At 64.0% G+C, this 56262-nt stretch carries 55 protein-coding genes and 1 riboswitch (2 of these 56 running past the window's edge); of the genes, 36 read left to right on the forward strand and 19 right to left on the reverse strand.

Annotation, left to right across the window (positions count from 1 at the left end; translation table 11 throughout):
* The 5 genes from JG747_RS06295 to JG747_RS06315 all read left to right on the forward strand — a co-directional run.
* A protein-coding gene (locus tag JG747_RS06295; protein WP_019861745.1) for an AbrB/MazE/SpoVT family DNA-binding domain-containing protein crosses the window boundary here: on the forward strand, nt 1-64 show its 3' end. Its footprint begins 206 nt before the window's first position; only the last 64 of its 270 coding nucleotides appear in the window; the start codon falls outside the window, past its left edge; the stop codon is at nt 62-64.
* The gene (locus JG747_RS06300; RefSeq protein ID WP_069090355.1) at nt 42-461 is read left to right on the forward strand and encodes a type II toxin-antitoxin system VapC family toxin; all 420 of its coding nucleotides are present in this window, start codon (nt 42-44) and stop codon (nt 459-461) included. Before JG747_RS06295 ends, JG747_RS06300 begins: the two co-directional genes overlap by 23 nt.
* A gap of 27 nt (nt 462-488) precedes the next feature.
* Entirely contained in the window at nt 489-1109 is a 621-nt protein-coding gene (gene ruvA, locus JG747_RS06305; RefSeq protein WP_038650268.1) for a Holliday junction branch migration protein RuvA, read from the forward strand.
* Nucleotides 1110-1152: 43 nt separating this feature from the next.
* Entirely contained in the window at nt 1153-2190 is a 1038-nt protein-coding gene (gene ruvB, locus JG747_RS06310; RefSeq protein WP_010912034.1) for a Holliday junction branch migration DNA helicase RuvB, read from the forward strand.
* Between the two features lie 159 nt (nt 2191-2349).
* Nucleotides 2350-3246, forward strand: coding sequence for a metallophosphoesterase (locus JG747_RS06315; RefSeq protein ID WP_202361387.1), 897 nt, complete (start codon nt 2350-2352; stop codon nt 3244-3246).
* 15 nt (nt 3247-3261) lie between these two features.
* Here JG747_RS06315 and JG747_RS06320 read toward each other — a convergent pair whose 3' ends face one another.
* On the reverse strand, nt 3262-4512 hold the full coding sequence (locus JG747_RS06320) for a glycoside hydrolase family 5 protein (RefSeq protein WP_202361388.1): 1251 nt from the start codon (nt 4510-4512) through the stop codon (nt 3262-3264).
* A gap of 57 nt (nt 4513-4569) precedes the next feature.
* On the opposite strand from JG747_RS06320, the gene ybgC reads away from it, so the two are divergent.
* The 11 genes from ybgC (at nt 4570) to ftsH (ending at nt 15217) form a co-directional block, all read left to right on the forward strand.
* The gene (gene ybgC, locus JG747_RS06325) at nt 4570-5052 is read left to right on the forward strand and encodes a tol-pal system-associated acyl-CoA thioesterase (RefSeq protein WP_019861740.1); all 483 of its coding nucleotides are present in this window, start codon (nt 4570-4572) and stop codon (nt 5050-5052) included.
* A gap of 95 nt (nt 5053-5147) precedes the next feature.
* Nucleotides 5148-5423 carry a type II toxin-antitoxin system ParD family antitoxin gene (locus JG747_RS06330; RefSeq protein ID WP_202361389.1) on the forward strand — a complete coding sequence of 92 codons (276 nt, stop codon included), beginning with the start codon at nt 5148-5150 and terminating at the stop codon, nt 5421-5423.
* A complete protein-coding gene (locus JG747_RS06335; protein ID WP_202361390.1) occupies nt 5413-5727 on the forward strand; it encodes a type II toxin-antitoxin system RelE/ParE family toxin in 315 nt (104 codons plus the stop codon). Before JG747_RS06330 ends, JG747_RS06335 begins: the two co-directional genes overlap by 11 nt.
* A 257-nt stretch (nt 5728-5984) precedes the next feature.
* On the forward strand, nt 5985-6695 hold the full coding sequence (gene tolQ, locus JG747_RS06340; RefSeq protein ID WP_019861737.1) for a protein TolQ: 711 nt from the start codon (nt 5985-5987) through the stop codon (nt 6693-6695).
* 10 nt (nt 6696-6705) lie between these two features.
* Nucleotides 6706-7158 carry a protein TolR gene (gene tolR / locus JG747_RS06345; RefSeq protein ID WP_027047494.1) on the forward strand — a complete coding sequence of 151 codons (453 nt, stop codon included), beginning with the start codon at nt 6706-6708 and terminating at the stop codon, nt 7156-7158.
* A gap of 8 nt (nt 7159-7166) precedes the next feature.
* Nucleotides 7167-8324, forward strand: coding sequence for a cell envelope integrity protein TolA (locus JG747_RS06350; RefSeq protein WP_202361391.1), 1158 nt, complete (start codon nt 7167-7169; stop codon nt 8322-8324).
* An 80-nt stretch (nt 8325-8404) separates the two neighbouring features.
* On the forward strand, nt 8405-9676 hold the full coding sequence (gene tolB / locus JG747_RS06355; RefSeq protein WP_223217914.1) for a Tol-Pal system beta propeller repeat protein TolB: 1272 nt from the start codon (nt 8405-8407) through the stop codon (nt 9674-9676).
* 235 nt (nt 9677-9911) lie between these two features.
* Nucleotides 9912-10418, forward strand: coding sequence for a peptidoglycan-associated lipoprotein Pal (gene pal, locus JG747_RS06360; protein WP_202361392.1), 507 nt, complete (start codon nt 9912-9914; stop codon nt 10416-10418).
* 212 nt (nt 10419-10630) lie between these two features.
* Complete coding sequence (ybgF, locus tag JG747_RS06365; protein ID WP_202361393.1) at nt 10631-11740, forward strand: tol-pal system protein YbgF; 1110 nt, start codon at nt 10631-10633, stop codon at nt 11738-11740.
* A gap of 58 nt (nt 11741-11798) precedes the next feature.
* The gene (gene tilS, locus JG747_RS06370; protein WP_202361394.1) at nt 11799-13166 is read left to right on the forward strand and encodes a tRNA lysidine(34) synthetase TilS; all 1368 of its coding nucleotides are present in this window, start codon (nt 11799-11801) and stop codon (nt 13164-13166) included.
* Nucleotides 13167-13288: 122 nt separating this feature from the next.
* Nucleotides 13289-15217, forward strand: a complete 1929-nt coding sequence (gene ftsH, locus JG747_RS06375; RefSeq protein WP_019861731.1) for an ATP-dependent zinc metalloprotease FtsH — start codon at nt 13289-13291, stop codon at nt 15215-15217.
* 87 nt (nt 15218-15304) lie between these two features.
* On the opposite strand, the gene JG747_RS06380 is transcribed toward ftsH, so the two are convergent.
* A complete protein-coding gene (locus tag JG747_RS06380) occupies nt 15305-15763 on the reverse strand; it encodes a hypothetical protein (protein ID WP_083246448.1) in 459 nt (152 codons plus the stop codon).
* 295 nt (nt 15764-16058) lie between these two features.
* Nucleotides 16059-16895: a hypothetical protein gene (locus tag JG747_RS06385; protein ID WP_019861729.1), complete on the reverse strand. Its 837-nt coding sequence runs from the start codon at nt 16893-16895 to the stop codon at nt 16059-16061.
* 369 nt (nt 16896-17264) lie between these two features.
* Between JG747_RS06385 and glmM the strand changes: the two genes are divergently transcribed.
* The 5 genes from glmM (at nt 17265) to serA (ending at nt 23771) form a co-directional block, all read left to right on the forward strand.
* Complete coding sequence (glmM, locus tag JG747_RS06390; RefSeq protein WP_019861728.1) at nt 17265-18617, forward strand: phosphoglucosamine mutase; 1353 nt, start codon at nt 17265-17267, stop codon at nt 18615-18617.
* 247 nt (nt 18618-18864) lie between these two features.
* A complete protein-coding gene (locus tag JG747_RS06395; RefSeq protein WP_038650246.1) occupies nt 18865-19698 on the forward strand; it encodes an outer membrane protein in 834 nt (277 codons plus the stop codon).
* A gap of 256 nt (nt 19699-19954) precedes the next feature.
* Nucleotides 19955-20728: an outer membrane protein gene (locus JG747_RS06400; RefSeq protein WP_064981221.1), complete on the forward strand. Its 774-nt coding sequence runs from the start codon at nt 19955-19957 to the stop codon at nt 20726-20728.
* A 202-nt stretch (nt 20729-20930) separates the two neighbouring features.
* Complete coding sequence (locus JG747_RS06405) at nt 20931-22106, forward strand: phosphoserine transaminase (protein ID WP_202361395.1); 1176 nt, start codon at nt 20931-20933, stop codon at nt 22104-22106.
* Nucleotides 22107-22169: 63 nt separating this feature from the next.
* On the forward strand, nt 22170-23771 hold the full coding sequence (gene serA / locus JG747_RS06410) for a phosphoglycerate dehydrogenase (RefSeq protein ID WP_019861724.1): 1602 nt from the start codon (nt 22170-22172) through the stop codon (nt 23769-23771).
* Nucleotides 23772-23826: 55 nt separating this feature from the next.
* On the opposite strand, the gene JG747_RS06415 is transcribed toward serA, so the two are convergent.
* Entirely contained in the window at nt 23827-24738 is a 912-nt protein-coding gene (locus JG747_RS06415) for a DMT family transporter (RefSeq protein WP_202361396.1), read from the reverse strand.
* 213 nt (nt 24739-24951) lie between these two features.
* On the opposite strand from JG747_RS06415, the gene JG747_RS06420 reads away from it, so the two are divergent.
* Both JG747_RS06420 and JG747_RS06425 read left to right on the forward strand, forming a co-directional pair.
* The gene (locus JG747_RS06420) at nt 24952-26250 is read left to right on the forward strand and encodes an adenylosuccinate synthase (RefSeq protein ID WP_010912013.1); all 1299 of its coding nucleotides are present in this window, start codon (nt 24952-24954) and stop codon (nt 26248-26250) included.
* A 75-nt stretch (nt 26251-26325) separates the two neighbouring features.
* A complete protein-coding gene (locus JG747_RS06425; RefSeq protein ID WP_202361397.1) occupies nt 26326-28035 on the forward strand; it encodes a hypothetical protein in 1710 nt (569 codons plus the stop codon).
* A 26-nt stretch (nt 28036-28061) separates the two neighbouring features.
* Here the strand turns inward: JG747_RS06425 and JG747_RS06430 are convergent, their stop codons facing one another.
* From JG747_RS06430 to JG747_RS06445, 4 genes are all read right to left on the reverse strand, one after another.
* Complete coding sequence (locus JG747_RS06430; protein ID WP_038650237.1) at nt 28062-28361, reverse strand: CcdB family protein; 300 nt, start codon at nt 28359-28361, stop codon at nt 28062-28064.
* On the reverse strand, nt 28361-28603 hold the full coding sequence (locus tag JG747_RS06435) for a type II toxin-antitoxin system CcdA family antitoxin (protein ID WP_064981208.1): 243 nt from the start codon (nt 28601-28603) through the stop codon (nt 28361-28363). The genes JG747_RS06430 and JG747_RS06435 overlap by 1 nt, the downstream gene beginning before the upstream one ends.
* Nucleotides 28604-28845: 242 nt before the next feature.
* Nucleotides 28846-30666: an ABC-F family ATP-binding cassette domain-containing protein gene (locus JG747_RS06440; protein ID WP_202361398.1), complete on the reverse strand. Its 1821-nt coding sequence runs from the start codon at nt 30664-30666 to the stop codon at nt 28846-28848.
* A 1-nt stretch (nt 30667) separates the two neighbouring features.
* On the reverse strand, nt 30668-31312 hold the full coding sequence (locus tag JG747_RS06445; RefSeq protein ID WP_202361399.1) for a thiamine diphosphokinase: 645 nt from the start codon (nt 31310-31312) through the stop codon (nt 30668-30670).
* A gap of 88 nt (nt 31313-31400) precedes the next feature.
* Nucleotides 31401-31515: riboswitch (TPP riboswitch) on the forward strand.
* A 43-nt stretch (nt 31516-31558) separates the two neighbouring features.
* Here JG747_RS06445 and thiB point away from each other — a divergent pair.
* The 4 genes from thiB to JG747_RS06465 all read left to right on the forward strand — a co-directional run bounded on the left by thiB (nt 31559) and on the right by JG747_RS06465 (nt 36688).
* The gene (gene thiB / locus JG747_RS06450; protein ID WP_202361400.1) at nt 31559-32557 is read left to right on the forward strand and encodes a thiamine ABC transporter substrate binding subunit; all 999 of its coding nucleotides are present in this window, start codon (nt 31559-31561) and stop codon (nt 32555-32557) included.
* Nucleotides 32533-34191 carry a thiamine/thiamine pyrophosphate ABC transporter permease gene (gene thiP / locus JG747_RS06455; RefSeq protein WP_051112848.1) on the forward strand — a complete coding sequence of 553 codons (1659 nt, stop codon included), beginning with the start codon at nt 32533-32535 and terminating at the stop codon, nt 34189-34191. The genes thiB and thiP overlap by 25 nt, the downstream gene beginning before the upstream one ends.
* Entirely contained in the window at nt 34184-34960 is a 777-nt protein-coding gene (thiQ, locus tag JG747_RS06460; RefSeq protein ID WP_202361401.1) for a thiamine ABC transporter ATP-binding protein, read from the forward strand. The genes thiP and thiQ overlap by 8 nt, the downstream gene beginning before the upstream one ends.
* Nucleotides 34961-35218: 258 nt before the next feature.
* Nucleotides 35219-36688 (forward strand): M48 family metalloprotease, encoded by a 1470-nt coding sequence (locus JG747_RS06465; protein ID WP_038650226.1) that lies wholly within the window; start codon nt 35219-35221, stop codon nt 36686-36688.
* A 159-nt stretch (nt 36689-36847) separates the two neighbouring features.
* On the opposite strand, the gene JG747_RS06470 is transcribed toward JG747_RS06465, so the two are convergent.
* Nucleotides 36848-37711: an RNA polymerase factor sigma-32 gene (locus JG747_RS06470; RefSeq protein WP_038650224.1), complete on the reverse strand. Its 864-nt coding sequence runs from the start codon at nt 37709-37711 to the stop codon at nt 36848-36850.
* 326 nt (nt 37712-38037) lie between these two features.
* Between JG747_RS06470 and JG747_RS06475 the strand changes: the two genes are divergently transcribed.
* The 3 genes from JG747_RS06475 (at nt 38038) to JG747_RS06485 (ending at nt 40399) form a co-directional block, all read left to right on the forward strand.
* Nucleotides 38038-38811 carry an amino acid ABC transporter substrate-binding protein gene (locus tag JG747_RS06475; protein ID WP_202361402.1) on the forward strand — a complete coding sequence of 258 codons (774 nt, stop codon included), beginning with the start codon at nt 38038-38040 and terminating at the stop codon, nt 38809-38811.
* Nucleotides 38812-38948: 137 nt separating this feature from the next.
* Nucleotides 38949-39629, forward strand: coding sequence for an amino acid ABC transporter permease (locus JG747_RS06480; protein WP_038650219.1), 681 nt, complete (start codon nt 38949-38951; stop codon nt 39627-39629).
* Nucleotides 39626-40399 (forward strand): amino acid ABC transporter ATP-binding protein, encoded by a 774-nt coding sequence (locus tag JG747_RS06485; RefSeq protein WP_019861706.1) that lies wholly within the window; start codon nt 39626-39628, stop codon nt 40397-40399. Before JG747_RS06480 ends, JG747_RS06485 begins: the two co-directional genes overlap by 4 nt.
* A 78-nt stretch (nt 40400-40477) precedes the next feature.
* On the opposite strand, the gene JG747_RS06490 is transcribed toward JG747_RS06485, so the two are convergent.
* The 7 genes from JG747_RS06490 to JG747_RS06520 form a co-directional block, all read right to left on the reverse strand.
* Complete coding sequence (locus tag JG747_RS06490; protein ID WP_010911999.1) at nt 40478-41059, reverse strand: CarD family transcriptional regulator; 582 nt, start codon at nt 41057-41059, stop codon at nt 40478-40480.
* Between the two features lie 369 nt (nt 41060-41428).
* Nucleotides 41429-41767 carry a ferredoxin FdxA gene (gene fdxA, locus JG747_RS06495; protein ID WP_008873823.1) on the reverse strand — a complete coding sequence of 113 codons (339 nt, stop codon included), beginning with the start codon at nt 41765-41767 and terminating at the stop codon, nt 41429-41431.
* Between the two features lie 249 nt (nt 41768-42016).
* Nucleotides 42017-42403: an RNA-binding S4 domain-containing protein gene (locus JG747_RS06500; protein ID WP_202361403.1), complete on the reverse strand. Its 387-nt coding sequence runs from the start codon at nt 42401-42403 to the stop codon at nt 42017-42019.
* Nucleotides 42404-42418: 15 nt separating this feature from the next.
* On the reverse strand, nt 42419-45808 hold the full coding sequence (locus JG747_RS06505; RefSeq protein ID WP_202361404.1) for a helicase-related protein: 3390 nt from the start codon (nt 45806-45808) through the stop codon (nt 42419-42421).
* 711 nt (nt 45809-46519) lie between these two features.
* Nucleotides 46520-47245 carry an acetoacetyl-CoA reductase gene (gene phbB / locus JG747_RS06510; RefSeq protein ID WP_019861703.1) on the reverse strand — a complete coding sequence of 242 codons (726 nt, stop codon included), beginning with the start codon at nt 47243-47245 and terminating at the stop codon, nt 46520-46522.
* Between the two features lie 90 nt (nt 47246-47335).
* A complete protein-coding gene (locus JG747_RS06515) occupies nt 47336-48520 on the reverse strand; it encodes an acetyl-CoA C-acetyltransferase (protein WP_020629066.1) in 1185 nt (394 codons plus the stop codon).
* Nucleotides 48521-48558: 38 nt separating this feature from the next.
* A complete protein-coding gene (locus tag JG747_RS06520) occupies nt 48559-48702 on the reverse strand; it encodes a hypothetical protein (RefSeq protein ID WP_202361405.1) in 144 nt (47 codons plus the stop codon).
* 120 nt (nt 48703-48822) lie between these two features.
* On the opposite strand from JG747_RS06520, the gene phaR reads away from it, so the two are divergent.
* A complete protein-coding gene (phaR, locus tag JG747_RS06525; RefSeq protein WP_027047491.1) occupies nt 48823-49434 on the forward strand; it encodes a polyhydroxyalkanoate synthesis repressor PhaR in 612 nt (203 codons plus the stop codon).
* A 138-nt stretch (nt 49435-49572) separates the two neighbouring features.
* Here phaR and JG747_RS06530 read toward each other — a convergent pair whose 3' ends face one another.
* Nucleotides 49573-49992, reverse strand: a complete 420-nt coding sequence (locus JG747_RS06530) for a rhodanese-like domain-containing protein (protein ID WP_202361406.1) — start codon at nt 49990-49992, stop codon at nt 49573-49575.
* A gap of 133 nt (nt 49993-50125) precedes the next feature.
* Between JG747_RS06530 and ftrA the strand changes: the two genes are divergently transcribed.
* A complete protein-coding gene (ftrA, locus tag JG747_RS06535) occupies nt 50126-51109 on the forward strand; it encodes a transcriptional regulator FtrA (RefSeq protein ID WP_202361407.1) in 984 nt (327 codons plus the stop codon).
* A 50-nt stretch (nt 51110-51159) separates the two neighbouring features.
* Here the strand turns inward: ftrA and JG747_RS06540 are convergent, their stop codons facing one another.
* Nucleotides 51160-52302 carry a citrate synthase gene (locus JG747_RS06540; RefSeq protein WP_202361408.1) on the reverse strand — a complete coding sequence of 381 codons (1143 nt, stop codon included), beginning with the start codon at nt 52300-52302 and terminating at the stop codon, nt 51160-51162.
* Between the two features lie 93 nt (nt 52303-52395).
* Between JG747_RS06540 and JG747_RS06545 the strand changes: the two genes are divergently transcribed.
* Nucleotides 52396-53484, forward strand: a complete 1089-nt coding sequence (locus JG747_RS06545; protein ID WP_202361409.1) for a citrate synthase/methylcitrate synthase — start codon at nt 52396-52398, stop codon at nt 53482-53484.
* A 203-nt stretch (nt 53485-53687) separates the two neighbouring features.
* Nucleotides 53688-54818, forward strand: coding sequence for a patatin-like phospholipase family protein (locus JG747_RS06550; protein WP_027047488.1), 1131 nt, complete (start codon nt 53688-53690; stop codon nt 54816-54818).
* Nucleotides 54819-54845: 27 nt separating this feature from the next.
* On the opposite strand, the gene JG747_RS06555 is transcribed toward JG747_RS06550, so the two are convergent.
* Nucleotides 54846-55442, reverse strand: coding sequence for a TetR/AcrR family transcriptional regulator (locus tag JG747_RS06555; RefSeq protein WP_202361410.1), 597 nt, complete (start codon nt 55440-55442; stop codon nt 54846-54848).
* A 126-nt stretch (nt 55443-55568) separates the two neighbouring features.
* On the opposite strand from JG747_RS06555, the gene JG747_RS06560 reads away from it, so the two are divergent.
* The gene (locus tag JG747_RS06560; RefSeq protein WP_019861693.1) at nt 55569-56030 is read left to right on the forward strand and encodes a (2Fe-2S)-binding protein; all 462 of its coding nucleotides are present in this window, start codon (nt 55569-55571) and stop codon (nt 56028-56030) included.
* Nucleotides 56031-56032: 2 nt separating this feature from the next.
* On the forward strand, nt 56033-56262 hold the beginning of the coding sequence (locus JG747_RS06565; protein ID WP_069090338.1) for a xanthine dehydrogenase family protein molybdopterin-binding subunit. The gene runs 2044 nt beyond the window's last position; the window shows 230 of its 2274 coding nt (coding positions 1-230); its start codon is at nt 56033-56035; its stop codon lies beyond the right edge, outside the window.

Here is a 56262-nt window from a genome sequence, read left to right on the forward strand (position 1 = left end):
CATGACCACCGACCAATACATGGAGTGGTTGAGGGGGCCGCGTGAAGATCTCGACGTTGATTGACACAAATGTCCTGATCGACGTTTGGGGACCAGCCGGGCCGATGAAAGAATGGTCGGCATCGGCTATCGCCTTCTGCCGCCGCGACGGTGCGTTGGTCGTCAATTCGATCATCTGGTCCGAGTTAGCACCGCTGATCGCGACAGAGGCCGCACTTCGAAAAGCCGTCGACATGCTGGAGATGGATCGCGAACTTGTGCCCTGGGACGCGGCATTCCTTGCCGGCGTCACGCATTCCCGCTATCGCCGGGCCGGTGGCATCAGGGAAAGGACCTTGCCTGATTTCTTTATCGGCGCTCATGCAACCGTTGCCGGGCATCGTCTTTTGACCCGCGACGCCGCGCGTTATCGCAGTTACTTTCCCGACCTCGACATCATTTCTCCGGAAACCCACCCATGAGGGCCCATCTTCCATGAAAGACCCGGCATGATAGGCAAGCTCAAGGGCACGCTGGACGAGATCGACGAGGATCATTGCCTCGTCGACATCCACGGCGTCGGCTATGTCGCCTATTGCTCGGCGCGCACGCTGGCAGCGCTGCCTTCGCCCGGCGAAGCGGTGGTGCTGTTCATCGAGACCTATGTGCGCGAGGATATGCTGCGCCTCTATGGTTTCCAGTCGCAGCTTGAGCGCGAGTGGTTTCGGTTGCTGATGAACAATGTGCCGGGTGTCGGCGCCAAGGTGGCGCTGGCCATCCTGTCGACGCTGGCGCCGGCCGACCTCGCCAATGCGATCGCGCTGCGCGACATCGCCATGGTTTCCCGCGCGCCTGGCGTCGGCAAGAAGGTGGCCGAGCGCATCGTCACCGAATTGAAGAACAAGGCGCCCGCCTATGCGGGCGCCGCCTCCGGCACCATCGGCCTGAAGCAGGAACTCGGTGAAGGTGTCGCCCCGGCCCCAATCACCGACGCGGTCTCGGCACTGGTCAATCTCGGCTATTCGCGCGACACCGCCGCCAATGCGGTGGCCGCGGCACTGAAGACGGCAGGCGAGGACGCGGATGCCTCGAAGCTGATCCGCTTCGGGCTGAAGGAACTGGCGCGGTGAGGGCTCGCTTGTCCCTCCTCTTGCCATATGCAAGGAAGACAGTATGAGCCTGTCGCCCCGTCTCATTGCGCCGGAAAAACGCGGCGAGGATGCCGATCAGACCTTGCGGCCGCAGACGCTCGCCGACTTTGTCGGCCAGGCGGCGGTGCGGGCCAATCTCAAAGTCTTCATCGAGGCCGCCAAGGGCCGCAACGAGGCGCTCGACCATGTGCTGTTCGTCGGACCGCCGGGGCTGGGCAAGACGACGCTGGCGCAGATCATGGCGCGTGAACTCGGCGTCAATTTCCGCTCGACCTCCGGACCGGTCATCGCCAAGGCCGGCGATCTCGCGGCACTGCTGACCAATCTCGAAGAAGGCGACGTGCTGTTCATCGACGAGATCCATCGGCTGAACCCGGCGGTGGAGGAAATCCTCTATCCGGCGATGGAGGATTTCCAACTCGACCTGATCATCGGGGAGGGGCCGGCGGCGCGTTCGGTCAAGATCGACCTCGCCCGTTTCACGCTCGTAGCCGCCACCACGCGGCTTGGCCTGCTCACCAATCCGCTGCGCGACCGGTTCGGCATTCCGGTGCGGCTCAACTTCTATACGGTCGAGGAATTGGAGCAGATCGTGCGGCGCGGCGCGCGCATCCTGCAAATGCCGCTCGGCGACGACGGCGCCCTGGAAATCGCGCGGCGCGCGCGCGGCACACCGCGCATCGCGGGGCGGCTGTTGCGCCGCGTGCGCGACTTCGCCTCGGTCGCCGGCGACGGCCATGTCGATCGCCTGATCGCCGACGAGGCATTGACCCGGCTGGAGGTCGACGCGCTCGGGCTCGATGCGCTCGACCGCCGCTATCTCTCGATGATCGCCCGCAATTTCGGTGGCGGTCCGGTCGGCATCGAGACGATCGCCGCTGGGCTGTCCGAGCCGCGCGACGCCATCGAGGACATCATCGAGCCCTATCTGATCCAGCAGGGTTTCATCCAGCGCACGCCGCGCGGCCGCATGCTGACGGCCAATGCCTGGCGCCATCTCGGCCTCGATGCGCCGAAGGATTTGGCGCAGCAGCAGATCAACCTGTTCCAGGAAGAATAGCCCCCAACCGTTCAGGCGCGGGTTCCCAGACCATCGATCAAGGATATGTGACCCGTCTTGCGCAAAATCTGCGCGTCTTCGCCGATTTGCCAGCGTAATCGTAGATTTTATCGGACGCGTGCGGGCAACCGCTGCGATCGAGGGGCCGGGAGCCAGTCCATGATAACCAGACGCGGGTTCCTGCGCTTCATCGGCGGGTCGTTCCTGACGGCTGCCGCGCTCGGCGCCTATGCGGTCGGCATCGAGCCGATGCTCTTGACCCATGTGAAGCGCTACGCGCTGACGCCGCCGCACTGGCCTGATGGCCTGAAGCTGCGGGTTGTGGCGCTCGCCGATATCCATGCCTGCAGGCCCTGGATGACGCAGGAACGGATTGCTTCGCTCACCGAAGACGCCAATGCACTGCAGCCGGACCTCATCGTGCTGCTGGGCGACTATATTGCCGGCATGCCGCTGGTGACGGGGCCGGTGACGCCATCGCAATGGGCGTCCGCGCTGTCGGGCCTCAAGGCGCCGCTCGGCGTGCTGTCGATCCTCGGCAATCACGATTGGTGGAACGATGGTTTCGCGCAGCGCGCCGGAGCCGGCCCGACCATTGCGCGCAAGGCGCTGGAAAAGGTCGGCATCCCGGTGCTGGAGAACGATGTCGTTCGCCTGGAGAAGGATGGCCATGGTGTCTGGATCGCCGGCCTGGCCGATCAGCTGGCGTTGCTGCCGGCCAGGAAGGGCGACGGGTTCAGGGGGCTCGACGATCTCGACGGCACGCTGGCCAAGGTTGGCGACACCGCGCCGATCATCCTGCTCGCCCACGAGCCTGATATCTTTCCGACCGTCCCGTCGCGGGTTTCGCTGACCTTGTCGGGCCACACCCATGGCGGGCAGGTGCGATTGTTCGGCTATTCGCCTGTCGTGCCGTCGCGTTTCGGCAACCGCTACGCGTATGGCCACGTCGTCGAGAACGACCGCAATTTGATCGTCTCAGGTGGGCTCGGCTTCAGCATCATGCCGGTGCGCTTCGGCGTGCGGCCGGAGATCCTGCAGATCGACCTCGGATGATCTGAACAACAGCTCTCAGTGAAGCGAGCGGATCACGTCCATCACATCCGGCTCGACCTTGTCGCCATTGAAGGCATCGACGATGCCGAAGGCGCCACCATAACTCCACACCGACCATGAGAAACCATGCGCCTCGGCGCGGGCGATCATGTCCTTGACGTAAGCGGCGCGGTACGGCGCCGGCATCACATAGGCATTGCCGTATTCCTGGCGGATCATGCCGAACTCGCCCAGCGTGATGTTTTCGGGCTTGATGCCGTTGGCCTTCGCCCATGCCTCGACCCTTTTGAACGGCGCGTCCATCAGGCCGAGCAGCTTGTCGGGGCTGTCCATGCTGGCGACCTGTTCGTCGAGATAGGCAAGCAGCCCGCTCTGCCGCGTCCACGGCGCCTCGGCCTTGATCCGGGCGCGGATGGTGTCGAGCGCCACGTCGAGCTGCGCATTCGGCACGGCATCAAGCGGATAGGGCAGGCCGGTCACATAGGGGATAAAGTCGCCGGCCCAGGTCGCGCCCTGGTGGGTGAGCAGGAACGGATCGTAGGAGTGGAAGGTCCAGATGACATTGTCGTCGGGGATCGCCTTGGGATCGATCTTCTCCAGGGACGAGGCGGCGGAATAGCAGGCGCCGGTCAGCACCAGCGTCAGTTTCCCAGCCGACGATCGTGCCGCGGCGAACAATTCGCGCTGGCGGTCCGGCCACAGGCTTGCGCCGTCGCTGTCGCAGTCGACGATCGGTTCGTTCATAAGCTCGAAGGCGACTTGGCCCGGATCTTCGCCGGCCAGGGTGCGGGCCATCTTGCGCACCATGTCGACGTAGCGGTCAAAGGTCCGCGGATCATCCATCACCTGCGCCATGCCGATCTTGCGGCTGCCGCCGGCCGGGATCAGGTGCATGTCGACGATCACCTTCAGGCCGGCACGGTTGATCATGCGCACCGAGTCCAGCACGCTGGCATAGAGGTCATGGCGCAGCGCCGTTGTCTGGTCGGACAGGAAAGGCGACGGGTCTACCGGCATACGCAGGAAATCGAAGCCTGCTTCCTTGAGCGCTCTGAGATCGTCATCTCCAAGGAATTTGCGCCATTCCGGATAGGGCAGTATGGTCCTGGCGTCGCCCCATTGATCCTCGCCGGGCCAGGTGACCCACTGGTCGAGATTGAGGCCGCGCTTCATCGTGAAAGTCGCTGCCTGGCCAGGCAGCACCAAGGCCATGAGCACCAGCAGCGCCGCCATCAAACTCTTGATCATCGCCGTCAACGGTGCCATCCGATGCTTTGTCGCGCGGAGAACAGGTGCCTCGTCGGGACTTAAAAAGGAAGCGCAATGGACGATCATGGTGAATCGGCGACGCTGCTGGCCGGGCTTTCCGGCGCGCTGACGGCGTTCGGCCACCGGCTGATGGCGCGGGTCTATTATGCCGACACCGATTTCTCCGGCGTCGTCTACCATGCGCGCTATCTCGAATTCCTCGAGCGCGGCCGCTCCGACTATCTCAGGCTCACCGGCGTGCATCACACGGAGCTCGCCGACGGCAAGCATGGCGAGAAGATCGTCTGGGTGGTGCGGCGCATGGAGATCGATTTCCGCAGCCCCGCCCGCATCGACGACATCCTGACCGTCGACACCCGCACCGACACCATTTCCGGCGCGCGAATCTTCATGGCGCAGCAGCTCAAGCGCGGCGACGAGGTGCTGGTCGAAGCCAAGGTCGAGGCGGCGATCATCGGCGAGAATGGACGACCGCGGCGCTTTCCCAAGGAATGGGTCGCGGCGTTCATGCCCAAGTTTCGTGTTTCGCCTGATTAAACGGTTGGCCCGACAACGGAGCTTGTGTGCCTCCTGAAAATGGTATGACAGTGTCATACATTGTGCTACAAGGTAGGACAGGGAAGACATTCGCCATGAGAACCAGCAAACCCATAAGCGTGACGCTCGGCCGCCAGCAAAGCAGCCTGGACGCCCGCTTGGCGTCGGGAGCTTATGATTCCGCGAGCGAAGTCATGCGTGCCGCGCTTCGCGCCCTTGACCGCGAGGAGCAGGTCATCACCGCCATCATGCGAGCCAAGGTGCAGGAAGCTCTTGACGATCCTCGCCCGGATATCCCGGCCGAGGACGTGTTCAAGGCATTGCGCGAGCATCATGCAGACTGCCTGAAGGTCGCCAAGCGTGACGCGTAGGGTCGTTTTCAGACCTTCGGCGCAGTCCGACCTCTTTGCCATTTACAATTACATCGAAAAGGAAAGCGGTGCCGCGCGCGCCGGTGGCTATATCGACAGGATCGAGGCCGCGTGCATGGCGCTATCAACGTTCCCGGAACGCGGCTCCGTTCGCGATGCCATCGGATCCGGAATCCGGGTTGTCGGCTTTGAACGGCGTGCGTCCATCCTGTTCCGGGTCGACGGGCAGCAAGTGCTGATCCCGCGCGTCCTCTATGGCGGGCAGGACTACCCCACCGACCACGTGGATGAGACGGACTCCTAGGGAGTGGAAGCGCATCGGTCTCGCCACCAGGCGCGGCAATGCGCCGCGCCTTATTCACTAACCCATCCTTAACCATAACGGTTCATGAAGAGATTGGTGAAGATTGGCGCTATCCAGCGCCTTCCTTTCACCAATATTTGCCCTGAAAAGGCCGCTAACGGCACGGTTTGGGGCGTCCGGTAGCTTCGTGCGAACCGACCACAAGGGATGCCAGGGGCCAGCCGCCAGCTTCGCCCGGAAATCTTAAGGACGTAACGATGGAAAATATCGCACTCGCCGAACCGGGCGCGCAATTGTCGATTTGGGCGCTGTTCATGCAGGCCAGCTGGGTGGTCAAGCTGGTCATGATCGGGCTGCTCTGCGCCTCGGTCTGGACCTGGGCGATCATCATCGACAAGCTGGTTGCCTATGGCCGCATGCGGCTGGCGCTGAACCGCTTCGAGCAGGTCTTCTGGTCCGGACAGTCGCTGGAGGAGCTCTACCGCACGCTCGCCGACCGCAAAACCTCTGGCATGGGCGCCATTTTCGTCGCCGCCATGCGCGAGTGGAAGAAGAGTTTTGAGAAGGGCGCCAAGACGCCGCTCGGGCTCCAGACCCGCATCGACAAGGCGATGGACCTGGCGCTGACCCGCGAGATGGAGAAGCTGGAGGGTCGTCTCGGCTTCCTGGCTACCACCGGCTCGGCGGCCCCGTTCATCGGTCTGTTCGGCACGGTCATCGGCATCATGACGTCGTTCCAGGCCATTGCCGGCTCCAAGAACACCAGCCTCGCGGTGGTTGCGCCCGGTATCGCCGAGGCGCTGCTGGCGACGGCCATCGGCCTGCTCGCCGCCATCCCGGCGGTCATCGCCTACAACAAGCTGTCATCGGATGCGAGCAAGCTCGCGGTGCGCATGGAAGGGTTCTCCGACGAGTTCTCCGCCATACTCTCGCGCCAAATCGATGAAAAAGTCGCGCCGAAGGCCTGAGGAGTAGCTGATGGGTATGTCCGTAGGCATGGCGGGACGCGGCGGGCGCGGCCACAGGCGGCGCGGCCGTCACCATGGGCTGATGTCGGAGATCAACGTCACGCCGATGGTCGACGTCATGCTGGTGCTGCTGATCATCTTCATGGTCGCCGCACCCATGCTGACGGTCGGCGTGCCGATCGACCTGCCCGACACGCAGGCTAAGGCGATGAATGCCGACACGCAGCCGATCACCGTCTCGATCAACGCCGCCGGCCAGATCTATCTCCAGGAAACCGAGATCCCGATCGAAGAGCTGGTGGCCAAGCTGCAGGCGATCTCGAAGACCGGTTACGAGGAGCGCATCTTCATCCGTGGTGACAAGTCCACCGACTATGGCACGGCGATGAAGGTGATGGCCCGCATTTCGGCCGCCGGTTACAAAAATATCGGCCTGGTTTCGCTGCAGGAACAGGATCAGTAGACAAGAAGATGAAGACCGGCCTCACCACATCGGTGATCTTGCACACGGCGGTGCTGGCCTTCGGCCTGTTCACCCTGTCGGCGCCGGCCGCGCTCCCGTCCGCCGATGTCGAGTCGGTCGCGGTCGATATCGTGCCGATGGAGGCGATCGCGCAGACGCTGCAGGGCGACAAGAAGGCCGTGATGCATGAAAAACCGGCGCCACTGCCGACGCAGCGCCCGGATATCGTGCCGGCGTCGCAGAAGGTCGGCGAAAACAGCGTCGATACCGACAAGCCGATAACGCCGGAAGCCAAGCCGAAGCCCGTCGACATGACCTCGGCCCCGCCGCCCGCGCCGACTCCCAAAGAGACGCCGAAGACCGAGGACGTGCCGAAGCCGCAGGAAAAGCCGAAGCCCATTCCGGCGACCGAAGTGGCGCCTGCGCCGACGCCCAAGGAAGAGGTCAAGCCCGAGCCGGTCAAGCAGACCGAGCCGAAGCCGACGCCGGCCAAGCCGGCGCCGACCCCGCCGCCGCAGGACAAGACCGCAGCCATCGATCCGACACCCGAGGTCAAGCCGGATGCCGTCGCCGAGGCCATAGCCAAGGATCCGCCGACCGAAGAGACGCAATTGCCGAGCTCGGCGCCCGCGCCGGAAGCGCGGCCGAAGCCGCAGCCGGCACAGGCCGAAAGCGCCAAGGCGCCTGAACGCAAGGATGCCGACAAGCCGGTCAAGGAAGCGTCGTTGAAACCGAAATCCGACGACAAGCAGTTCAACGCGAACGAAATATCCGCGCTCCTCGACAAGCAGAAGCCCTCCGGCGGCGGGGCCAAGCGTTCTACGCAGCAAGCCTCGCTCGGCGGCGACAAGGACCAGGGCCAGAAACTGTCGAAGTCGGAGCAGGGCGCCCTGGAAAGCCAGTTGGGTGGGTGCTGGACGCTGCCGGTTGGCCTCGAGGGCTCGGAGAACTTCGTCGTCGTCGTGCGCTTCAACCTCGACAACTCCGGCAAGCTCGATGGCCGTCCCTCCGTCGAAAAGTCGAGCGGCAACCGGCAGTTCGATGAAAGCGCGGTGCGCGCGGTGCAGAAATGCGACGTGGCCGGCTTGCAGGTTCCTGCCGGCAAGCAGGACATCTGGAACGACATCCGGGTCACTTTCGATCCAAGGGAAATGCTCGGCCTCTAGGCCTGGCGCCCAACCAATCAAAAGAAGAGAAGCGAGAAGATATGAGATCCTTCCTCAAGCCGCTCCTGACGATTGCAGCCATGGCGCTGGGCATGACCGCCATTGTCCCCATGCCGGCATGGGCGCTCGTCGAGCTCAACGTCAACAAGGGCAATGTCGAGCCGCTGCCGATCGCCATCACGGATTTCCAGGGCGGTGACGCGCTTGGCGCGCAGATTTCCCAGATCGTCACCGCCGATCTGAAGCGTTCCGGCCTGTTCGCGCCGATCGACAAGAGCGCCTTCATCGAGAAGATCTCGAACCCGGATGCCGCACCCCGCTTCGACGACTGGAAGGTGATCAACGCCCAGGCGCTGGTCACCGGTAGCGTCAGCAAGGAGGCCGATGGGCGCATCCGCGCGCAGTACCGGCTTTGGGACACTTTCGCCGGACAGCAGATGTCGGGTGAGCAGTTCTTCGCCAACGACGCCAACCAGCGGCGCGTCGCCCACATCATCGCCGACGCCATCTACGAGCGGCTGACCGGCGAGAAGGGCTATTTCGACACGCGTGTAGTATTCATCGACGAATCCGGCGCCAAGAACGCGCGCAAGAAGCGTTTGGCCATCATGGACCAGGACGGCGCCAATGTCCGCTATCTCTCGGACGGCCGCTCGATCGTGCTGACGCCGCGTTTCTCGCCGAACCGGCAGGAAATCACCTACATGTCCTATGAGAGCGGCCAGCCGCGCGTCTATCTCCTGCAGATCGAGACCGGGCAGCGCGAACTGGTCGGCAATTTCCCCGGCATGACCTTTGCGCCGCGCTTCTCGCCCGACGGCCAGAAGGTGATCATGAGCCTGCTGCGCGACGACGGCAATTCCAACATCTTCGCCATGGACCTGCGCAGCCGCTCGACGACGCGGCTGACCAATTCGACGGCAATCGACACATCGCCTTCCTATTCGCCCGACGGCAGCAAGGTGGTGTTCACCTCCGACCGCGGCGGCCGCGCGCAGATCTATGTCATGGGCGCCGACGGCTCGGGCCAGACCCGCATATCCTTCGGCGACGGCGTCTATTCGACGCCGGTGTGGTCGCCGCGTGGCGATCTTATCGCCTTCACCAAGCAGACCGGCGGCGAATTCCAGATCGGCGTCATGAAGACCGACGGTTCCGGCGAGCGCATCCTGTCGTCCGGTTTCCAGCAGGAAGGACCGACCTGGGCGCCAAACGGCCGCGTCTTGATGTTCTTCCGCGACTCCAATGGCGGCCCGAAACTGGTTTCGGTCGACCTCACCGGCCGCAACGAGCAGCCGATTCCGACGGCGAATTTCGCGTCGGATCCCGCCTGGTCGCCGCTGTTGGAATAGCGTCGGCCGAATTGCCACACATGCGGAAAAGGGGCCGTTTCGGCCCCTTTTCCATGCCTTCGTCGCGTTTTGGCCGCATTTCCGCCTAGGGTCCGCGCCAACTGTGACCCTGGCTTAAAAGGTTGCGGACGGGCAGCCTAAACCAAATTTTAACCGTGTTTCTTGAATGCCGGTTAACCCAAACGTGGTTACTGGGTGATCAACGAAATCACTCGAAATGCGAAGGAGAGGCGGCATGGGCCGTATCGCAGCACTTACCAGAAACCCGGCCATGATCGCGCTGGTGGCGATGCTCGCCATCGCCGGTTGCGCTTCGAAGAAGACGCCCAACAGCGCCGCTGATCTTGGCCTCAACGGTGCCGGCGCCGCAACACCCGGCTCGGCGCAGGACTTCACCGTCAACATTGGCGACCGTATCTTCTTCGATACAGACTCGTCCTCGATCCGCGCGGATGCGCAGACGACGCTCGCCCGCCAGGCGCAGTGGCTGAACCAGTACAAGCAGTACGCCATCGTCGTCGAAGGTCACGCCGACGAACGCGGCACGCGCGAATACAATCTGGCGCTCGGCGCCCGCCGCGCCGCCGCCGCCCGCGACTTCCTCGTTTCCAAGGGTGTCGCTTCCAGCCGCCTGAAGACCATTTCCTACGGCAAGGAACGTCCGGTCGCGGTGTGCGACGACATCTCCTGCTGGTCGCAGAATCGCCGCGCCGTTACCACGCTCAGCGGCGCCGGTTCCTGAGTTGGCCGCGCGTCGAGAGACGCGATCGCGCCGGCTGGCAAAAATGCAACACAGCTTCGCGAAAGGCGGCCTTCGGGCCGCCTTTTTCATATCCGGGTGACCGAAACAAAATTTGGCCGAAGTCTCGCGTCCTGCTATGAGCCGAGGGCGCCTGGCTGGTCCCATCCTGATTGGAAGGCGCGAACAGACTAACGACACACCGCGAGAGGCACATGCATTTGAGATCGGTTCTGAGCGGCACGCTTGCGGCGCTGCTCCTATCAGGCTTCACCGCCCTGGCAAACGGTCCGGGGGCAAGCGGCCCAGGGCAGTCAACCGACAGCGGCTTTTCCTTCCATCTGCCGAGCCTCGAGTTGCCGAGCCTCTTCGGCGACAAGAAGAAACCCGACCAGGTCCAGCTCGCGCAGCAGTCGAACGGCGCCGGCGCCACCGGGCTCGAGGACCAGCTGCGCCAGATGAACGGCAAGATCGAAGAGCTCAATTTCCAGATCCTGCAGATGCAGGAACAGATGCGCAAGCAGCAGGAAGACAACGAATTCCGCTTCCAGCAGCTTGAAGGCGGCGCACAAGGCGGACAGCCTCCGGCGCAGAAGAAATCCGATGCCACCACCGACACCAACACCGACGTCGCGGCGGCCCCGGCAACCCAGGCTCCGGCCGATGCCGGCGCGCCCGGCGGCAATCAGTCCGCGGGCGGCAAGACGGTCGAGGACGTCATCGTCGAATCGCCCGATGGCGACCCCGGCAAGGTGATTCCCGGCACGGGAGCCCCGGAAAAGACCTTCGGTTCCATTACCGTCGACAAGAACGGCAATGTGATCGATGCCGGCGGCAACACCCAGTCGACCGCGCCGACACAAGACGCTGCTCCGGCAACCAAGGCCCCGGCCAAGGCCGGCAAGTCCAACGGAACGATCGTCGCGGCGCTGCCTTCCACCAACGACCCGGAGGAGCTTTACCGCAATTCCTATCAGTTCATCCTGTCGGGCGACTACGGCACCGCCGAGCAGGGTTTTCGCGATCATATCTCGCGCTTCCCGCGCGATGCGAAGGCGGCGGACGCGCATTACTGGCTGGGTGAATCGCTGCTTGGCCAGCAGAAATACCGCGACGCGGCCGAGGTCTTCCTCGCCGCCAGCAAGGACTACCCCAAGGCCAAGAAGGCGCCCGACATGCTGTTGAAGCTTGGCGTGTCACTGGTCGGCCTCAAGCAGCACGACGTCGCCTGCGCCACCTTCAGCGAAGTCGGCAAGCGCTACCCCGATATCTCCAATGCACTCAAGGAACGCGTCAAGCAGGAGAAGGCCCTGGCTGCGTGCTGATTTTTCCCAGGCATGTCCTGGTCCCGGGACCGGGACCGTTTTTGGACGACATGCGTTGATGCTCGATACCGAGCCTGATCTTTCGACCAGACTTTTTTCGCCTATCGATTTTACCCGCGGCGCCATTGCGGCCGTGTCCGGCGGCAGCGACTCGACCGCCCTGCTTCTCCTTCTCAAACAGTATCTCGACCGAACCGCATCGCCCGCGAAACTGCTGGCCGTGACCATCGACCATGGCTTGCGTCAGGGTTCGGCAGCCGAGGCGCAAGCCGTGGCGAAGTTGTGCGCCGAGCGCGGCATTGCCCACCGCACCCTGACGTGGTCCGGGCGCAAGCCATCGACCGGTCTGCCGGCGGCGGCGCGGGAAGCGCGCTACCATCTGCTGGCCGAGGCGGCGCGCGCGGAAGGCATCGGCCTGATCGTCACCGGTCATACCGCCGACGACCAGGCCGAGACGGTGCTGATGCGGCATGCACGGGACCGGGAGCTCGCCGACATGGCAGGTCGTGGGCTTGCCGGCATGGCGCCGGCCACCCTCTATGATTGGCGCGAGTGGATCGTTCGGCCGCTTCTGGGGATGCGGCGCTCGGCGCTTCGCGATTTCTTGCGGCATGAACATGTCGGCTGGGCCGATGACCCGACCAATATCGACGAGGCCTTCGAGCGGCCGCGCGTGCGCGCAGCACTTGCCGGCGAAAGTGTCGGCTATATGGAAAATGCGCTGCTGCTCGCCGGCCAGGCCGCCGTCGAGCGCAGGCAGCTTGGCGTCAGCGCAGCCGGTCTGATCCATCGCTTCGCCAGCCAGCCGAGCACGGGCCTCATCTGGCTCGATCCCGCTCTGCTGACCGCGGAAGACGACCGGGCGGCCGTCTATGCGTTGCGCATCCTGATGGCCACAGCCGGAGGCGTGGCCTTCCTGCCGGACCAGGCGCGCAGCGAGGCGCTGTTGGGCCGGCTGAAGACCGGATTTCTTTGCGCCACATTGTCGCGGACGGTGGTCGATTTCCGGCGTGCCGGCCTCTTCCTGCGCCGCGAGGCGCGGGGTTTGCCGCCCGCCGCAATCGCTGTCGACAACACCGTCTGGGACGGCCGCCGCCACATCACATTGAACGACAGGCCCGGCGCATTGTTGATCGCACCGTTGGGTGCGACAGCAGCGAGGCGGCTGGCGATCGATGAGGGAGAAACCCCGGCAAGCCTGATGCGCGCCGCAATGGCCGCGGAACCGACATCGCGGCAAGCCCTTGAAAACCCTGGTTTGCCGCCGCGTCAGCCGGGGTCACCAGCGTTCGCTGCGCGACCGGTCGTGTCGCCTTTTTCCCGCTTTCTGCCGTCCTTCGATCTGGCGCCGGCGCGGGCTGTCGCCGAGCTGATCGGCGCGTCACCGCTTCCCGCTTCGCCATTGGGCGGCCACGGTGCCGATTGATGGTGGTCGAAAGCTTAACCCAGACATGCTGTTCTGCTTGGCAAGGGGAGACGCTCTCCCTATGTTAGGCTCAAGTTTCCTCTCATGATGCTGTCCGTGCGCGGACGCCAACGGGACAATTGATGAATCCGAACTATCGCAACCTCGCGCTCTGGGCGATCATAGCGGTCCTGCTCATCGCTCTCTTCAATCTGTTCCAGACGCCGCAGACGCGCGGGGCTTCGAGCGATGTGCCTTATTCGCAGTTCTTGCAGGATGTCGCGGCCGGCCGGGTTAAGACGGTGACCATTGCGGGCGCCCGCATCACCGGCACCTACACCGACAATTCCACCGGCTTCCAGACCTATTCGCCCGGCGATCCCCAGCTGGTCTCGCGGTTGCAGGACAAGAACGTCACCATCAATGCGCGGCCAGAGACCGACGGTTCCAATTCGCTGTTCGGCTACCTGATCTCCTGGCTGCCGATGATCCTGATCCTCGGCGTCTGGATATTCTTCATGCGCCAGATGCAGTCCGGATCCGGGCGCGCCATGGGTTTTGGCAAGTCGAAGGCCAAGCTTCTGACGGAGGCGCATGGCCGCGTCACCTTCCAGGACGTCGCCGGCGTCGACGAAGCCAAGGAAGATCTGGAAGAGATCGTCGAGTTCCTGCGCGATCCGCAGAAGTTCCAGCGCCTTGGCGGCAAGATTCCGCGCGGCGTGCTTTTGGTCGGCCCTCCCGGCACCGGCAAGACGCTGCTCGCCCGCTCGGTCGCCGGCGAAGCCAATGTGCCGTTCTTCACCATTTCGGGTTCGGACTTCGTCGAGATGTTCGTCGGTGTCGGTGCAAGCCGCGTGCGCGACATGTTCGACCAGGCCAAGAAGAACGCGCCCTGCATCATCTTCATCGACGAAATCGACGCGGTCGGGCGCCATCGTGGCGCCGGCCTCGGCGGCGGCAACGACGAGCGCGAGCAGACGCTGAACCAGCTGCTGGTCGAGATGGACGGCTTCGAATCCAACGAAAGCATCATCCTGATCGCCGCCACCAACCGTCCCGACGTGCTTGATCCGGCGCTGCTGCGTCCGGGCCGTTTCGACCGCCAGGTGGTGGTGCCGAACCCCGACATCGTCGGCCGCGAGAAGATCCTCAAGGTGCATGTGCGCAACGTGCCGCTGGCGCCCAATGTCGACCTCAAGGTCGTCGCGCGCGGCACGCCGGGCTTCTCCGGCGCCGACCTAATGAACCTGGTCAACGAATCGGCGCTGATGGCGGCGCGGCGCAACAAGCGCCTCGTCACCATGGCCGAGTTCGAGGACGCCAAGGACAAGATCATGATGGGTGCCGAGCGCCGCTCGTCGGCCATGACCCAGGCCGAGAAGGAGCTGACCGCCTATCACGAGGCTGGCCACGCCATATTGGCGCTCAACGTGCCGTCGGCCGACCCGCTGCACAAGGCCACCATCATCCCGCGTGGCCGTGCGCTCGGCATGGTCATGCAGTTGCCGGAAGGCGACCGTTACTCGATGAGCTACAAGTACATGATCTCGCGCCTTGCCATCATGATGGGCGGCCGCGTTGCCGAGGAGTTCAAATTCGGCAAGGAGAACATCACTTCGGGCGCCTCTTCCGACATCGAGCAGGCGACCAAGCTGGCGCGCGCTATGGTCACGCGCTGGGGCTTCTCCGACAAGCTCGGCCATGTCGCCTATGGCGACAACCAGGAGGAAGTGTTCCTCGGCCATTCGGTGGCGCGCACGCAGAACATCTCGGAAGAGACCGCGCAGATCATCGACGCCGAAGTGCGCCGCCTGATCGACGAGGCCTATTCGACGGCAAAGTCCATCCTGACCAAGAAGAAGAAGGAATGGATCGCGCTGGCGCAGGGGCTGCTCGAATACGAGACGCTGTCGGGCGACGAGATCAAGCAATTGATCGCCGGCGAGAAGCCCGCGCGCGACCTCGGCGACGACACGCCGCCCAGCCGCGGCTCGGCCGTGCCGAAGTCCGGCGGCCGCCGCAAGAAAGGCCCCGAGCCCGAAGGCGGCATGGAGCCACAGCCGTCGAGCTGAGCCAGGGCGGACAGCAGATCCTCGGGAACAAGCCCGAGGATCACGGCTCAACGTCTGCGTGACCGCTTCATCCGCGGTATTCGATTTTTATGATTCAGCTTTCAGCCGCGCATTGCACAGGCTGTAATAACCGCCGCCCTTCTGGATCCAGCGAAGGCCGTTCAACGTACCCGCCTCCTTGTTGCCGTGGTAACCCTGCAGGCAGGTCTTCATCCGCGCCTTCGCGGGCTTTTCGGTCTTGAACTCGGCGGCGAGGGTGGTTGGGAATGTCACGCCTGCCGGCGCTACAGTGGGGGCGACCGCCGCGTCGGTTTCCTTTTTCGGCTGCGGCGCGGTTTTGACGGTATCCCCGCTGACACTCTCCGCAGCGGGCGTCGCGCATTTCTCCTTGCGGAAAGCGGCCCAGTCCATGCCGTTCAGAGTGCCGCCTTCTTTGGCTGTCCGATAGGTCTCGCCGCATTCCTTCATCGTCAGTGCGCTTGCAGGGGCGACGCTCCAAGCAACCGATGCCGTCACAGCCAATACCGCCAAGTTCAAATTGGGCATAAGATCCTCCCGGTTGATAACAAGTTAGACATCTTTTTGTATACTGTTTGTTCCCGATATGTTCAATCGGAATCTTTGGGAGCTAGCGATAAGCCCGGCGGTGGGCAGTGTGGGCGAATTGATGCCGACAGTTCCCGCGATAGTGCGAGCAAGGCCCGCGGGCGTCGTCGCGAGCAACAAAAGGCCCGCGAAGCAGATGCATCGCGGGCCTTTGCCTGTCCTTGCCAGACTTTCCGTCTAACTCAATTCGATCTCAACCGGCTCATGCCTCATCGATCCGGGGGGAATGCGTAGCTTAACCCTTCAGCTTGGCATTGCACAGGCTGTAGAAGCCGCCGCCCTTCTGGATCCACTTCAGGCCGCCAAGCGCATTGGCGTCCTTGAGGACATAGTACTGGTCGAGGCAGGTGTGCATGCGGCCCTTTCCGGGGGTCTCGCTGGCATATTTCGGCGAGATCGCGGACGGGAAGGTGACGCCCTTGGGCGCAGCCGTCGTCGGCTTCGCCGGCTCCTTGGTGTAATTTGCTTCGCTCGGAGCTGGCACGCTGTCGTCATCGGAGGCGGCGGCGCCGCATTCGGCTTTGCGGAAGTCGTTCCACTTCTGGCCCTTCAGCGTGTTCGCCGTCTTCGCCGCCTGGTACTTGGTGCTGCACTCGGCCATGGTCAGGCCCTTGCCTTCGGCGGGAGCCGCGGCTGCCTTGGTGGTTGCCGGCTTGGTGGTGTCAGCGGCGGCGGATGCGCCGGCGGCGCATTCGGTCTTGCGGAAGTCGTTCCACTTCATGCCGTTCAGCGTGCCGGCGGCCTTCGCCGCCTGGTACTTGGCGCTGCATTCCTTGGCCGTCAGGCCTTTCGCGGCGCCCGCGTCGGCGGCCGCTGCCTTGGCCGCCTTGGCCGGCTTGGTTTCGGCTGCCTTCTTCGTGTCGGCCGGCTTGGTGTCCGTGGTGGCGGCGGCATCGGTGCCGCATTGCGCCTTGCGGAACTGGTTCCAGGTCTGTCCGGCCAGTGTCCCCGCATCCTTGGCGGCGTTATACTTCGTGCTGCATTCGGCCATCGTCAGTGCGTTGGCTGGCGCGGCCAGGAACAACGTCACTACGGCGAGGCCGGTCAAAGTGGCAAGTCGGTGGATGAGCATAGCGTTTCTCCGTTGCAGCAGCCCATTATACGTCCCAGCGAATCAATAACGCTCAACGGTCGGTTGCGCCAGATGCTAAGTGGCGTATATATCGCCCAAAGCTTGCTCCTCCCGATAAGGTGATGAAATCATTGCCCCTTGCCGGGTCAAGAACAAGATTTTCCGCGTGCAGCTGCGGCGTATAGCTCGCAGAACTGGTATATTGCAGCGCCGCGGTGCCTTCATGTTGGGCTGCTGCCTTGTTGTGTGCAGCGCACAACAATGATTTTCTAAGGATTGGTAACATATAATCACACAATGTGATCATGGCGCGCCGGTCAATTATGGCATTAAAATGCCCGGCGAAGAACCTTCAGGAATTGAACTCGCATGGCAGGGAATTACTTCGGCACGGACGGCATTCGCGGGCGCGCCAACAAGTTTCCGATGACCGCGGAAATCGCCATGCGGGTCGGCATGGCCGCCGGCCTTTCGTTCCAGCGCGGCAGCCACCGCCATCGCGTCGTTCTGGGCAAGGACACCAGGCTTTCCGGCTACATGATCGAGAATGCGATGGTGGCGGGTCTCTGCGCCGCCGGCATGGACGTGTTCCTGCTCGGCCCGATCCCGACCCCGGCCGTCGCCATGCTGGTGCGTTCACTGCGCGCCGATATCGGCGTCATGATCTCGGCTTCGCACAATCCCTATTACGACAACGGCATCAAGCTGTTCGGGCCGGATGGCTACAAGCTTTCGGACGAGATCGAAGAGCGCATCGAGAGCATGCTCGACAAGGATATCGAACTGACACTCGCCGATTCCGACGGGCTTGGCCGCGCCAAGCGTGTCGACGGCGTGCATGACCGCTACATCGAGTTCGCCAAGCGTACATTGCCGCGCTCGATGTCGCTTTCGGGCCTCAGGATCGTCGTCGATTGCGCCAATGGCGCGGCCTACAAGGTGGCGCCCGAGGCGCTGTGGGAGCTCGGCGCCGAGGTCGTGGCCATCAATGTCGAACCCAACGGCTTCAACATCAACAAGGAATGCGGCTCGACGCATCCGGCCGGCCTGCAGAAGAAAGTGCATGAAGTGCGCGCCGATATCGGCATCGCGCTCGATGGCGATGCAGACCGGGTCGTCATCGTCGACGAGAATGGCGCGATCGTTGACGGTGACCAGATCATGGCGATGATCGCCGAGTCCTGGCACCAGAGCGGACGGCTTGCCGGCGGCGGCGTGGTTTCGACGGTCATGTCCAATCTCGGCCTCGAACGCTTCCTCGGCGACATGAAACTGCAATTGCACCGCACCAAGGTCGGTGACCGCTATGTCGTGGAGCATATGCGCGCGCATGGGCTCAATGTCGGCGGCGAACAGTCCGGCCACATCGTGCTGTCGGATTTCTCGACCACCGGCGACGGCCTGGTGTCGGCGCTGCAGGTGCTGGCCTGCATCAAGCGCCAGGGACGCCCGGTCAGCGAACTGTCGAAGAAGTTCGAGCCGGTGCCGCAACTCTTGAAGAATGTCCGTATCGCCGGCGGCAAGCCGCTCGAGGAAGCTCCCGTCAAGGCGGCGATCGAGGATGCGCGCAATCGTCTCGGCAAGACCGGGCGTCTGGTCATCCGTCCGTCCGGCACCGAGCCGCTGATCCGTGTCATGGCCGAGGGCGACGATCCGCAACTGGTGGAGGCCGTCGTCAACGACATTGTCGAGGTCATTTCGGAGACCCGCAGCGCCGCCTGACCTCCCCCGTGCCCTCAGGCGTTACGTCGCTGCCGTCGCATCCAGCCCGCCCCTGAGGCGGGCTTTTTGTTGGCCGGAACCGGTCTTCTTGTTTGTCGAAATCATTCCCCAATTCCTCGAATTTTAGAGATTCGTGGTTAATCGACAGGGTTAAACGCCTTTTAACTTTTCCAATTCATTATCCACGCCTGAAAGCCAATCTCGTTCGGCCGCGATCGCGTTCCGAGGGTTCCTAGGGGTGACAAGCATGTTCAATACAGCAAGAAAGGCCCTGTTCGCGTTGCTGTTCGCGGGCCTGGCCTGGCCGGTGTTCGCAGCCGACCTGCCTGAGCCGCAGGTCGAAGAGGCACCGCCACCGGTCTACGAACAGCCGGTCGACGTCGGCGGCTGGTATATCCGCGGCGACATCGACTATCACAAGTCCGATGTGCGCGGCATCGACTACATGACCTACGGCATCGATCCCTGTAATTGTACGGTCATACCGGGCGGCAAGAGTTTCGATTACGGCAAGCTCAAGGGCGGCTTCTCGCTCGGCGGCGGCGTCGGCTACAAGATCAACGATCACCTGCGCACGGACGTGACCGCCGACTACTGGTTCAAGTCGAACTTCAACGGCGGCACCTCGGATCTCGTCTCGACGTCGACCGAAGTGTCGAAGATGAGCGCCCTGCTGCTCTTGGCCAATGCCTATGTCGATATCGGCACCTGGCACGGCATCACGCCTTATGTCGGCGCCGGTATCGGCGGCGCGCGCGTCAAGTGGGATACCGTCTACGATCCGAACACCACCGAGACCAACCCCGGAGCATCCAACTGGCGCTTCGCTTATGCTCTGATGGCCGGTGCCTCCTACTGCTTGACCGACAAGATCATCCTCGATGCGGGCTATCGTTTCTCCCATATTCAGGGCGGCCGCATGTTCGAATGGGATGCGAGCAGCGCCGGCCCGGGTTTCGACCGCGGCATCAACACCCACGAGGTGCGCGGCGGCCTGCGCTATCAGTTCGGTGGCAACAATGGGTGCGCGGCACCGGTGGTGGCCTACCAGCCCGAACCTGAGCCGGTCTACACCAAGTAAGAAATCTCCAAGCAAGAAATCTACTGCCTCCAATATACACGAACCGCCCGGCTCGACCGGGCGGTTTTCGTTTGAGCTGTCGCCAATGAAGTGCCCGGACAGGGAGGGCAATCTAGAGCGCCATGCATTAGCTGAAATGAATTCGCTAACGCTCCATTAGCCTTAACCGTGACTTAACCACTATGGTTAACAATGCTTCCTGAAACGATGGCTGCCGTGTTGATCGCAGGTGTCGTCAAATCCGGGAGTCGGGACTATGACACTCACATCGCGTATTGTGCTGGCGCTTGCCGGACTCGGTCTCTTGCCGCTGACGCCGGCAATCGCTGCCGACTACGATCCGCCGATCTACACCGATCAGGCGCCCGACTATGTGCCGGTCGAGGTCGGCTCCGGCTGGTATCTGCGCGGCGACGTCTCTTATCTGGTGCAGAAGAGCTTCAAGAACGATGATTTCGCCTTCACGCCGGCGAGCTTCGACGAGAAAGAAGATCCGATCTTTGCCAGCATCGGCTTTGGCTATCACTTCAACGACTATCTGCGCGCCGATCTCAATCTCGGCTATCTGCCAGGCAACAAAATCGGCGTTGGCTATGACGATACACTGAGCGTTGTGCCGCCGGCAACCTCTACCGTCGCATCGGCGAACCTGAAGAATTACGCCTACTCGCTCATGCTCAACGGCTATGTCGACCTTGGCACTTATGTCGGGATCACCCCGTATGTGGGCGGTGGCGTTGGTATCGTACAGAGCACGCGCCAGCTCTCGGCCAACTATTTCACCAACAATGGCGACCCCACCGACGATTTCGTCCAGACAGACGACAAGACGAAGTACTCCTTGGCCTATACGCTGAATGCGGGCCTTGCCTACCAGGTGTCGAAAAACGTTTCGGTCGACCTCGGCTATCAGTACTTCTCCGCCCCGGATGCCGAATATGTCACGGCCGCAAGTCTGACCTCCTTCCCGGTCCACAAGGGCATCAGCAATCACCAGATCAAACTCGGACTGCGCTACGATCTCTGGTAGACAAGGGACCGGGCGAGACTTTAGCGGCGGATCCCAGCGGTCCGCCGTTCGCGTTTGAGATCACGCGATCCTGATCGCGGACTGCCGGTATCCCGGCAGCGACAAAAACTTTCCTCTTGACGCCCGAGGCCTGAACGCATATCGCCGTCCGTGGGCCACCCCTCCCCAACGAGGGGCCACTATCTGGAAGGATAGAACCACGATGACGACGCATACGAAGCCCGGACTCCGTCCGGCAAACCCCAATTTCTCCTCAGGTCCTTGCGCAAAACGCCCCGGCTGGTCGGTCGAGGCGCTCAAGAATGCCGCGCTCGGCCGTTCTCATCGCGCCAAGATCGGCAAGACCAAGCTCGAACAGGCGATCGAGCTGACGCGCGAAATCCTCCAGGTTCCGGCCGACTACCGCATCGGCATCGTACCGGCGTCGGACACAGGCGCCGTCGAGATGGCGCTGTGGTCGCTGCTCGGCGAGCGCGGCGTCGACATGGTCGCCTGGGAAAGCTTCGGCTCCGGCTGGGTCACCGACGTGGTCAAGCAGCTGAAGCTGCCCGACGTGCGCAAGCTCGAGGCCGGCTATGGCGAATTGCCGGATCTGGCCAAGATCGATTTCGACCGCGACGTGGTCTTCACCTGGAACGGCACCACGTCGGGCGTGCGCGTGCCGAATGGTGACTTCATCCCGGCGGATCGCAAGGGTCTGACCATCTGCGACGCCACTTCGGCGGCTTTCGCGCAAAAGCTCGATTTCGAAAAGCTCGATGTCGTCACGTTCTCCTGGCAGAAAGTGCTGGGCGGCGAGGGCGCGCATGGCATGCTGATCCTGTCGCCCCGCGCCGTCGCACGGCTGGAGGGCTACAAGCCTTCATGGCCGCTGCCGAAAATCTTCCGCCTGACCTCCGGCGGCAAGCTGATCGAGGGCATTTTCAAGGGCGAGACCATCAACACGCCGTCGATGCTGTGTGTCGAGGACTATCTCGACGCGCTGCACTGGGCGAAGTCGATCGGCGGCCTCGATGCACTGGTCGCCAGGGCGGATGCCAATGCCGCCGTGCTCGACGGATTTGTCGACAAGTCCTCCTGGCTCGGCCATCTCGCCGTCCAGCCGGCGACGCGGTCGAACACCTCGGTCTGCTTGTCCTTCACCGATGCCGATGTGGCGGCGCTCGACGCCGACGGTAAGGCGGCTTTCGCCAAGGGGCTGGTCTCGGCGCTCGACAAGGAAGGCGTCGCCTATGACATCGGCTCCTATCGCGACGCGCCTCCCGGCCTGCGTATCTGGTGTGGTGCGACGGTCGAGACATCCGATCTCGAGGCGCTGCTGCCCTGGCTCGACTGGGCCTTCGCCGCGCAGAAGGCGTCGCTGAAAGCGGCGGCCTGAGACTTTCCATGGCGGCCCGCGGGCCGCCCATTCCCGGATCAATCCCATTTCAAGGAGGCCGCCATGGCGCCCCGCGTTCTCGTCTCTGACAAACTCTCTCCCACCGCCGTGCAGATCTTCAAGGATCGCGGCGTCGAGGTCGACTATCTGCCCGACCTCGGCAAGGACAAGGAAAAGCTGCTCGAGGTGATCGGCCAGTATGACGGCCTTGCCATCCGCTCGGCGACCAAGGTCACCGAAAAGCTGATCAACGCCGCCACCAGGCTCAAGGTCATCGGCCGCGCCGGCATCGGCGTCGACAATGTCGATATCCCGGCGGCGAGCCGCAAGGGTATCATCGTGATGAACACGCCCTTCGGCAATTCGATCACGACAGCCGAGCACGCCGTGGCGATGATCTTCGCGCTGGCGCGCCAGATCCCGGAAGCCAACGCCTCGACCCATGCCGGCAAGTGGGAGAAGAACCGTTTCATGGGTGTCGAGATCACCGGCAAGACGCTGGGTGTCATCGGCTGCGGCAATATTGGCTCGATCGTCGCCACACGCGGCGTCGGCCTGAAGATGCATGTCATCGCCTTCGACCCGTTCCTGTCGGACAAGCGTGCCGAGGAGCTCGGCGTCGACAAGGTCGAGCTCGATGAGCTGTTCGCGCGCGCGGACTTCATCACACTGCACACGCCACTGACCGACAAGACGCGCAACATCATCGACGCCGGGGCAATCGCCAAGATGAAGAACGGCGTGCGCATCATCAATTGCGCGCGCGGCGGGCTGATCGTCGAGGCCGATCTGATCGCGGCGTTGAAGAGCGGCAAGGTGGCGGGCGCCGGCATCGACGTGTTCGAGGTCGAGCCGGCCGAGCAGAACGCCCTGTTCGGCATGGAAAACGTGGTGGCGACACCGCATCTCGGCGCCTCGACGGCGGAAGCGCAGGAGAATGTCGCGCTGCAGGTCGCCGAGCAGATGGCCGACTATCTGATCAAGGGCGCGGTCTCCAACGCCATCAACATGCCGTCGATCACGGCGGAAGAAGCGCCGCGGCTGAAGCCCTTCGTCAAGCTCGCCGAAGTGCTCGGCGCCTTTGTCGGCCAGGTCACCGAGGATCCGATCACGGAGGTTGAGATCCTGTTCGACGGCTCAACCGCGACGATGAACACGCGCGCGCTGATCAGCGCGACGCTGGCCGGGCTGATCCGGCCGCAGGTCTCCGACGTCAACATGGTTTCGGCGCCGATCATGGTGAAGGAGCGCGGCATCATCGTCGCCGAGGTCAAGCGCGACAAGTCAGGCGTGTTCGACGGCTACATCAAGCTGACGGTCAAGACCGAGCACAGGACGCGCTCGATCGCCGGCACCTGCTTCTCGGACGGCAAGCCGCGCTTCATCCAGATCAAGGGCATCAACCTCGACGCCGAGGTCGGCCAGCACATGCTCTACACCACCAATGCCGATGCCCCCGGCATCATCGGCCTGCTCGGCACGGTGTGCGGCGAGAATGGCGTCAACATCGCCAACTTCCAGCTTGGCCGCAACCGGCCGGGCGGCGACGCCATAGCGCTGCTCTATCTCGACGCGCCGTTCCCGGAAAAGGTGCTGGAGCAGGTGCGGGCGCACAAGTCGATCGACTCGGCCAAGCGGCTGCAGTTCGACGTCGGCGGCATCTGATCCAGGCTTTTCGCCAAGATTAGCAGGCGCGGCGTTTGTCGCGCCTTCTTGCTGCTCAGCGCACTTTGGCCGACCGGGTCATAGCGCTGTTGCGCCCGCTATGTTCGGCAAGCCCGATGCCGCCCAGCACGAGCACAAGCGCCAAGGCCTGATAGAGCTGGAACGTCTCGCCGACGATCAGCACCGAAAGCAACGTGCCGAAGATCGGCACCAGGTTGATGAACAGGCCGGCGCGGTTGGCGCCGATCAGCTCGTTGCCCCTGATGTAGGTTATCTGCGAGACGACCGAGGCGCCGATCGCGGTGTAGACGATGACCGTCCAGCCGCGTGCGTCGGGCATGATGACCTTGCCGGCGACGACCTCCCACAGCAAGAAGGGCAGCGAGGTGATGAGCGCGGCGATCGACATGGCCAGCATCAGGCTTTGCCAGCGCAGCGCCGGCTTCAGCCGCAGGCCGACCGAATAGCCGCTGTAGAGGACGACCGCTACCAGCATGATGGCGTCGCCGAAATTGAGCTCCAGGGTCAGCAGCCGGCGCGGATCGCCGTGGGAAGCGGTCAGGATGACGCCGGCAATGGTCAGCACGACGCCGGCGATCTGCGCCCAGTTCACGCGCAGCCGGAAGAAGACGAAATTGGCCGTCATGATCAGGATCGGCATCGCCGCCTGTTCGATCGAGACATTGATCGCCGTCGTGTAGTTGAGTGCCGTGTAGAAGATCACGTTGAACAATGTGAAGCCGCTGGCGCCGAGTGCCGCCAGAACGAGCCAGTGCCGGCGCACCACAGGCCAGTCCTCCTGGATCGTGCGCCAGCCGATCGGCAGCAGGATCGCCACCGCCAGCACCCAGCGCAGGAAGACCAGCATCATCGGCGAGACGTGATCGACCGCCAGCTTGCCGGCCACCGAATTGCCACCCCACAGCAAGGTGGTGAGCAGCAGGAATAAGTAGGCGCTTCGATGCATCGCGGGATTCCGGCCGCGACGGATGCGTCGCGGTGTTTGCCGGCCTATTGCCCCTCTCAGCCCAAGTAAATGATGTCAAAGCCGAAAATTGTTGTGCCTCAGGGCATTTTCGGCGGCAAAGAAAGGTCGCGCTCGCGAGGTCTTGACGCTATAGAGGCCTGTCGTTTCGAACCATATCCAAGCCGCTAGGCGGCGTCTCAAGGGAAAAGAAACATGGCCAATGTGGTGGTCGTCGGCTCGCAGTGGGGCGACGAAGGCAAGGGCAAGATCGTCGACTGGCTGTCGGAGCGCGCCGATGTCGTGGTGCGTTTCCAGGGCGGCCACAATGCCGGCCACACGCTGGTCGTCGACGGCAAGGTCTACAAGCTGTCGCTGTTGCCGTCCGGCGTTGTGCGGCAGGGCAAGCTGTCCATCATTGGCAATGGCGTGGTCTTCGACCCGCATGCTTTCGTGGCCGAAGTGGCGAAGCTCAAGGCGCAAGGCGTCGAAGTGACGCCGGATCGCCTGAAAATAGCCGAAAACACAGCGCTTATCCTGTCGCTGCACCGGGAGCTGGACGGATTCCGCGAGGACGCCGCGTCAAATTCCGGGACGAAGATTGGCACGACCCGCCGGGGCATTGGTCCGGCCTATGAGGACAAGGTGGGTCGGCGAGCGGTGCGGGTGATGGATCTGGCGGATTTGGAAACGCTGCCCCTGAAGGTCGACAGGCTGCTGACGCATCACAATGCGCTGCGCCGCGGGCTTGGCCATGGCGAAGTCACGCATGACGCGATCATGGCCGAATTGACGTCGGTCGCCGACGAGATCCTGCCCTATATGGACCGAGTCTGGAAGATCCTCGACGACAAGCGCCGCGCCGGCGAGCGAATCCTGTTCGAGGGCGCGCAAGGCACGCTGCTCGACATCGACCACGGCACCTATCCGTTCGTCACCTCGTCCAACACGGTGGCCGGCCAGGCCGCCGCCGGCTCGGGCGTAGGTCCGGGTGCAATCGGTTATGTGCTCGGCATCACCAAGGCCTACACGACGCGCGTCGGCGAAGGTCCGTTCCCGACCGAACAGAAGAACGAGATCGGCGAATTCCTCGGCACGCGCGGCCATGAATTCGGCGTCGTCACCGGGCGCAAGCGCCGCTGCGGCTGGTTCGACGCGGTGCTGGTGCGCCAGGCCGTCGCCGTCAACGGCATCAAGGGCATCGCGCTGACCAAGCTCGACGTGCTCGACGGGCTGGACGAGATCAAGGTCTGCACCGGCTATCGCCTCGACGGCGAGATGATCGATTACCTGCCGGCGAGCCAGGGCGCGCAGGCCCGTGTCGAACCGGTCTACGAGACACTGGAAGGATGGAAAGGCACCACTGCCGGCGCGCGCAGCTGGAACGACCTTCCGGCCCAGGCCGTCAAATATGTCCGATACATAGAGGAGTTGATCGGCGCGCCGGTGGCACTCCTCTCCACCAGCCCGGAACGGGACGATACGATACTTGTGACCGATCCGTTTCAAGACTAGTTTCTGAAGCCTTTCCGGGCATCACGGCTGATTTGCGGGGGCCGGCGCGGAAGCAAAATACAGGTCGACTGAAGCATGGCAGATTTTGTTGCTGTTCTGAAAAAGGCGCTCGACAAGCACGGTGACGAGACGCCCGAAAAGCGTACGCGCATCTATGACAGCGTTCGTTCCATGCTGGCCAAGAAGCTCGCGGAATATTCGCCGCCGCTGGCCACCGAAGCCATAGGCGCGCAAAAGCGCTCACTGGAAAACGCCATTACGAGCGTCGAGCGCGAGTATGCCAAGAGCGTGCCGGAAACGGACCCGCTCGCGGAGCTGGAGCACATCTTTTCCTCGATCGACCGCAACAAGAACCAGCCGAGCCACACGCGCCAGCCGGTGAAGGCGGAGCCGGCGTGGCCGGCACCGCCCGCCGCCAAGGCCGAGCCTTACCGTCCCGCGCCGCCGCCTGCCGCCACCCCGGAACCTTACCAGTCCGCGCCTTCGCCCGTAGCCAAGGCCGAGCCAAGCTGGCAGAAACCCACGCCGGTGCAACCGGTGGCCCCCGATCTCGCCGATCCTGCCTTGCCGGGCATGGATGCGGACCAGGACGATGACCGCGCCGATGTCTTCCCGAACGATGAAGAGCCGGCGGCAGCCGACACTTTCCGCCTGCGTCCGGCCGAGCGCAAACGCAGCTATGGCGGGCTGATCGCCGCCGTCGTGGCCTTGCTGGTCGTTGCCGGCGGTGGCTATGGCATCTGGCTCAACAAGGACGCCTTCAGCAAGATGCTGGGCCTGGACGGCAGCAAGGTCGTCGCCAAGACCGAACCGGTGAAACCGGCGCCGGCCAAGCCGGCGACCGACGCCCCGGCGGCACCAGCGCCCGCGGCAGGTGCCGAGGCGACGAAATTCACGCAGCGGCTGACGCCCGAAGGTGGCGAAACCGACCCCGGCCCGGCTGGTGGCCAAACCGGTATAGGCGAGGGTGAATCCGTCGCCGCGCTGACGACACCGCCATCGGCGACGAATGCGCCGGCCAATCCGCCCCCGGCTGCAGCCGCGCCCGCGGCAGCGCCCGCCGCGGCAGCACCTGCCGCGACCGCACCCGCGGCGGGCGCCGCGCCCGCCGCAACCCCGCCTGCCAACGGAACTACACCCGCCGCCCCGGCCAATGCTGCCGCTACGCCGCCCGCCCCAGCGGGCGCCACGCCCACGGCACCGGCTGCCCCGGCGGCGGCGGCCTCGGTGCCGGTCGGCCAGAAGGCGATCTTCTATGAGGAGCGCACCAGCACCGCGCAGGGCTCGGCCGAGCCTGGCAGCATCGTCTGGTCGCTGGTGCAGGAATCGCCCGGTGGCGACCTGCCGCCCGAGCCGGCGATCCGCGCCGAGGCGACCATACCCGGCAAGGACATCCAGTTGCGCATGACTATCCGCCGCAACACCGACCAGACGCTGCCAGCCAGCCACATCATCGAGATGATCTTCCTGACGCCCGACGGTTTCGAGGGCGGCGGCGTCGACAACATATTGCGCGTCGCGATGAAGAGTTCCGAGCAGGATGCCGGCAGCCCGCTGATCGGTATACCGGCCAAGATCGCCGACGGATTCTTCCTCGTCGCGCTCAACGACACCAAGGCCGACGAGGACGCCAACATGACCTTGCTGCGCGGCCAGGACTGGATCGACGTTCCGGTCGTCTACAAGACCGGGCGCCGGGCCCTGCTAACCATGGAAAAAGGCATTCCCGGCGAGAAGGTGTTCGACGAGGCGATCAAGGCCTGGCAGGCGAAGACGGCAGGCTGAGAAGGCGGCGTAACGGCCGCCTTCGTTCAGAAGCCTTGTAACAGCATGTCGAGCGCGGCGACGATGTCGTCGTGGTGCTTCGTCAGGTTCAGCCGACTTTCACCCAATTCGCTCGCTGGAACGGTGGCAATAAGGTGCGTGGCCATTACCAGCTTTCGGCCGTTGATCTCGAAGGTCGGATGAAGCTTTCGCATCGGCGGCGGCACTGTTGCAACGGGCAGAAGCGGGACGACTACCCGCGTCTTGAAATTGTCGAGCAGGTCGGATTGAACGTCGAGCAGATAGTTGCCTTCGATGCGGCCAGCGAAGACGTCATAGCGAGGCATCAGAACTGCCGGAACTCTTCCAGCGGAATGCCGTGTTTCTCGAAGTAATCGTTCCAGGCATCCATGGTCGCGCGGTTCTCAAGTTTCCACAGCCGCGCTTTTTCCGCCGCAACCGCCTCCGCGATGCCGGCTTCCGCGGCGCGTGAGACATTCACGTCAAGCCCCTTGGCTTCCCTCATGAGGTTCGAGTCGATCGACAGATTGGCTGGCTGACGGATCGCATTCAAGGCAATCTTGCGCATAATAGCCTCCGCAACATGCGCATAATGTATGCGCATCTTCATGCGGGGGCAATAATGGAGTGGCTCTGGCTGCGGGTGAGAGGGCCTGGCCCTCCGCTATGGCTCCCAGCCCTTCGGGCGTTCAATCCGTTCCAAAGGTCCACTGGATCTTTCGATTCGCCTGAAGGCGAACCGGGCTTTCACCGTTCGTCGCTTCAATCGACAAATCGTTGTCGATCGATTGGCCTACGGCCGAACGCTCCTCACCCTTCCATCTCCTCGCGCAGCATCTCCAGCTCCAGCCACTCTTCCTCGAGCGCGGCCAGCGTCGCGCGTTCCTTGTCGAGGGCGGCGATGGTTTTCTGGAAGGAGGCCGGATCGCGCTCGTAATAGGCCGGGTCGGCGATGTTGTTCTCCAGCCGCGAGATCGACGCGGTCACCGCCTCGATCTTCTTGGGGAGCGATTCCAGGGCGAATTTCTGCTTGAACGACAGTTTCTTCGCCGGCCCTTTTGGCGCCGCCGGCTCGCTCTTGCCTTGCGCCTGTGCATCAGGGGCTTCGGCCCTGGCGCGCGCCTTGCGGTCGTCGAGCCTTGTGCCGCCGCGTTGCGCCAGCATGTCGGAATAACCGCCGGCATATTCGACCCAACGGCCGCCGCCATCCGGCGCGATGATGCTGGTGACGGTGCGGTCAAGGAAATCGCGGTCGTGGCTGACCAGGATGACGGTGCCGGCAAAGCCGGCGACCAGTTCCTGCAGCAGTTCCAGCGTCTCCATGTCGAGATCGTTGGTCGGCTCATCGAGCACCAGCAGGTTTGCCGGTCGTGCCAGCACGCGCGCCAGGATCAGCCGCGCCCGCTCGCCGCCGGACAGTTCGCGCACCGGCGTGCGCGCCTGCTCCGGCTTGAACAGGAAATCCTTCATGTAGGAGACGACATGGCGCTGCTCGCCATTGATGACGAGGTTTTCGCCGCGCCCGTCGGTGAGGTATTGCGCCAGCGTCTCCTGCGGGTCGACTGCCTCGCGCTTCTGGTCGAGCGTGGCGATTTCCAGATTGGTGCCGAGCCGCACCGAGCCAGCATCCGGCGCCAACTCGCCGGTCAGCATCTTCAAAAGCGTCGTCTTGCCGGCGCCGTTCGGTCCGACGAGGCCGACGCGATCGCCGCGCTGGATGCGGGTCGAGAAGCCCTTGACCACGGTGAGGTCGCCAAAGCTCTTCTCGATGTTCTTCGCTTCGATCACCAGCTTGCCGGATTCGGCGGCGTCGCTCGCCACCATGGTCGCGTTGCCCTCGGCGCCCCTATGGCCGCGGAAACGCTGGCGCATGGTCTGCAACTCGCCGAGGCGGCGCATGTTGCGCTTGCGCCGCGCCGTCACGCCATAACGCAGCCAGTGTTCTTCACGCACGATCTGGCGGCCAAGCTTGTGCTGCTCGCGCTCTTCCTCTTCCAACACCTGGTCGCGCCATTCCTCGAAATGGCCAAAACCCTTGTCCAGCCTGCGGGTCTGGCCACGATCGAGCCAGACGGTGGCGCGCGACACGCGCTCCAGAAAGCGGCGGTCGTGCGAGATGACGATGAGCGCCGAGGAGGTGCGCACGAGTTCCTCTTCCAGCCATTCGATGACCGACAGGTCAAGATGGTTGGTCGGCTCGTCAAGCAGCAGAATGTCAGGCTCCGGCGCCATGACACGGGCCAGGGCTGCGCGCCTGGCCTCGCCGCCTGAGAGATCACCCGGCCGTTCCTCGCCGGTGAGGCCAAGATGCTCCATCAGGTAGGAGGCGCGGTAGGGATCGTCGGCTGGCCCGAGACCCGCCTCGACATAGGCGCGCACGGTGGCGAAACCTTCCATGTCGGGCATCTGCGGCAGATAGCGGACGGTCGCCGAGGGCTGGCGGAACACCTCGCCATCCTGCGGCTCGATCAGGCCGGCGGCGATCTTGAGCAGCGTCGACTTGCCGGACCCGTTGCGGCCGACCAGCGCGATCTTGTCACCGTCCGAAGCCGTCAAGGCGGCGCCGTCGAGCAGCGGTGTGCCGCCGAAGGTCAGTCTTATCCCGTCGAGATTGAGAAGGGGCGGGGCCATGTCAGCTTTCAGGTAGTGGATACGGATGCGCGAGCAGCAGCGCGCGGCCGTGGCCGAGCGCGATGTCGAGGCGGCCCCGGACCTCGTTGGAAATGGTCAGCGACGAGCCGAACGCCACTACGACCTGGTTCAACGGCCATTTGGCGCCGGTGACGGTCAGGCCGGCAAGTTCGGAAAAGCCGAGGATCGAAAACAGCGTGCCGTCGGCATAGTCGAAGCCGGCCGCTCCCGACAGCAACGGGACACCTTCCTGGGCGCCGCTGGTCAACAGCACCTCGGTTCCGGCTTCGGCCAGGCGCAGGGCGAGCGCCAGATGCAGGAAAGCGTGGTCGGCGCGCTTGCCGCCGAACGCGCCCGCCAGCACCAGGCTAGTCGCGCCACGCTCGAGGGCTGCGGCAATCGCCAATTCGCCGTCGGTCTTGTCCTTCTCCGCCGGGAAGGTTCGGCGGGGCACTGCGGCGAGGTCGGCGGGGAGATCGGCCGGCACCGAATCGAAATCACCCACCCATAGTTCCGGCACAAGGCCGAGCAGCCGGGCATGGCCGATGCCGGCGTCGGCGGCAATGATGCGCGAGCCGTCGACCTGGCGGTCGAGCCGGGGCGTGCGGATGAGATCGCCGCCAAGCAGGATGGTGAATGTGCTCATATCCGGTGGCCTGTACCAGCCCGGCAGCGGAAACGGAAGGCCGGCAAACTGCCACTTGCGCGGTTCCCCGGCCCGGCCTATGTGTCGAAACGCTCTAACGGGGTGCCGGACGCGATCTTCGCGGACCGGCTGAGAGGCAGTCTCGCCAACCCGCTGAACCTGATCCGGTTTGTACCGGCGGAGGGATTAGACGTTTCGGACAGTCCGGCGCCTCAATTCCTTGCAATTCGAACGAAGGAGGCGCCGATGCGCACGCTTTTATACGCTCTTGTCTCGACCATGGTCGTGGCGCTGTCCGGGCCGGCCTTGGCCAAGGACAAGCTCACCGTCTACACCTATGAAAGCTTCACCGCCGACTGGGGGCCAGGCCCGGTGGTGAAGAAGGAATTCGAGGCCGAATGCGGCTGCGACGTCGAGTTCGTCTCGGTCGCCGATGGCGTGGCCCTGCTCAACCGCGTCAAGCTAGAAGGCGCGTCAACCAAGGCCGACATCGTACTTGGCCTCGACACCAATCTCACCGCCGATGCCAAGGCCAGCGGGTTGTTTGCCCCGCATGGCGCGGTCTCCGATGTCAACGTGCCGGGTGGCTGGAGCGACGATACTTTTGTTCCCTTCGACTACGGCTACTTCGCCGTCGTCTACGACACCGAAAAACTGAAGACGCCGCCGAAGAGCCTGAAGGAACTGGTCGAAGGCAGTGCCGACGACAAGATCGTCATCCAGGATCCGCGCACCTCGACGCCGGGCCTCGGCCTGCTGTTGTGGGTGAAGTCGGTCTATGGCGACAAGGCGCCGGAAGCCTGGGCCAAGCTCAAGACGAAGGTGCTGACCGTGACGCCGGGCTGGAGCGAGGCCTATGGCCTGTTCACCAAGGGCGAGGCGCCGATGGTGCTGTCCTACACGACCTCGCCGGCCTACCACATGGTCGCCGAGAACACGCAGCGCTACCAGGCCGCTTCTTTCGAGGAGGGCGAATATCTGCAGATCGAGGTCGCGGGAATCACCACGAACGGAGCCAAGAACCCGCTGGCGGCAAAATTCATGGCCTTCATGACCGGGCCGAAATTCCAGGACGCGATCCCGGAGACCAACTGGATGTTCCCGGCCGGAAAGACCGACAAGCCGCTCAACCCGGCCTTCGACAAGATGGTCAAGCCGACCAAGACCCTGCTGTTCAGCCCCGAAGAGGTTGCCGCCAACCGCAAGGCCTGGGTGGATGAATGGCTGGCGGTGATGAGCAAATAGGCAGAGTGGTGACGCCGGCGCAAACCACGGATTCACGCGTCAGCGCCGGCATCATCGCGCTCGCCGCGATCACGCTGCTGATCGGCGGCGCATTCGCGGGTCTGCTTGTCGAAGGCGCCCATGATTTCTCGGGAGCCTGGGCGGCCTTCGATCCCTACCTGCTGCGCGTCGTGCGCTTCACGCTTTGGCAGGCAGTCCTCTCGACCCTGCTTTCGGTGATCCCGGCGCTGTTCGTGGCGCGCGCCCTGTCGCGGCATCCGCGTTTCTTCGGCCGCGCCTTCATCCTGCAACTCTTCGCCGTGCCGTTGGCGCTGCCGGCGATCGTCGCGGCGCTTGGCATACTGGCGCTGTACGGCCGTGCCGGCTATTTCGCCGGCCTGTTCAGCGCCGCCGGCAGCCAGGGTTGGCCAGGCATCTATGGCTTGTCCGGCATTCTCGTCGCCCACGTCTTCTTCAACCTGCCGTTGGCGACCCGCCTGTTCCTCGAGGCGCTGCAGACGATTCCCGCCGACCAGTGGCGGCTGGCAAGCCAGCTCGGCATGGCGGCGGGGCCGGCCTTCCGGCTGATCGAATGGCCGACGCTGCGCGCCGCTCTGCCGGGTGTCGCCGGGCTGGTCTTCATGCTCTGCATCACCTCCTTCACCATCGTTTTGACGCTTGGCGGCGGACCGGCGGCAACGACGCTGGAGGTCGGCATCTACCAGGCGCTGCGCTTCGATTTCGATCCGGCGCGGGCGGTCGCCCTGACATTGCTGCAGATTGCCTTGACCTTCATCGTGGTGCTGGCGCTGACGCGGCTTGGCGCCAATGTCGTCGGCGACACCAACCTGCCGGTGGCGCCGCGCCGTTATCTCTCCGTCGACACGACCGAGGCGTCACTCAACGCCGTGCTCATCGTGCTGGCGCTGCTGTTCGTTATCGGACCGATGGCCGCGACCGTCTCGGCAGGCTTGGGCGCCGATCTCGGCCGGCTCGCCGGCGAGGCCGCTGTCCGGCAGGCGACGCTGACCAGTGCGGTGCTCGCTTTCCTGTCGGCGCTGCTTTCAGTGATGCTGTCGTTGGCGCTGACCATGGCGCGACGGGCACTCGCGTTGAGGCGCCGCGCCGGTCGAAGGACACTGCTCGAACACGCCACGGATACCGGCGCCGGTTTTGTGCTGGTCGTGCCGCCGATCGTCATCGGAGCCGGCTGGTTCCTCCTGCTGCGCCATGCCGGCGATGTCTTTGCCATCGCCCCGGTCATGGTCGTCACCGTCAATTCTGTCATGGCGATGCCTTTCGCGCTGCGCGCCGTCCGTCCCGCCTATGACGCGGCGAGCGAGCGCCACGAACGGCTCTGCGCGCAGCTCGGCATTTCCGGCTGGGCCAGGCTGCGGCTGGTCGACTGGCCGTCATTGCGGCGGCCGCTCGCCACCGCCTTCGCCTTCGCCATGGCGCTGTCGCTCGGCGATCTCGGCGTTATCGCGCTGTTCGGCAGTGATTCCGTGCAGACCTTGCCTTACCTTCTCCTGGCGCGCATGGGCAGCTACCGCACGCAGGACGCCGCCGGCCTGGCACTGTTGCTTGGCCTCGTCTGCCTCGCCTTGGTGCTGGCGGCGGACTGGCTGGGAAGAGACAAGGTCCGCAATGTCTGACGGAGCGATGAGAGGGAAGGGTGTTCCGGTGCGGCTGGACAAGGTCTCGTTCAGCTATGGCGAGGCGCCGCTCACCTTCGATGTCGCGTTCGCGGCGGCGGAAATCACCGCCATCATGGGGCCGAGCGGTTCGGGCAAGTCGACGCTGCTCAATCTGGTCGCCGGCTTCGAGACGCCGCAGTCGGGCCGCGTGCTGATCGGCGGGGCCGATGTCGGCGCAGCGCCGCCAGCCGCACGGCCGGTGTCGATGGTGTTTCAGGAAAACAACCTTTTTGCGCATCTCTCCGTCGAGCAGAATGTCGGGCTCGGCCGCTCGCCATCGCTGCGGCTGACCGAAGCCGATCGAACCGCCATTGCCGAAGCGTTGGAACGCACAGGCCTTGGCGGCAAGGACAAGCGGCTGCCGCGCGAACTCTCCGGCGGCGAGCGCCAGCGTGTCGCCCTGGCGCGCGTGCTGGTGCGCGATCGCCCGGTGCTTCTGCTCGACGAACCCTTCGCTTCGCTCGGGCCTGCCTTACGCGACGATATGCTCGACCTGGTTGCCGGCGTGCATGCGGAGCGCGGCATGACGGTGCTGTTCGTCACGCACCAGCCACAGGACGCCCGCCGCATTGGCCGCAATGTGGTGTTTCTGGACAATGGCGCCGTCGCGGCCACCGGCAGTGCGGACGATTTCTTTGTTGGGGCTGGTCCGGAGGCGTTCCGGCGCTATGTCGGTGCAGGTCCCGGCAATGCCGTATCACGAGATATTGCCCGGAAGCGGACATAATTTACGGTCAAACCGGCATCAGGCAACGGGGCGCTTGCTTGCCATGGCAGAAGTAGTGTGGCTAGGTCCGCCCTATTGGTTTGGCACAAGCCGTGATTTGCCTACGGTACTCGTCACACGCCCCTAGGGACGTGTGACGAGTACCGTAGAAATTTGTTTTTGCGCATGACAGGTTCCGGAGATCGCCCCCGATTTTCGTGGTCATGCGCCGGGACCTGAAAGGAAGCCGCTCTGGCGATCGGCGTCGACAAGCTACGAATGAACCCGCTAGCGCGCTTTCTGGCGCTGGCCGGCTTTGCCGTGGCGCTCGCAAGCTGCCAGATGTTCACGCCTCCGGAAGTCCAGGAATCCGGCTTCCAACCGTCCGACAAGCCGATCACGGTCGACAATGTCAGTGCCAACAACAAGCTCGCCGAACTGGCCAAGGCGCAGCATCCGCGCATCCTGGCGACCTATGGCGGCGAATATTCCGATCCCAAGCTTGAGCGCATGGTCGCCAAGGTCGTCGGCAATCTGACCGTTGTGTCGGCGAACCCGACCCAGACTTACCGCATCACCATCCTCAATTCGCCCAACGTCAACGCCTTCGCACTGCCGGGCGGCTATCTCTACATCACGCGCGGTCTGCTGGCGCTGGCGAATGATTCGTCCGAGCTCGCCGCCGTCATCGCGCATGAGATGGGCCACGTCACCGCCAATCACGGCCTGCAGCGCCAGCAGCTGGAGGCCGAGGAAGGCCTGGCGACCAAAGTGGTTTCCGACGTGCTCGGCGACAGCCCGACCGCCAAGGCGGCTTTGATCCGCGGCAAGCTCCGGCTGGCGCAGTTCTCGCGCAACCAGGAGCTGGAGGCCGACGCCATCGGCATCAAGTCGATCGGCGAAGCCGGCTACGACCCTTATGCCGCCGGCCGCTTCCTGCAGTCGATGTCGGCCTATACCGATTTCCGCTCGATCAGCGGCGCCACCGACGCCAGCCTCGACTTTCTGGCGACGCACCCCAACACGCCGCAGCGCATCGACCTGGCGCAGCGCCATGCCCGCCAGTTCGGCGCGCCCGGTGTCGGCACGCGCGACCGCGATTCCTTCCTCGCCGGCATAGACGGCCTGCTCTATGGCGATACGCCGGAGGAAGGCTATGTGCGTGGCGAGACCTTCCTTCATCCGGGCCTCGGCGTGTCCTTCACGGTGCCGGACGGTTTCATCATCGACAATTCGGCGGCGGCGGTGACGGCGACCGGGCCTGGCGACATAGCGATCCGCTTCGACGGCGTTTCGATCGACAAGAACCGCGCCTTGACCGACTACATCAGAAGCGGCTGGGTGGCCGGTCTGGACGACAGCAGCGTCAAGCAGGAAACCATCAACGGCAACGAGGCCGCGACGGCGCATGCCAGTGCCGAAGGCTGGCAGTTCGACATCGCGGTGATCCGTGCCGGCGGCCAGGTCTACCGGCTGCTCACCGCGGCACCCTCGGCCAGCACCTCGCTGGAGACGGTGGCACGCTCTGTCAGCGGGTCGTTCCGTATCCTGAGTGCCGCTGAAAAGGCGGCCTTGAAGCCGCTGCATATCCGCGTGCTTACCGTGCAGCCGGGCCAGACCATGGGCTCGCTCGCCGCGCAGATGGTCGGCGTCGACCGCAAGCTCGATCTGTTCCGGGTGCTCAACGCGCTGTCGCCGGGCGCCGCGGTTTCGTCCGGCGACAAGGTCAAGATCGTCACCGACAAATAAGAGTACGCAGCAAACTCACTTCGCTGGACGCTTGCCGCGGCTTTCTGTGCTTCCGGTTCTCATGGACTTAGAGACCACTCCGCTCCGGTTCTCGAAAACCAAGCCATTCGACTCAGCGGAGCGAGTTTTGACCGCACTCTTGTGCCGTGCCGTTGAAAGTCAGGCGGCCGTCGCCAGAAATTCCGGGTTCTGCTTCACCAGCGCCACTTTGAGCTTTTCCATGGCGCGGGCCTCGATCTGGCGGACGCGTTCCTTGGATATACCGAGCGTCTCGCCGAGAGCCTCGAGCGTGGCGCCCTCGTCGTTCAGCCGGCGTTCCTCGATGATCCTGAGTTCACGCGCGTTCAGCGCATGAAGCGCCTCCCGCAGCCAAAGCGAACGGCGCGCGATATCGATCTTGTCGCCGACGATCTCGTCGGGCAGGGGATCGTCGGAAACCAGGAAGTCCATCCGCTCGGTCGCGCCCGCATCGTCGGCAAGCGGCATGTTGAGCGAGGAGTCGGGCGCCGAAAGCCGTGAATCCATCATCGCCACGTCAGCCTCGGAGACGCCAAGCGCCACCGACACTTCGCGGTAGAGGGTTGTGTTGGAAAGCGGCTCGGCGCCGTTCGCCAGCCGGGCGCGCAGGCGGCGCAGGTTGAAGAACAGGGCTTTCTGCGCGGAACTGGTTCCGCCGCGCACGATCGACCAGTTGCGCAGGATGTAATCCTGCATCGAGGCGCGGATCCACCACGTCGCATAGGTCGAAAACCGCACTTCGCGTTCGGGCTCGAAGCGGGCGGCGGCCTCGAGCAGGCCGACATGACCTTCCTGGATCAGGTCGCCGAGCGGCAGGCCGTAATGGCGGAATTTCGAGGCCATGGAAATGACCAGCCGCATATGGGCAACAGTGATGCTGTGCAATGCGTTCTGGTCGTTGTCTTGCTTCCAGAGCAAGGCCAGCCGATGTTCTTCGTCGCGTTCGAGGTAGGGAGCCTTCATTGCCGCGCGGACCATGGTCCGTCCTGCCGTGTCTTCCATCATGAGGCGCTCCCTGGCTCCGGCGATCTAACCGACGTTACGAACTTGGCAGGGCACCGGTTGAAATCGCGGCGTCGCGCCCTAGAACAGCCAAAACTGCCATGCGCGAGAAAGGTTCCGCTGGCGCGGGCGGGTGAGAGTTGCTGTCCGGGCGATTTCGACGCGGTTGCCGGGGGCGGTCAGACGCTGCAAGAGATCATATTTAGAGAATTTGGTTTCAGGAATTCTTTGTTTTTGAAATCTGGTTCCTTATTCTTTCGGCTGGCATCTGTCATTTTCCAGCCCTCACAGCAGGCCAGACATCAGGCCAAGGACGGGATCACAAAAATATGAAATGGCTCAAGTCGCTTATCGTCGCCGGAACGCTGCAGGCCCTGGCGGTCACATCAGGCCATGCCGGCGCCAATCTCGATCAGATCAAACAGGCCGGCATCATCAAGGTCGGCACGGAAGGCACTTACGCGCCCTTCACCTATCATGACGCGTCCGGCGCGCTGGTCGGCTTCGACGTCGAGATCGCCAAGGCGATCGCCGACAAGCTCGGTGTCAAGGTCGAGTTCCTGGAAGGGAAGTGGGACGGGCTGATCGCCGGCCTCGACGTCAAGCGCTACGACGCCGTCATCAACGAGGTCGGCATCACCGATGCGCGCAAGGCCAAGTATGATTTCTCCGATCCCTACATCGCCTCCAAGGCGGTGCTGATCGTTCGCGGCGACAACAACGACATCAAGACCTTCGCCGATCTCAAGGGCAAGAAGTCGGCGCAGTCGCTGACCTCGAACTTCGGCAAGCTGGCCGAGGCGAACGGCGCCGAACTGGTCGGCACCGACGGCTTCGACCAGTCGATCCAGCTGCTTTTGACCGGCCGCGCCGACGCCACCATCAATGACAGCCTGTCGTTCCTCGACTTCAAGAAGCACAAGCCCGACGCCAATGTGAAGATCGCCGCGCAAGAGGAAAACGCCGACTATTCCGGCGTCATCGTGCGCAAGGGCGATCCGGAACTGGTTGCCGCCATCAACAAGGCGCTGGCCGATATCAAGGCCGACGGCACCTACAAGAAGATCGCCGACACCTATTTCGGCCAGGACGTTTCGAAGTAACTTTGAGTGGGGCCGTTCGTCGCCCCTGCAACGCATCCAGCGGCGGGCCGTCTTTGACGGCTCGCCGCTTTTGTCGTGATATGGCCGGCGCATTCGCGCCTCGATGAAGCCATCTCGACCATTCTGGAGGGTCTTTCGTGCCGCACTGGCTGCAACTGATGCTGGAGTCGCTGCCTTCGCTGCTCTGGGCCGCCTTGATCTTCACTGTACCGCTGACGCTGTTGTCCTTCGTGCTGGGCCTGACGGTTGGCCTCGGGGTAGCACTCGGCCGGCTGTTCGGGCCGAAGCCGCTGGTCATGCTCGTGCGCTTCTATGTCTGGATCTTCCGCGGCACGCCGCTGCTGGTGCAGCTGTTCCTGATCTTCTACGGCCTGCCGTCGGTCGGCATCCTGCTCGATGCTTTTACCGCAGCGCTGATCGGCTTCACGCTCAACATCGGCGCCTACACGTCGGAGATCATCCGCGCGGCCATCGGCTCGGTGCCGAAGGGCCAGTGGGAAGCCGCCTATTCGATCGGCATGACCTGGAGTCAGGCGATGCGGCGCACCATCCTGCCGCAGGCCGGCCGGGTCGCGGTGCCGCCGCTCTCCAACACCTTCATCTCGCTGGTCAAGGACACCTCGCTGGCCGCCGCCATCACCGTGCCCGAGATGTTCCAGGCGGCGCAGCGCATCGTCGCCACCACCTATGAGCCGCTGATCCTCTATGTCGAGGCAGCGATCCTCTATCTGGCGATGAGTTCGGTGCTGTCGGCCCTTCAGACGCGGCTGGAGGAGCGGCTCAACCGCTATGGCGGCTTCCTGGAGGCACGCTCATGATCGGCCTCACCAACATCGAAAAGCGCTTCGGCGACAATCTTGTGCTCAAGGGCGTGACGGTCGCGATCGCCGAAGGCAGCGTCACGGCACTTGTCGGCCCCTCGGGCGGGGGGAAAAGCACGCTGTTGCGCTGCATCAACCTCCTGGAAATCCCGACTTCGGGCACGGTGCGCATCGGCGACGAGACGCTCGAGTTTCGCCCGGGCATCAAGGTGCCGGCCGCCGATATCAGGCGGCTGCGCCTGCAGACCGGCATGGTGTTCCAGAATTTCCAGCTGTTCCCGCACCGCACCGCCATCGAGAACGTCATGGAAGGACTGGTGACGGTGCTGAAATGGTCGCCTGAGAAGGCGCGCGAGCGGGCGCTAGCCTTGCTGGAAAAGGTCGGGATGGCGCACAAGGCGGATGCCTGGCCGGCGACGCTGTCAGGCGGCCAGCAGCAGCGCGTGGCGATCGCCCGCGCCTTGGCGCCGTCGCCGAAGGTGCTGCTATGCGACGAACCGACTTCGGCGCTCGATCCGGAACTGGCGCAAGAAGTGGTCGACGTGCTCGGCAAGCTCGCCAGCGAAGGCACGACCATGGTGATGGCGACGCATGATTTGCGGCTTGCCTCCAAGATCGCCCAGGAGGCGGTGTTCCTTGATGCCGGCGTCATCGTCGAGCAGGGTCCGTCGGCGACCTTGTTCGGCAATCCGGAGCGCGAACGGACCAAGCGCTTCATCGCGACGCTGAAGCAGGAGGCGGAGAAGGAAGGCGGAGGTCAAGCATAGGCCCAGCCATTGCCTTGTCCGAGAACCAAAAAACCCGGCGCGAGGCCGGGTTTTTCGTGAACTTAAAGGCTCAAGAGCTCAGGCAGCTTCTTCCTGCTCGGCTTCCTCATTGTCGGCCTTGGCGCCGCGCTTAGGGCCCTTGTTGAGGTTGACCTCGATCAGGCGCACGGCTTCGGTTTCCGACATGCGGTTGACGGCCGCGATCTCGCGGGCCATGCGGTCGAGTGCCGCTTCATAGAGCTGGCGCTCGGAATAGGACTGCTCCGGCTGGTTGTCGGCGCGGTAGAGGTCGCGCACGACTTCCGAGATCGAGATCAGGTCGCCGGAATTGATCTTGGCATCATATTCCTGGGCGCGGCGCGACCACATGGTGCGCTTGACGCGGGCGCGGCCCTGCACGACCTTCAACGCGCGCTCGACATAATCCTCTTCCGACAGCTTGCGCATGCCAATGGAGGTCGCCTTGGCGACCGGCACCTTCAGGCGCATCTTGTCCTTCTGGAAGTCGATGACGAACAGTTCCAGCTTATGGCCGGCCACTTCCTGCTCGTCGATCGACACGATCTGGCCAACGCCATGCGCCGGGTAGACGATATACTCGCCGGTCTTGAAACCGTGACGCGCACCAGTGGACTTCTTCTGCGGGGTGATCGTTGCCATTACGCCCTGAACTCCTTGTTATGGGCCGGCGGCGGTGCCGGCTGAACTCGTGCGACCGGGGAAACCGATCGTTAGCCGCACAACAGATGAACCCACCGGAAAGGTCGGGACCGGCAAACCGCACGAACTGCGACCGCCTGACCCAGATCGCTCTGGTCCGGAATGGGATTTTCACCTTTCAGTGATTTGGGGCGTCTGCGCCATAAATCGACGTTGTGTCACCGGCATGTTTCGCTGATGTAGCACAAAAAGTCGGAAGAATCAAGGTTTTGCTGCGTAAGCGAAGGCCACAACCAATCGCCGCCTGTCAAGGCGGTTAATCCGATGTGCCTGTTACGCTGCGTCATACAAGCCTTTACGGCTGTATTGTCAATCGCCTTCGCCAGGCTCGGCGGAGAAGTATTTCTCGAACTTGCCGGCCTCGCCATCGAAGGTCTTGGCGTCTGCCGGCGGCTCCTTCTTGGCGGTGATGTTGGGCCATTTCTCGGCATATTCGGTGTTGATCTGCAGCCATTTGTCGAGGCCTGGCTCGGTGTCGGGCTTGATCGCGTCGGCCGGGCATTCAGGCTCGCAGACGCCGCAGTCGATGCACTCGTCGGGATGGATGACGAGCATGTTCTCGCCTTCGTAGAAACAGTCGACCGGACAGACCTCGATGCAGTCCATATATTTGCATTTGATGCAATTGTCGGTCACGACATAGGTCATCGGTCGGCTCCGGGACGTCCCAGCTTAATGGGCCAGTTTTCTTGGGCTTTTTCCGTGAGGTAACGCCTTTGTCTCTCGCTTGCAAGGGTTGCCATGCCCGACCGCTTCGGCGTTGGCGGAATGGAATTCCAGGCGGCAGGCGCGGCGAGGGCGGCTGATGTCTTGTGGAGCATCTTGTTTGCCGGGTTCGGTTCCGTCCTGCGCCCGCCGTTGCCCGGGGATTTCGGCCCGCGGTCTGGCCGGCAAGCCTCAATCGTCACCAAGCAAGCGGTCGGTCTGGCGGCGCTCTCTTTTGGTCGGGCGGCCGCTGCCGGCCTCGCGCAGCGCCGGTATGGCGTCGGGAATCGCCTCGCCCTTCGGTGTGGGCGGCGGCGACATGTCCTCGTAGAGGGTGCGGGCTTCCTCCGCCGGGCCGCGCCGGACACCCGCGCCAAGCACCTTCCAGACGAAAATGCGCCGGTCGAGCGTGATGGTCAGCACGTCACCCGGCTTGACCAGATCGGAGGCCTGCGCTGCTTTGTCGCGATTGATGCGCACGCGCCCGGCGACGACGAGCTTCGCCGCCAGTGAGCGCGATTTCACCGCGCGCGAGAAGAACAGCCATTTGTCGATGCGCTGACGGCCTTCGGCAACCATCGAACCCTTCCGAGCCTACTTCTTCAGCTGGTCGCGCAAGGCGGCGAGCTTGGCGAAGGGCGAATCCGGATCGAAGCGCACCGGACGTTCCTCGCGCGGCTTCGGCTGGAAAGCGGGCTTTGCGCCTCCCTTGCCGCGATCGGGACCGCCCTTTCCCTCGGGCCGGCCACCCTTCCAGTCGGGTCGGCCTTCGCGGCGCTCGGGACGCTCGCCCTGCGGGCGGCCGTCACGGCGCTGTTCGCCTTCACCCTGCGGCTTGGGCTTGAACTTCGAACGGTCGAAGCGCGGCTTGCCGGCGCCGTCGCGCCGACCCTCATGGGCGGGACGTTCTCCGGGCGCGGCCGTGGCCGGTGCGCCGGCGGCATCGGCGGGTGCATTGTTTCGGCCGCGCGCTTGTCCATTGCGCTGGCGGTTGTTGCGACCTTCGTGATGGCGGGGGCGCTGTTCGAAACGGCCCTGGCGCCACAGCAGGATCGGCTTGGGCGCTTCGGCTTCGGCGATGGGCTCGCCGGTGGCCGCTTCGGCCACCACGGCAGGCTCGTCCGAAACCGCTTCCGTCGCCGGTGCAGCTTCGGAAACTGGCTCCGCCGGCGCCGCCTCGATCGACTCGGCTTCCGCTTCCGGCGCGGCAACAGGTTCAGCAACCGCTTCGGCGACAGCAATCTCTGTAGCGGGTTCTTCCACGGCTTCGGCTGGAGCTTCCGGTTGCGCTTCCGCGATCGGCTCCGCTGTCGTTTCCGCGATGACTTCGGCGGGAGTTTCGAGCGCGGTCTCGGCAACAGCCGGTTCCGAACCCTCGACCGCCGCCTCCGCGGCCGCGTCTGTAGCGGCAGCTTCGGCTGCCTTGGCCTGCTCGGCGCGCGCGGCTTCTTCCGCCGCGAGTTTCGCGGCAGCGGCTTCACGCGCGGCGGTGTCCTGCGCCTCCAGCCGCGCCTTCACCTCCGCCGCCGGCTTCGGCTCGGCGCGGTAGCCGAGGCCCTTGAGAATCTCTTCCATGTCGTCGGCGGTGGCACCAAGGATCGACATCATCGGCGGCGTCACCATGAAGGAATGGCCGTCATAGGCGCCGTCCGGACGCTGGCCGAGGCCGGGCTTCCAGTTGGTCGCCGGACGGATGAGGTCCGCCAGCCGCTCCAATATGTCTATGCGCACGGCGCGGCGGCCGAGATTGCGATAGCCGGCAAGCTTGTAGAAAGCCTTGTCGAAGGCAGGATCGATGACCACGGAGGTACGGCCGGACGCCAGCGCGTGGACGACGTCGCCGAAACCAGGCTTGTCCTTGCCGTCGTTCTGCAGCGCCCACAGCAAGGTCACCAGCCCGGCGGGGGCCGGCTTGATCAAAGCGGGCACGAAGACGTGGTAGGCGCCGAAGCGCACACCAAGGCGGCGCAGGGCCGCGCGACCCTCCTGGTCGAGCGACTTCATCTCCTCGGCGATATCGCGGCGGTTGATGAGGCCGAAATTCTCGACCAGCTGGAAGGCAATGCCGCGGCCGATGCCGGAAATCTGGTCGGCGTTCTTCAGGTCGACGAGCGGCTTCAGCAGCGTTTCGATCTGGAAATTGACGAAGCGTTCGGCGCGCGCGGCGACCTTGTCGCGCGCCGGGCCTGTCAGCTGTTCGTCGGCCAAAAGCACAAGGCGCGGCTTCAGCGCGTCTTCGCCCGAAACCAGCGTGCCGATCGGCGCGCCGATCCAGCGTAGCGTGCCGTCCGAGCCTAGCGCCAGGTCGCCATTGGCGCAGGCGCCGAAGCGTTCGGCGCGCGCCTCGAACTCGGCGGCAAGCGCCTTTTGCGCGGCCGTGCGCACGGCCTTGGCGTCTTCGCCGCCGGCGGTCTGGTCGGCGGTGAAGCGGAACCCTTGCAACTCGCCGACATGGTGGCCTTCGACAAGGACGGTTCCGGTAGGACTGATTTCGGCTTCAGGCATGGTATTTTCTCTAAGGCGCCGCATGAGGACGGAAGTCCTGCGGTCTACGAAGCGTTTCGTCAACCGCTCATGCAGCGCATCCGACAATCTGTCTTCGATTTCGCGCGTCTTTTCCTGCCAGTGTGCCTGATCGGCCAGCCAGCCGGGCCGGTTCGACACGAATGTCCAGGTGCGGATTTGGGCAATACGGTGCGACAGCGTGTCGATGTCGCCCTCGGTGGTGTCGGCGCGGCGCACCTGCTCGGCCATGTAGTTCTCGTCGACATGGCCATGACGGGCGAGGTCCATGTAGATGGAGGCGATGAGGTCGGCATGCTGGGCAGGCGCGATCTTCCTGTAGTCGGGCAGCGCGCAGGCTTCCCACAGCAGCGCCACGCGCTTGGCATCGGTGGCGAGCGCGCGGATGTCCTCGTCGCGGGAGAGATATTCGAGCGCCTGTGCGTCGACCGCCGGCAGGGCGCGCGTCAGGCCCTCGACCGGCGCGTTGGTCTCGATCGAGCGCTTCAGCGCATCGAGACTGGCGAAGTCGAAATGCGCGGTGCGCCACTGCAGCACCTTCACCGGATCGAAGTCGTGGCCCTCGATCTTCTTGACGAGGTCTTCGTCGAGCGGGTCGACCTGACCGGTGACGCCGAACGTGCCGTCGCGCAGATGCCGGCCGGCGCGGCCGGCGATCTGGCCGAGTTCGGCCGCCGTCAGATTACGGTACTGGTAGCCGTCGAATTTGCGGTTCTGGGCGAAGGCGACATGGTCGAGATCGAGGTTGAGACCCATGCCGATGGCGTCGGTGGCGACGAGATAGTCGACATCACCCGACTGGAACAGCGCCACCTGGGCGTTGCGGGTGCGCGGCGAAAGCGCGCCGAGCACGACGGCGGCACCGCCCTGCTGGCGGCGGATCAGCTCGGCGATGGCATAGACCTCGTCGGCGGAAAAGGCGACGATCGCGGTGCGGCGCGGCAGGCGGGTCAGTTTCTTCGAACCGGCATAGGCCAGGTGCGACAGCCTTGGCCGCGTCACCACCGAGACGCCCTTCAGCAGGCGCTGCAGGATGCCATGCATGGTGGCGGCACCAAGCAGCAGCGTTTCCTGGCGGCCGCGCAGATGCAGGATACGGTCGGTGAAGATGTGGCCGCGCTCGAGGTCGCCGGCGAGCTGCACCTCGTCGATGGCGACGAAGGCGGCGTCGGTCTCGCGCGGCATGGCCTCGACGGTGCAGACCGAATATTTGGCGCCTGGCGGCTGGATCTTCTCCTCGCCGGTGATCAGCGCGACCTTGTGGGCGCCGACCTTTTCGCAGACGCGCGCATAGACTTCCCGGGCCAGCAGCCTGAGCGGCAGGCCGATGACGCCGGTTTCGTGCGCCACCATCCGCTCGATGGCGAGATGGGTCTTGCCGGTGTTGGTTGGGCCAAGCACGGCGGTCACGTCGCGGCCCGACAAGATCAGCGGCTCAGTGTGTTTCGGCTGGATGTTCATCGACCTGGAAATAAGGCTTTCTGGCCTCTGGTTGTCGGGAGCGTGCCTCAACTGGCGCGTATGACAGGCGACACATAGGGATTTCGGGCGCGAAGCGAAAGCGGAATGTTCCACCGGCAGCTTCGAAAGCAACTCTGTCTGGCGCTAAATTGGCTGCTGCTTAACTGATGGAACGAGTCTGGAACGAATCAGCTACGAATCGGCGACTCGCTCAGATTCAGCTTTTGTTCACGGCTACATATGGATTTTGTGATGGTGAGTCTCACCACATGCTGAATCGTCGAACTGGCCCGTTTTATGCTGGGTGAGCCTTGTCCTTAACCTTTGCCGGCAAATGACCGAAGCAGGTCAGGGGCTATCGCTCAAGATTATGAAATTGTTAATCTTTCTGAATTTGCCGTTAAGGAAAAACAGCTGATTCCGGGGCATTAACGTTAACTTCCGCTCAAAGCCGGAACGAATCGGCGACAAATCAGCGCCAACGGGATTTTCCCGTTTTGTTCCCTCAATATCTTGTGTTGCGAACAGTTTATCCACCGAGGATTCACAGGCTTGTCCACAGGGTTCGCACAGACGGCGCTGTCGCCATTAACCTTTGCGTGCCGGATTGGGGCATCGCGCCGTGGCGGGGTATTTTTCCGGCCTCCAAGGCGTCAGGGAAACGGACCGGTTCCCCGGTCCGTTCGTCACAATCCGAAGCCGTTGGACGTCTCAGACGAAGTACTGGCCGCCATTGGCAGTGATGGTCGAGCCGGTGATGAAGCCGGCATCCTGCGAAGCGAGGAAGACGACGCAGCGCGCGATCTCTTCCGGCTCGCCGAGGCGGCCGACCGGGATCTGCGGCAGGATGCGCTCGTTGAGCACCTTCTCGTCGATGGCCTTGACCATTTCGGTGGCGATGTAGCCGGGGCAGATGACGTTGACGGTGATGCCCGCGCGGGCGCCCTCCTGGGCGAGCGCCTTCGAGAAACCGATGTCGCCGGCCTTGGCGGCGGAATAATTGACCTGGCCGGCCTGGCCCTTCTGGCCGTTGATCGAGGAGATGGTGATGACGCGGCCGAACTTGCGATCGCGCATGCCGTTCCACAGCGGATGCGTCATGTTGAAGACACCGGACAGATTGGTGTCGATGACTTCTTTCCACTGGTCGCGGGTGATCTTGTGGAACATGGCATCGCGGGTGATGCCGGCATTGTTGACCAGCACCGAGACCGGGCCGAGGTCGGCCTCGACCTGTTTGATGCCGGCGGCGCAAGCGTCATAGTCGGCGACCGACCATTTGTAGACCGGGATGCCGGTCTCGGCCTTGAACTTCGCCGCCGCTTCGTCGTTGCCGGCGTAGTTCGCGGCAACCGAATAGCCGGCGGTCTTCAAGGCGATCGAGATCGCCGCGCCGATGCCGCGCGATCCGCCCGTGACGATTGCTACCTTGGTCATGCATTTCCCCTTTTTGATATCGCCCTGTTTTCGGGCTTGGCAGGCACTGGATTCTGAACGGGCGGCTCGCGCCGCCCGCTCATCGTTTTCTCACAGCGCTTCAACGCACATGGCGACGCCCATGCCGCCGCCGATGCACAGCGTGGCGAGGCCCTTCTTGGCGCCGCGGCGGCGCATCTCGTAGACCAGCGTGTTGAAGACGCGGGCGCCCGAGGCGCCGATCGGATGGCCGATGGCGATGGCGCCGCCATTGACGTTGACGATCGAGGGATCCCAGCCCATGCCCTTGTTGACGGCGCAGGCCTGCGCGGCAAAGGCCTCGTTGGCCTCGACCAAGTCGAGATCGCCGACCGACCAGCCGGCCTTCTCCAAAGCCTTGCGCGAGGCGGGGATCGGGCCGGTTCCCATGATCGCCGGATCGACACCGGCGGTTGCCCAGGATGCAATGCGCACCAGCGGGGTGATGCCGCGCCTTGCGGCCTCCGCTTCGCTCATCAGCAGCGCGCCGGCGGCTCCGTCATTGATGCCGGAGGCGTTGGCGGCGGTCACCGAGCCGTCCTTGTCGAAGGCCGGCTTCAGCTTGGTCATGGCGTCGAGCGTGGCGCCGTGGCGGATGTATTCGTCCTGGTCGACAATGGTGTCGCCCTTCCTACCCTTGATGGTGAAGGCGACGATTTCGTCCTTGAATTTGCCGGCCTTCTGCGCGGCCTCGGCCTTGTTCTGCGAGGCCAGCGCGAACTGATCCTGATCGTCACGGGTGATCTGGAACTGGCGTGCGACGTTTTCGGCGGTGTTGCCCATGTGGTAGCCGTTGAAGGCGTCCCACAGGCCGTCCTTGATCATGGTGTCGATCATCTTGTAGTCGCCCATCTTGACGCCGGCGCGCAGGTGCTCGGCGTGCGGCGACAGCGACATCGATTCCTGTCCGCCGGCAACGATCACCTTGGCGTCGCCGGTGGCGATCTGCTGCATGCCGAGCGCGATGGCGCGCAGGCCCGAGCCGCAAACCTGGTTGAGGCCCCAGGCAGTGGTCTCCTTGGGCAGGCCGGCAATGATCGAGGCCTGGCGGGCCGGGTTCTGGCCCTGGGCCGCGGTCAGCACCTGGCCGAGAATGACCTCGTCGACCTCGGCTGCCTCGACACCGGCTCGCGACAAAAGCTCCTTGATGACGACAGCACCGAGTTCATGCGCCGGCGTGGCCGCGAAAGCACCGTTGAAGGAGCCGACGGCCGTGCGCGCGGCACTGGCGACAACGATGGAATTGGCAGAGGACATTTTCTTCTCCAGACTTCGAGCTGTCGTGTTTTCAGGCATTATTGGCAACTTTTCTTGCCCTTTCCATGACCCAAGTCAAACCGGAAATCGGCATGGCGCCCATTCACGCCAAGCAGGTCGCGCGCCGCCATGCCGGCGGGCGGGCCGCTGCTGCGCAGCATATTTTGCCTGCTATGCAGCATTATATGATCCCGCACTGCACAAACTGCTTGGAATTATGAGGCTTTTGCGCATATCCTCAAAAAGGGCGCAATCGTTACCGGCTGCTTACTCAGGCGTGCCGGTGTCCGGGGAGGATGCAGATGGCCGCAAAAGACGACCCGATCATTATCAAGAAATACGCCAATCGCCGCCTCTATAATACGGGGACGAGCACCTATGTGACGCTCGAAGATCTGGCCGACATGGTCAAGAAGGGCGAGGAATTCACCGTTCAGGACGCCAAAACCGGCGACGACATCACGCATCCGGTGCTGACTCAGATCATTTTCGAGCTGGAGAACAAGGATGGGCAGAACATGCTGCCGATCCCGTTCCTGCGCCAGCTGATCGCCTTCTACGGCGACCAGATGCAGATGATCGTGCCGAGCTTCCTTGAACAGTCGATGATCGCCTTCTCCAAGGAACAGGAGCGCTTTCGCGAGCAGATGAAGGGCGCCATCGGCAAGTCGCCGCTCGATGTGATGAAGATGGCGACGCCGATCAAGGCACTGGAAGAACAGACGCGCCGCAATATGGAAATGTTCCAGAACGCGATGCGGCTGTTCACGCCTTTCCCGCCCGCGGGCTCGGCGCCGGCCGCGGCCCCCACTGAGCCGGTCAGGAAGGACGCGCCGCCGGAGAAATCCGACGATCTGCAGCAGTTGAAGGACCAGATCGCGGCCATGCAGCGCAAGCTCGACACGATGTCGTGAACCGGCTAGCCGACAAGGCTTAGGCCAGATCCGGCTGTGCCTTGCCCATCAATGGTCGGGTGCCGCAATTCCCACGTTTCGCAAGGCGCCGACATCCGCCGCTCGAACGGACGGACGATATCAGCCGCGCCGGCTGGATCATGCCCGCAGAGCGCCAGGCTCCCTGCCTGAGGCGAAAGGAAGCTCTTCGTCCTGCCAGCCTGAAATGCCGCCGATCATAATCTTGACCGGCAGGCCGAGGCTGGCCAGTTTGAAGGCCGCCCGGTCCGCGCCATTGCAATGCGGCCCGGCGCAATAGACGACGAACAGCGTGCCTGCCGGCCATTCAGCCATCCGCTCGGCCGATATCTCGCGGTGCGGCAAGTGCAGCGCACCCGGCACGTGGCGGCGCTCATACGCATCCGGCGAACCGACCACATGCAGAAGCATGAAGTCCGGCTCGCCGCCGCGCAGTGCTGCAGCAACGTCCGAACAATCGGTCTCGACGGAAAGCCGGCGCAGGAAATGGTCGCGGGCAATCTCCGGCGAGGCTGGTGGAACGTCTGTCACATAGCTCATCAGGGGTCTCCATCACCGATGGAGCTTGTCTCCATCTTTTCGGATGGAGCTTGTCTCCATCGCTGATGGATCTGAGGTAGCGCACCGGACCGGGCGATTGCAGCTGGCAGCTTTGCCATATATCGTCAAGATCATGCCAAATGTGCCTCCCGCCAATCCGCTGGTCGTTGCCGTTGCCTATGACGAGCTATGCACGTTCGAGTTTGGCGTGGCGGCCGAGATGTTCGCTTTGCCCAGACCCGAGATGGGTGCGGATTGGTATCGTTTTGCCGTCGCCGGCATCGATGCCGGCGAAATGCGTGCGATGGGCGGCGTGCGCATCGTCGCCGATGGCGGACCCGATCTGATCGGCGAGGCCGGCACCGTGATCGTGCCGGGATGGCGCGGTGTGGACTGTCCGGTGCCGCCATTGCTTATCGAGGCGCTTCGCGAGGCCAGTGAGCGGGGCGCGCGCATCCTGTCCATCTGCTCGGGCGTCTTCGTGCTTGCCGCGGCTGGCCTGCTGTCGGGCAAGAAGGCAACCACGCATTGGCGCTACAGCGACAGGCTGAGGGAGATGTATCCCGACATCACCGTGGTCCCTGACGTTTTGTACATCGATGAGGGAAACGTGCTGACATCGGCCGGCAGCGCGGCGGGTATCGACCTGTGCCTGCATCTGGTGCGGCGCGACTTCGGCACCAAGGCGGCCAACATGGTGGCACGCCGCCTGGTCGTGCCGCCGCATCGCGACGGCGGCCAGGCCCAGTATGTAGAGAGTTCCGTTCCCGAGCCGCACGAACGCGGCCGGCTTGGACCGTTGATCGACAGAATGCGCGCTGACATTGCCGACGACTATTCCGTCGCCACCCTGGCCGGTCTTGCCGGGATGAGCGAGCGGACATTTTTGCGCCGGTTCGCGGCCGCGACCGGTGTCACGCCGGCGCGATGGCTGCTTTCAGAACGACTTTCGCGGGCGCGCACTTTGCTGGAAGACACGAGCATGCCGATCGAGCGGATTGCCGAGACCGCCGGCTTTGGCGCTGCGGCGACGCTGCGGCATCATTTCCGCCGGCAATTCGCCACGACGCCCGCCGCGTACCGGGCGCGGTTCGGGACCAATGCCAACTCCGCCTGACGGCTGACAAAGTTGAGCCCGGGCGCGAAACCGCATCAGGCAAAAAGCTGTCAGGGCAACAGCCCTTCATAGCGGCCGCGTGGCCTGATGATGCTGCCGCTCATGATCTGTTCGACCATATGGGCTGCCCAGCCGACGCTGCGCCCAAGCGCGAACAGATGGAACGGCGCATCGCGCGGCAGGCCGAGGCTGCGCGTCAGCACGGCCAGGGCAAAATCGATATTCGGCTGGGCGCCGGTCGCTGCGATGGCGGCGATCTCCAGCAATCGCAAGGTCTCATCGGTGTTGCCGATGGCTGCCAGGAGTGCCGTGGCCCGGGGATCACCCTCGGGATAGAGTTGGTGGCCGAACCCCGGCAGCGGCCTGTCGTGGCCGAGCCAGCGCCGGATCGCGGCGTCGGCGCCATGCCGCGCCGCATCTTCAGCAAGCTGCATCACTGCTTCGCCGGCACCGCCATGGCGCGGACCGGAGAGTGTTGCCAGACCCGCCAGCAGGCAAGCGGCGGGCGAGGCGCCGGTGGAGGCCGCGACGCGGGCCGCGAAGGTCGATGCATTCAGCTCGTGATCGGCGAGCAGCACAAGGGCGCGCCGGATCGCATCGGCGCCACCCTCATCGACCGACCAGCCCCGTGCCAATCGCCGGTGCACCGGATCGGCCCCCGCCTCGGCACCGAGGGCGCCGGCCAGCACGCCGATTGCGCGCGCGGCGTCGGCACATATCGAGGCGGCGCTGCGTCCAAGCAAAGGCCGAGCCTGGCCGGCCAGCAAGGCAAGTTGCGCAAAGGCCGAGGCTCGGCCGGGCTGGCGTGGCGCATCCGGCAGCGGCGCTTCAAAACGGGCCGGTTCAGGCAAGGCCCAAAGCACAGCGGCGGTTTCTTCCAGCGAGGCATGGTCGGACAGCATGGCGGCGTCCCGGCCCCGATAGATGAGGTGACCGTGCCGGACGGTCGAAATCGCCGTTGCGATGGACGGCTCGCCCCAGGCAATCGCGCTTTCGGCGATGGCCGAGGGGCTGCGTCCGCGCGCCCGGCGTGTTGCCAGCGCCGCGATGTCGTCGGCGCGATACTGGCTGCGGCGTGGATCGGCGCGGTCGGGACGCATGCCGATGCGCCCGCGGCTGACATAGGCATAGAGCGTCTGCGGCCGCACCCGCAGCCTTTCCAGCGCCTCTTCCCGCGATAGCCATTCCGACATTTTCGGCTCTGATATTGATTCTATTGATCAAGATTGATGCTTGGGTTGACCAGCCTTATCTCCGATCCGGAAAAGGTTCAAGGAGACAAGGCTATGGCGAATGGACTCGATGATGTGGTGGCGGCCGAAACCGTGTTGTCCGACGTGGATGGTCTGGGCGGCCGCCTGACGATCCGTGGTCATTCGCTGGCGGAACTGGCCGGACGCTGGAGCTTTCCGCAGGTCGTCCGGCTGTTGCTCGACGGCTTCTTCGAGGATCTGCCCGGCGATACCGAACTGGCTGCGCAACTGGGCGAGGCGCGTGTCGAGGTGTTTGAGCGGACCCGGCCTTCGCTGTCGCTGCTGGCGCCACTCGACATCTACAGCGCCATGCGCGCCGGCATGGCTCTGCTGCCAGACGGCGAAACACTGGCGGACGGGCTGCGGCTGATCGCGGCGCCCGTCGTGCTGACGCCTGCCTTGCTGCGCCTGCAGCGCGGCGAGCAGCCAGTCGCGCCGGATGGCAAGGCCGACCATGCCGCCGACATGTTGCGCATGCTTCGGGGCTCCGTTCCGTCGCCGGCATTGGCAAAAGCGCTCGACACCTATCTGGTGACCGTCTGCGACCACGGCCTCAACGCCTCGACCTTCGCCACGCGCGTCGTTGCTTCGACATTGGCCGGCCTGACCTCGTCGGTACTGGCCGGACTCGGCGCGCTCAAGGGGCCGCTGCATGGCGGTGCGCCCGGCCCGGTGATCGAGATGCTCGACGCGATCGAGGCGCATGGCGATGCGGCCGGCTGGCTGCGCAACGAGATCGCGCATGGCAGGCGGATCATGGGGTTCGGCCATCGCATCTACCGTGTGCGCGATCCGCGCGCCGATGTGCTGAAAGCAGTCGTGCGGCAGCTTGGCGGCGAGGGCGAGACCGGCCGCCGGCTGGCTTTCGCCGAGGCGGTCGAAAAAACGGCGCTCGAGGTGTTGCGGATCGCCAAGCCGCAGCGTTCGCTGCAGACCAATGTCGAGTTCTACACCGCACTGGTGCTGGAAGCGGCTGGGTTCCCGCCACAGGCCTTCAGCAATGTGTTCGCCGCCGGTCGCGTTGCCGGCTGGATCGCGCATGCGCGCGAGCAGCAGACGACCGGACGGCTGATCCGTCCGCAATCGCGCTATGTCGGCCCGGTGCCCGATCTGGTCGCCTAGGCATCTCTGATCCAAGGACACAGCCTCTCCGCTTCGAGCGGAGGGGCTTTTCTCTCATGACCGAAATTTCATGTGATCACGCGACCGTGTTCGTGTTCTTGCCTTGGTCCGTCCTTATATGCTGCACTGCAACATAGGCCGCCGATAGCTGCTTCCTTCCGTGACGTTGGGGCAGGTTGGCGCATAAGGACGACAGGAACGCCATGACGAAGAACGGCAAGGCGGAGGAAAACAAGAAGATCAACATCGCACTTCAGGGCGGTGGTTCGCACGGTGCATTCTCCTGGGGCGTGCTCGACCGGCTGCTGGAGGACGGCAGGCTGGAGATATCGGCGGTGTCCGGCACCAGCGCCGGCGCCATGAACGCGGTGGCGCTGGCCGATGGATTTGTGCGTGGCGGGGTCGACGGTGCGCGGCAAAAACTCGACGATTTCTGGCGCGCGGTGGCGGCGAAGGGCCGGTTCAGCCCGGTGCAGCGCATGCCGTGGGACGTCGCCTGGGGCAATTGGTCGATCGAGAACACGCCGGGCTATGTCTTCTTCGACACCATGTCGCGGGTGTTCTCGCCCTATGTCGCCAACCCGCTCGGGCTCAATCCGCTGCGCGACGTGGTGGCGCAGGAGATCGATTTCAGCAATGTGCGCGCCTGCAAGTCGATGGAACTGTTCATCTCCGCCACCAATGTCGAGACCGGGCAGCTGCGGGTCTTTTCCGATGGCGAGATCGACCTCGACACGGTTATGGCCTCGGCTTGCCTGCCGCAATTGTTCCGCGCCGTCGAGATCAAGGGCGTGCCCTATTGGGATGGCGGCTATGGCGGCAACCCGGCGCTCTATCCGTTTTTCAAGACGGCGGCGACCGAGGATGTGCTGCTGGTGCAGATCAATCCGGTGGTGCGCGAAGGAACGCCCAGGAGCGCCAACGAGATCCAGAACCGCATCGACGAAATCACTTTCAATGCCGGGCTGCTGCGCGAATTCCGCTCGATCGCCTTCGTCAAGGAACTGATCGCCGCCGGCCGGCTGCCGCATGGCGAGTATCGCGACATCCGCATGCACCGCATCGATGCCGACGAGGCTTTCAAGGACCTGTCGGCGTCATCGAAGGTCAACGCCGAATGGGCCTTCCTGACCTATCTGCGCGATCTCGGCCGCACCGCCGCCAGCGACTGGCTGGAAGAAAACTACGATGCCGTCGGCAAGCGGCCGACGCTCGATCTCTCCGGCGAACTCGATGACGGTTTCAAGCCGGTGCGCGGCCCCGCACCCGGCCGGCGGGTCAAGGAATTCCTCGCGGTGCGCAAGAACCCGGAAGCGGAGCGCCGCCGCGCCTGAGCGGAACCCCGACACGCCTAGGCTTCATCAGGCTTTCAACGCCAGGTCGATCACCTTGACCAGGGCGGCGGCCGCCTGCCGCTGCCCCTCGGGATCGCTGATCCGCGCCTTCATGCCTTCCAGCCCATCGAGCAGCATGTCGGCAAGCAGTTGCGTCGACAGCCCCCTGGCCGCCAGGTCGACGCCGTTCCTGGCCGCCTCGCCATGGATCGCAGCGGCGATATGTTCGACAAGGCCGCCGCGCCAGCACCCGACGAGATCGCCGAGGCTCGATTTCATGTCCAGCAATTCGGCGCCATGAGGGGAGGCAACGACGGCGCTCATCATCGAGATGAAAGCTTCGTCGATGGCTCGCATCATGCGCTCGGTGAAAGCATCATCGCCGGCCAGAGCCATTTTTGCCGCCGCGACCGAGCGCGACAGCACCATCATGGCGATAGCGCGGAAAATGTCGGTCTTGTTCTTGAACTGAAGATAAAGCGCCGGACGCGACATGTCGGCGGCGCGGGCAATGTCGTCCATGGTGGTGCGGGAGAAGCCATAGGCCAAAAACACCTTCATTGCGCCATCCAGGATACGGACGCGTTTGGGGTCGATGGCGGCGATGTCTTCGGTCTGATTCATGGAGCGACATTATCCTGCAAAATCTCAATTGACAAAATGACGGAATTTGTCAATCTGTATCGAGACGAAGCGACCCAAGAGGGACGCTTCGCTCCAGGGCTGTGGACGACAACAAAAGGGTATCCCATGCGCCTCACCGTCGACGGGCAGTCATTCGACATCGACGCCGATCCGGCCATGCCGCTGCTGTGGGCGCTGCGCGATCTCATCGGCAAGACGGGACCGAAGTTCGGCTGCGGCATTGCCGCCTGCGGCGCCTGCACGGTGCATGTCGATGGTCAGCCGGTGCGCTCCTGCTCGCTTCCGCTCGGCCAGGTCAGCGGCGCTGTCACCACCATCGAAGGCATCGGCACGGCGGACAGGCTGCATCCGGTGCAGCAGGCATGGCTGGAGGAACAGGTCGCGCAATGCGGCTATTGCCAGGCCGGCCAGATCATGAGCGCGGTGGCGCTGCTCGACGAGATCGCCGACCCGAGCGACGCCGATATCGACAACGCCATGGGCGGCAATCTCTGCCGCTGCGGCACCTATCCGAAGATCCGCTCGGCCATCAGGAAGGCCGCGGCGCTCAAGACGGCGGGGCTCTGATCATGGCCAGTGTCGGAAAGATCGCCCGCCGCACGTTCCTGATCGGCGCGGCCGCTGTCGCGGGCGGCGTTGCCGTCGGCTACTACTATTATCGCAAACCGTTTCCGAACCCGCTCGAGGCCGATCTCGGCAAGGGTGAGGCGACCTTCAACCCCTATGTGAAGATCGGCGCCGACAACACCATCACCATCGTCGCGCCGCGTGCCGAGATGGGGCAAGGCATCTCGACAAC

The sequence above is a fragment of the Mesorhizobium sp. 131-3-5 genome (genome assembly GCF_016756575.1).
In the GTDB taxonomy this organism is placed as follows: Bacteria; Pseudomonadota; Alphaproteobacteria; order Rhizobiales; family Rhizobiaceae; genus Mesorhizobium; species Mesorhizobium jarvisii.

Coding starts and splice junctions, on each gene's coding strand:
- ruvA (WP_038650268.1), top strand. CDS start 489: ATGATAGGCAAGCTCAAGGGCACGCTGGACGAGATCGACGAGGATCAT.
- ruvB (WP_010912034.1), top strand. CDS start 1,153: ATGAGCCTGTCGCCCCGTCTCATTGCGCCGGAAAAACGCGGCGAGGAT.
- JG747_RS06315 (WP_202361387.1), top strand. CDS start 2,350: ATGATAACCAGACGCGGGTTCCTGCGCTTCATCGGCGGGTCGTTCCTG.
- JG747_RS06320 (WP_202361388.1), bottom strand. CDS start 4,512: ATGGCACCGTTGACGGCGATGATCAAGAGTTTGATGGCGGCGCTGCTG.
- ybgC (WP_019861740.1), top strand. CDS start 4,570: ATGGACGATCATGGTGAATCGGCGACGCTGCTGGCCGGGCTTTCCGGC.
- JG747_RS06330 (WP_202361389.1), top strand. CDS start 5,148: ATGAGAACCAGCAAACCCATAAGCGTGACGCTCGGCCGCCAGCAAAGC.
- tolQ (WP_019861737.1), top strand. CDS start 5,985: ATGGAAAATATCGCACTCGCCGAACCGGGCGCGCAATTGTCGATTTGG.
- tolR (WP_027047494.1), top strand. CDS start 6,706: ATGGGTATGTCCGTAGGCATGGCGGGACGCGGCGGGCGCGGCCACAGG.
- JG747_RS06350 (WP_202361391.1), top strand. CDS start 7,167: ATGAAGACCGGCCTCACCACATCGGTGATCTTGCACACGGCGGTGCTG.
- tolB (WP_223217914.1), top strand. CDS start 8,405: ATGGCGCTGGGCATGACCGCCATTGTCCCCATGCCGGCATGGGCGCTC.
- pal (WP_202361392.1), top strand. CDS start 9,912: ATGGGCCGTATCGCAGCACTTACCAGAAACCCGGCCATGATCGCGCTG.
- ybgF (WP_202361393.1), top strand. CDS start 10,631: ATGCATTTGAGATCGGTTCTGAGCGGCACGCTTGCGGCGCTGCTCCTA.
- tilS (WP_202361394.1), top strand. CDS start 11,799: ATGCTCGATACCGAGCCTGATCTTTCGACCAGACTTTTTTCGCCTATC.
- ftsH (WP_019861731.1), top strand. CDS start 13,289: ATGAATCCGAACTATCGCAACCTCGCGCTCTGGGCGATCATAGCGGTC.
- JG747_RS06380 (WP_083246448.1), bottom strand. CDS start 15,763: ATGCCCAATTTGAACTTGGCGGTATTGGCTGTGACGGCATCGGTTGCT.
- JG747_RS06385 (WP_019861729.1), bottom strand. CDS start 16,895: ATGCTCATCCACCGACTTGCCACTTTGACCGGCCTCGCCGTAGTGACG.
- glmM (WP_019861728.1), top strand. CDS start 17,265: ATGGCAGGGAATTACTTCGGCACGGACGGCATTCGCGGGCGCGCCAAC.
- JG747_RS06395 (WP_038650246.1), top strand. CDS start 18,865: ATGTTCAATACAGCAAGAAAGGCCCTGTTCGCGTTGCTGTTCGCGGGC.
- JG747_RS06400 (WP_064981221.1), top strand. CDS start 19,955: ATGACACTCACATCGCGTATTGTGCTGGCGCTTGCCGGACTCGGTCTC.
- JG747_RS06405 (WP_202361395.1), top strand. CDS start 20,931: ATGACGACGCATACGAAGCCCGGACTCCGTCCGGCAAACCCCAATTTC.
- serA (WP_019861724.1), top strand. CDS start 22,170: ATGGCGCCCCGCGTTCTCGTCTCTGACAAACTCTCTCCCACCGCCGTG.
- JG747_RS06415 (WP_202361396.1), bottom strand. CDS start 24,738: ATGCATCGAAGCGCCTACTTATTCCTGCTGCTCACCACCTTGCTGTGG.
- JG747_RS06420 (WP_010912013.1), top strand. CDS start 24,952: ATGGCCAATGTGGTGGTCGTCGGCTCGCAGTGGGGCGACGAAGGCAAG.
- JG747_RS06425 (WP_202361397.1), top strand. CDS start 26,326: ATGGCAGATTTTGTTGCTGTTCTGAAAAAGGCGCTCGACAAGCACGGT.
- JG747_RS06430 (WP_038650237.1), bottom strand. CDS start 28,361: ATGCCTCGCTATGACGTCTTCGCTGGCCGCATCGAAGGCAACTATCTG.
- JG747_RS06435 (WP_064981208.1), bottom strand. CDS start 28,603: ATGCGCAAGATTGCCTTGAATGCGATCCGTCAGCCAGCCAATCTGTCG.
- JG747_RS06440 (WP_202361398.1), bottom strand. CDS start 30,666: ATGGCCCCGCCCCTTCTCAATCTCGACGGGATAAGACTGACCTTCGGC.
- JG747_RS06445 (WP_202361399.1), bottom strand. CDS start 31,312: ATGAGCACATTCACCATCCTGCTTGGCGGCGATCTCATCCGCACGCCC.
- thiB (WP_202361400.1), top strand. CDS start 31,559: ATGCGCACGCTTTTATACGCTCTTGTCTCGACCATGGTCGTGGCGCTG.
- thiP (WP_051112848.1), top strand. CDS start 32,533: ATGGCTGGCGGTGATGAGCAAATAGGCAGAGTGGTGACGCCGGCGCAA.
- thiQ (WP_202361401.1), top strand. CDS start 34,184: ATGTCTGACGGAGCGATGAGAGGGAAGGGTGTTCCGGTGCGGCTGGAC.
- JG747_RS06465 (WP_038650226.1), top strand. CDS start 35,219: ATGAACCCGCTAGCGCGCTTTCTGGCGCTGGCCGGCTTTGCCGTGGCG.
- JG747_RS06470 (WP_038650224.1), bottom strand. CDS start 37,711: ATGATGGAAGACACGGCAGGACGGACCATGGTCCGCGCGGCAATGAAG.
- JG747_RS06475 (WP_202361402.1), top strand. CDS start 38,038: ATGAAATGGCTCAAGTCGCTTATCGTCGCCGGAACGCTGCAGGCCCTG.
- JG747_RS06485 (WP_019861706.1), top strand. CDS start 39,626: ATGATCGGCCTCACCAACATCGAAAAGCGCTTCGGCGACAATCTTGTG.
- JG747_RS06490 (WP_010911999.1), bottom strand. CDS start 41,059: ATGGCAACGATCACCCCGCAGAAGAAGTCCACTGGTGCGCGTCACGGT.
- fdxA (WP_008873823.1), bottom strand. CDS start 41,767: ATGACCTATGTCGTGACCGACAATTGCATCAAATGCAAATATATGGAC.
- JG747_RS06500 (WP_202361403.1), bottom strand. CDS start 42,403: ATGGTTGCCGAAGGCCGTCAGCGCATCGACAAATGGCTGTTCTTCTCG.
- JG747_RS06505 (WP_202361404.1), bottom strand. CDS start 45,808: ATGAACATCCAGCCGAAACACACTGAGCCGCTGATCTTGTCGGGCCGC.
- phbB (WP_019861703.1), bottom strand. CDS start 47,245: ATGACCAAGGTAGCAATCGTCACGGGCGGATCGCGCGGCATCGGCGCG.
- JG747_RS06515 (WP_020629066.1), bottom strand. CDS start 48,520: ATGTCCTCTGCCAATTCCATCGTTGTCGCCAGTGCCGCGCGCACGGCC.
- JG747_RS06520 (WP_202361405.1), bottom strand. CDS start 48,702: ATGCTGCATAGCAGGCAAAATATGCTGCGCAGCAGCGGCCCGCCCGCC.
- phaR (WP_027047491.1), top strand. CDS start 48,823: ATGGCCGCAAAAGACGACCCGATCATTATCAAGAAATACGCCAATCGC.
- JG747_RS06530 (WP_202361406.1), bottom strand. CDS start 49,992: ATGAGCTATGTGACAGACGTTCCACCAGCCTCGCCGGAGATTGCCCGC.
- ftrA (WP_202361407.1), top strand. CDS start 50,126: ATGCCAAATGTGCCTCCCGCCAATCCGCTGGTCGTTGCCGTTGCCTAT.
- JG747_RS06540 (WP_202361408.1), bottom strand. CDS start 52,302: ATGTCGGAATGGCTATCGCGGGAAGAGGCGCTGGAAAGGCTGCGGGTG.
- JG747_RS06545 (WP_202361409.1), top strand. CDS start 52,396: ATGGCGAATGGACTCGATGATGTGGTGGCGGCCGAAACCGTGTTGTCC.
- JG747_RS06550 (WP_027047488.1), top strand. CDS start 53,688: ATGACGAAGAACGGCAAGGCGGAGGAAAACAAGAAGATCAACATCGCA.
- JG747_RS06555 (WP_202361410.1), bottom strand. CDS start 55,442: ATGAATCAGACCGAAGACATCGCCGCCATCGACCCCAAACGCGTCCGT.
- JG747_RS06560 (WP_019861693.1), top strand. CDS start 55,569: ATGCGCCTCACCGTCGACGGGCAGTCATTCGACATCGACGCCGATCCG.